49 protein-coding genes (1 of these 49 running past the window's edge) are annotated in these 57,671 nt (G+C 47.8%); 18 read left to right on the forward strand and 31 right to left on the reverse strand.

All coding sequences use genetic code 11. From position 1 onward, the window contains the following. Positions 1-167 precede the first annotated feature (167 nt). From phoU to FJM67_RS01275, 5 genes are all read right to left on the reverse strand, one after another. Positions 168-881, reverse strand: a complete 714-nt coding sequence (gene phoU, locus FJM67_RS01255) for a phosphate signaling complex protein PhoU (RefSeq protein WP_140586872.1) — start codon at positions 879-881, stop codon at positions 168-170. Positions 882-898: 17 nt separating this feature from the next. Further along, complete coding sequence (gene pstB, locus FJM67_RS01260) at positions 899-1,729, reverse strand: phosphate ABC transporter ATP-binding protein PstB (RefSeq protein ID WP_140586873.1); 831 nt, start codon at positions 1,727-1,729, stop codon at positions 899-901. A 21-nt stretch (positions 1,730-1,750) separates the two neighbouring features. Beyond that, positions 1,751-3,463 carry a phosphate ABC transporter permease PstA gene (pstA, locus tag FJM67_RS01265; RefSeq protein WP_181161397.1) on the reverse strand — a complete coding sequence of 571 codons (1,713 nt, stop codon included), beginning with the start codon at positions 3,461-3,463 and terminating at the stop codon, positions 1,751-1,753. Then, positions 3,463-5,721, reverse strand: a complete 2,259-nt coding sequence (locus FJM67_RS01270) for an ABC transporter permease subunit (protein ID WP_140586874.1) — start codon at positions 5,719-5,721, stop codon at positions 3,463-3,465. The genes pstA and FJM67_RS01270 overlap by 1 nt, the downstream gene beginning before the upstream one ends. A gap of 123 nt (positions 5,722-5,844) precedes the next feature. Continuing rightward, complete coding sequence (locus FJM67_RS01275) at positions 5,845-6,813, reverse strand: PstS family phosphate ABC transporter substrate-binding protein (RefSeq protein WP_140586875.1); 969 nt, start codon at positions 6,811-6,813, stop codon at positions 5,845-5,847. Between the two features lie 201 nt (positions 6,814-7,014). Here FJM67_RS01275 and FJM67_RS01280 point away from each other — a divergent pair, with 201 nt between their 5' ends. The 4 genes from FJM67_RS01280 to FJM67_RS01295 all read left to right on the forward strand — a co-directional run bounded on the left by FJM67_RS01280 (position 7,015) and on the right by FJM67_RS01295 (position 12,975). Further along, a complete protein-coding gene (locus FJM67_RS01280) occupies positions 7,015-7,977 on the forward strand; it encodes an NADPH:quinone reductase (RefSeq protein WP_140586876.1) in 963 nt (320 codons plus the stop codon). 94 nt (positions 7,978-8,071) lie between these two features. Beyond that, the gene (locus tag FJM67_RS01285) at positions 8,072-8,845 is read left to right on the forward strand and encodes a helix-turn-helix domain-containing protein (protein ID WP_140586877.1); all 774 of its coding nucleotides are present in this window, start codon (positions 8,072-8,074) and stop codon (positions 8,843-8,845) included. A 299-nt stretch (positions 8,846-9,144) separates the two neighbouring features. Next, positions 9,145-12,267 carry a bifunctional proline dehydrogenase/L-glutamate gamma-semialdehyde dehydrogenase PutA gene (gene putA / locus FJM67_RS01290; RefSeq protein ID WP_140586878.1) on the forward strand — a complete coding sequence of 1,041 codons (3,123 nt, stop codon included), beginning with the start codon at positions 9,145-9,147 and terminating at the stop codon, positions 12,265-12,267. 24 nt (positions 12,268-12,291) lie between these two features. Next, positions 12,292-12,975: a 1-pyrroline-5-carboxylate dehydrogenase gene (locus FJM67_RS01295; protein ID WP_140586879.1), complete on the forward strand. Its 684-nt coding sequence runs from the start codon at positions 12,292-12,294 to the stop codon at positions 12,973-12,975. Between the two features lie 131 nt (positions 12,976-13,106). Here FJM67_RS01295 and FJM67_RS01300 read toward each other — a convergent pair whose 3' ends face one another. After that, complete coding sequence (locus FJM67_RS01300; protein WP_140586880.1) at positions 13,107-14,177, reverse strand: Gfo/Idh/MocA family oxidoreductase; 1,071 nt, start codon at positions 14,175-14,177, stop codon at positions 13,107-13,109. A 249-nt stretch (positions 14,178-14,426) separates the two neighbouring features. Between FJM67_RS01300 and FJM67_RS01305 the strand changes: the two genes are divergently transcribed. Both FJM67_RS01305 and FJM67_RS01310 read left to right on the forward strand, forming a co-directional pair. Beyond that, entirely contained in the window at positions 14,427-16,967 is a 2,541-nt protein-coding gene (locus tag FJM67_RS01305) for a sensor histidine kinase (protein WP_140586881.1), read from the forward strand. Then, the gene (locus tag FJM67_RS01310; protein WP_140586882.1) at positions 16,960-17,319 is read left to right on the forward strand and encodes a response regulator; all 360 of its coding nucleotides are present in this window, start codon (positions 16,960-16,962) and stop codon (positions 17,317-17,319) included. The genes FJM67_RS01305 and FJM67_RS01310 overlap by 8 nt, the downstream gene beginning before the upstream one ends. Before the next feature lie 50 nt (positions 17,320-17,369). Here the strand turns inward: FJM67_RS01310 and uvrD are convergent, their stop codons facing one another. Continuing rightward, complete coding sequence (gene uvrD / locus FJM67_RS01315; protein WP_140586883.1) at positions 17,370-19,568, reverse strand: DNA helicase II; 2,199 nt, start codon at positions 19,566-19,568, stop codon at positions 17,370-17,372. 166 nt (positions 19,569-19,734) lie between these two features. Between uvrD and FJM67_RS01320 the strand changes: the two genes are divergently transcribed. Next, complete coding sequence (locus tag FJM67_RS01320) at positions 19,735-19,929, forward strand: PA3496 family putative envelope integrity protein (protein ID WP_140586884.1); 195 nt, start codon at positions 19,735-19,737, stop codon at positions 19,927-19,929. Positions 19,930-20,153: 224 nt separating this feature from the next. Then, positions 20,154-21,350, forward strand: a complete 1,197-nt coding sequence (locus FJM67_RS01325; protein ID WP_140586885.1) for an amino acid aminotransferase — start codon at positions 20,154-20,156, stop codon at positions 21,348-21,350. Between the two features lie 88 nt (positions 21,351-21,438). Here the strand turns inward: FJM67_RS01325 and FJM67_RS01330 are convergent, their stop codons facing one another. Continuing rightward, on the reverse strand, positions 21,439-22,287 hold the full coding sequence (locus FJM67_RS01330; RefSeq protein ID WP_140586886.1) for a phosphatase PAP2 family protein: 849 nt from the start codon (positions 22,285-22,287) through the stop codon (positions 21,439-21,441). Between the two features lie 212 nt (positions 22,288-22,499). Here FJM67_RS01330 and eptA point away from each other — a divergent pair, with 212 nt between their 5' ends. Then, positions 22,500-24,080: a phosphoethanolamine--lipid A transferase EptA gene (gene eptA / locus FJM67_RS01335; RefSeq protein WP_140586887.1), complete on the forward strand. Its 1,581-nt coding sequence runs from the start codon at positions 22,500-22,502 to the stop codon at positions 24,078-24,080. A 17-nt stretch (positions 24,081-24,097) separates the two neighbouring features. Here the strand turns inward: eptA and FJM67_RS01340 are convergent, their stop codons facing one another. Further along, positions 24,098-25,738, reverse strand: coding sequence for a GntR family transcriptional regulator (locus tag FJM67_RS01340; protein WP_140586888.1), 1,641 nt, complete (start codon positions 25,736-25,738; stop codon positions 24,098-24,100). A 157-nt stretch (positions 25,739-25,895) separates the two neighbouring features. Between FJM67_RS01340 and FJM67_RS01345 the strand changes: the two genes are divergently transcribed. Then, positions 25,896-27,113: an aminotransferase class V-fold PLP-dependent enzyme gene (locus FJM67_RS01345; RefSeq protein WP_140586889.1), complete on the forward strand. Its 1,218-nt coding sequence runs from the start codon at positions 25,896-25,898 to the stop codon at positions 27,111-27,113. Beyond that, the gene (locus FJM67_RS01350) at positions 27,106-27,495 is read left to right on the forward strand and encodes a SufE family protein (protein ID WP_140587047.1); all 390 of its coding nucleotides are present in this window, start codon (positions 27,106-27,108) and stop codon (positions 27,493-27,495) included. Before FJM67_RS01345 ends, FJM67_RS01350 begins: the two co-directional genes overlap by 8 nt. 1 nt (position 27,496) lies before the next feature. On the opposite strand, the gene tcdA is transcribed toward FJM67_RS01350, so the two are convergent. Further along, positions 27,497-28,282, reverse strand: coding sequence for a tRNA cyclic N6-threonylcarbamoyladenosine(37) synthase TcdA (gene tcdA, locus FJM67_RS01355; protein ID WP_140586890.1), 786 nt, complete (start codon positions 28,280-28,282; stop codon positions 27,497-27,499). Between the two features lie 82 nt (positions 28,283-28,364). On the opposite strand from tcdA, the gene FJM67_RS01360 reads away from it, so the two are divergent. Further along, positions 28,365-29,105, forward strand: coding sequence for a TrmB family transcriptional regulator (locus FJM67_RS01360; RefSeq protein WP_140586891.1), 741 nt, complete (start codon positions 28,365-28,367; stop codon positions 29,103-29,105). Between the two features lie 86 nt (positions 29,106-29,191). Here FJM67_RS01360 and FJM67_RS01365 read toward each other — a convergent pair whose 3' ends face one another. The 19 genes from FJM67_RS01365 to rpmH all read right to left on the reverse strand — a co-directional run bounded on the left by FJM67_RS01365 (position 29,192) and on the right by rpmH (position 47,704). Then, positions 29,192-31,096 (reverse strand): propionyl-CoA synthetase, encoded by a 1,905-nt coding sequence (locus FJM67_RS01365; protein WP_140586892.1) that lies wholly within the window; start codon positions 31,094-31,096, stop codon positions 29,192-29,194. A gap of 155 nt (positions 31,097-31,251) precedes the next feature. Next, a complete protein-coding gene (locus FJM67_RS01370) occupies positions 31,252-31,671 on the reverse strand; it encodes a F0F1 ATP synthase subunit epsilon (protein WP_219845857.1) in 420 nt (139 codons plus the stop codon). 161 nt (positions 31,672-31,832) lie between these two features. Beyond that, positions 31,833-32,249: a F0F1 ATP synthase subunit epsilon gene (locus FJM67_RS01375; protein ID WP_140586893.1), complete on the reverse strand. Its 417-nt coding sequence runs from the start codon at positions 32,247-32,249 to the stop codon at positions 31,833-31,835. Between the two features lie 57 nt (positions 32,250-32,306). Further along, positions 32,307-33,683, reverse strand: coding sequence for a F0F1 ATP synthase subunit beta (gene atpD, locus FJM67_RS01380; RefSeq protein WP_140586894.1), 1,377 nt, complete (start codon positions 33,681-33,683; stop codon positions 32,307-32,309). 28 nt (positions 33,684-33,711) lie between these two features. Beyond that, positions 33,712-34,572 carry a F0F1 ATP synthase subunit gamma gene (gene atpG / locus FJM67_RS01385; RefSeq protein WP_140586895.1) on the reverse strand — a complete coding sequence of 287 codons (861 nt, stop codon included), beginning with the start codon at positions 34,570-34,572 and terminating at the stop codon, positions 33,712-33,714. A gap of 79 nt (positions 34,573-34,651) precedes the next feature. Beyond that, entirely contained in the window at positions 34,652-36,196 is a 1,545-nt protein-coding gene (atpA, locus tag FJM67_RS01390) for a F0F1 ATP synthase subunit alpha (RefSeq protein ID WP_140586896.1), read from the reverse strand. Positions 36,197-36,230: 34 nt separating this feature from the next. Further along, positions 36,231-36,767 (reverse strand): F0F1 ATP synthase subunit delta, encoded by a 537-nt coding sequence (locus FJM67_RS01395; RefSeq protein ID WP_140586897.1) that lies wholly within the window; start codon positions 36,765-36,767, stop codon positions 36,231-36,233. Positions 36,768-36,778: 11 nt separating this feature from the next. After that, a complete protein-coding gene (locus FJM67_RS01400) occupies positions 36,779-37,249 on the reverse strand; it encodes a F0F1 ATP synthase subunit B (RefSeq protein ID WP_140586898.1) in 471 nt (156 codons plus the stop codon). 60 nt (positions 37,250-37,309) lie between these two features. Beyond that, positions 37,310-37,567, reverse strand: coding sequence for a F0F1 ATP synthase subunit C (gene atpE, locus FJM67_RS01405; protein ID WP_067035513.1), 258 nt, complete (start codon positions 37,565-37,567; stop codon positions 37,310-37,312). A gap of 79 nt (positions 37,568-37,646) precedes the next feature. Next, positions 37,647-38,468 carry a F0F1 ATP synthase subunit A gene (atpB, locus tag FJM67_RS01410; protein ID WP_140586899.1) on the reverse strand — a complete coding sequence of 274 codons (822 nt, stop codon included), beginning with the start codon at positions 38,466-38,468 and terminating at the stop codon, positions 37,647-37,649. A gap of 54 nt (positions 38,469-38,522) precedes the next feature. Further along, on the reverse strand, positions 38,523-38,927 hold the full coding sequence (locus tag FJM67_RS01415) for an ATP synthase subunit I (protein ID WP_140586900.1): 405 nt from the start codon (positions 38,925-38,927) through the stop codon (positions 38,523-38,525). A gap of 173 nt (positions 38,928-39,100) precedes the next feature. Further along, complete coding sequence (locus FJM67_RS01420; protein WP_140586901.1) at positions 39,101-39,985, reverse strand: ParB/RepB/Spo0J family partition protein; 885 nt, start codon at positions 39,983-39,985, stop codon at positions 39,101-39,103. 28 nt (positions 39,986-40,013) lie between these two features. Then, positions 40,014-40,781 carry a ParA family protein gene (locus FJM67_RS01425; RefSeq protein ID WP_140586902.1) on the reverse strand — a complete coding sequence of 256 codons (768 nt, stop codon included), beginning with the start codon at positions 40,779-40,781 and terminating at the stop codon, positions 40,014-40,016. Next, a complete protein-coding gene (gene rsmG, locus FJM67_RS01430) occupies positions 40,782-41,408 on the reverse strand; it encodes a 16S rRNA (guanine(527)-N(7))-methyltransferase RsmG (protein WP_140586903.1) in 627 nt (208 codons plus the stop codon). A gap of 39 nt (positions 41,409-41,447) precedes the next feature. Continuing rightward, positions 41,448-43,337 (reverse strand): tRNA uridine-5-carboxymethylaminomethyl(34) synthesis enzyme MnmG, encoded by a 1,890-nt coding sequence (gene mnmG / locus FJM67_RS01435; RefSeq protein ID WP_140586904.1) that lies wholly within the window; start codon positions 43,335-43,337, stop codon positions 41,448-41,450. A gap of 594 nt (positions 43,338-43,931) precedes the next feature. Then, entirely contained in the window at positions 43,932-45,311 is a 1,380-nt protein-coding gene (mnmE, locus tag FJM67_RS01440) for a tRNA uridine-5-carboxymethylaminomethyl(34) synthesis GTPase MnmE (RefSeq protein WP_140586905.1), read from the reverse strand. Between the two features lie 104 nt (positions 45,312-45,415). Further along, a complete protein-coding gene (gene yidC / locus FJM67_RS01445; protein WP_140586906.1) occupies positions 45,416-47,074 on the reverse strand; it encodes a membrane protein insertase YidC in 1,659 nt (552 codons plus the stop codon). A 91-nt stretch (positions 47,075-47,165) separates the two neighbouring features. Further along, positions 47,166-47,561, reverse strand: coding sequence for a ribonuclease P protein component (gene rnpA / locus FJM67_RS01450; RefSeq protein ID WP_140586907.1), 396 nt, complete (start codon positions 47,559-47,561; stop codon positions 47,166-47,168). A gap of 8 nt (positions 47,562-47,569) precedes the next feature. Then, positions 47,570-47,704 (reverse strand): 50S ribosomal protein L34, encoded by a 135-nt coding sequence (rpmH, locus tag FJM67_RS01455; protein WP_072242069.1) that lies wholly within the window; start codon positions 47,702-47,704, stop codon positions 47,570-47,572. A gap of 504 nt (positions 47,705-48,208) precedes the next feature. Between rpmH and dnaA the strand changes: the two genes are divergently transcribed. From dnaA to FJM67_RS01480, 5 genes are all read left to right on the forward strand, one after another. Further along, positions 48,209-49,753, forward strand: coding sequence for a chromosomal replication initiator protein DnaA (dnaA, locus tag FJM67_RS01460; RefSeq protein WP_407943541.1), 1,545 nt, complete (start codon positions 48,209-48,211; stop codon positions 49,751-49,753). A gap of 34 nt (positions 49,754-49,787) precedes the next feature. After that, positions 49,788-50,885 carry a DNA polymerase III subunit beta gene (gene dnaN, locus FJM67_RS01465; protein WP_140586908.1) on the forward strand — a complete coding sequence of 366 codons (1,098 nt, stop codon included), beginning with the start codon at positions 49,788-49,790 and terminating at the stop codon, positions 50,883-50,885. Between the two features lie 63 nt (positions 50,886-50,948). Next, positions 50,949-52,028, forward strand: a complete 1,080-nt coding sequence (gene recF / locus FJM67_RS01470; RefSeq protein ID WP_140586909.1) for a DNA replication/repair protein RecF — start codon at positions 50,949-50,951, stop codon at positions 52,026-52,028. Between the two features lie 27 nt (positions 52,029-52,055). Beyond that, complete coding sequence (gene gyrB / locus FJM67_RS01475) at positions 52,056-54,479, forward strand: DNA topoisomerase (ATP-hydrolyzing) subunit B (RefSeq protein WP_140586910.1); 2,424 nt, start codon at positions 52,056-52,058, stop codon at positions 54,477-54,479. A gap of 224 nt (positions 54,480-54,703) precedes the next feature. Further along, entirely contained in the window at positions 54,704-55,843 is a 1,140-nt protein-coding gene (locus FJM67_RS01480) for an MFS transporter (protein WP_235889955.1), read from the forward strand. Between the two features lie 17 nt (positions 55,844-55,860). Here FJM67_RS01480 and gmhB read toward each other — a convergent pair whose 3' ends face one another. Then, entirely contained in the window at positions 55,861-56,418 is a 558-nt protein-coding gene (gmhB, locus tag FJM67_RS01485; RefSeq protein WP_140586911.1) for a D-glycero-beta-D-manno-heptose 1,7-bisphosphate 7-phosphatase, read from the reverse strand. Between the two features lie 199 nt (positions 56,419-56,617). Between gmhB and FJM67_RS01490 the strand changes: the two genes are divergently transcribed. After that, positions 56,618-57,523, forward strand: coding sequence for a lysophospholipid acyltransferase family protein (locus tag FJM67_RS01490; RefSeq protein ID WP_140586912.1), 906 nt, complete (start codon positions 56,618-56,620; stop codon positions 57,521-57,523). A 9-nt stretch (positions 57,524-57,532) separates the two neighbouring features. Here FJM67_RS01490 and ybaK read toward each other — a convergent pair whose 3' ends face one another. Next, positions 57,533-57,671, reverse strand: the 3' end of a protein-coding gene (gene ybaK / locus FJM67_RS01495) for a Cys-tRNA(Pro) deacylase (protein WP_140586913.1). The gene runs 332 nt beyond the window's last position; the window shows 139 of its 471 coding nt (coding positions 333-471); the start codon falls outside the window, past its right edge — the gene reads right to left on this strand; its stop codon occupies positions 57,533-57,535.

Below are 57,671 nucleotides of genomic sequence, written 5' to 3' on the forward strand. Positions count from 1 at the left end.
CACTTGGGACGAGCTCATCAATGGAGACAAACTCTAGAGTCGATTGGGTTTGGGGGCGTTCTTTAAGCATAAGGCTATTATAAAAAGTCCCCGCACGAAGGCGAGGACTTTATCAGCAGTCTGACCTGCCGCAGCAGGTCTTTCAAGGAAGTCAGCAAATCGCCTTATTAGGCTTTGCTTCGAATGTTTTCAATTTCATCGGTAGCCACATGGCGTACATCCACACCTTTCACCATATAGATCAGGTGTTGGCAGATATGGCGTGCATGATCACCGATACGCTCTAGGGAACGCAGAATCCAGATCACGTTCAAAACGCGGGAAATTGAACGTGGGTCTTCCATCATGTAAGTCGCTAGTGAACGTAATGCGGTCTTGTATTCAAGATCCACATTACGGTCTGCTTTAGCCACACGAATCGCCTGGTCGATATCGAGACGAGCGTAAGCATCTAGCGCTTCACTTACCATACGGCTGACCATTTGACCGATGCGGTTAATTTCCACGTAACCCCGTGGCGACTCGCCTTCGCTGATCAGATTTAGCGCATGGTCAGCGATTTTTTTGGACTCATCACCCATACGTTCCAAGTCGGATACCGCTTTGGAGATGGACACGATCATGCGCAAGTCTGTCGCCGCAGGCTGACGTTTCGCCAGAATACGGGTACATTCTTCATCGATCAGACCATCAAGCTGGTTCACGGTACGATCTTTCGCTTTCACCTCTTCTGCTAGCTCGCTGTCGCTTTCTAACAGAGCTTGGATAGAATCCGCTACTTGGTTTTCTACCACACCACCCATGGTGAGGAAGTGCTGACGCAAGGTCTCTAATTCAGCATTAAATTGCTGCGAAATATGATCCGTTGTTAATTCTCGCATATTGGCAAATCCTCAGGTTAACCGTAACGACCAGTGATGTAGTCTTCTGTTTGTTGTTTAGTTGGGTTAGTGAACAAGGTATTGGTATCACCAAATTCCACCATGTTACCCATGTACATAAAGGCAGTATAGTCAGAAACACGGGCTGCCTGTTGCATGTTGTGGGTTACGATAGCGATGGTAAATTCTTCTTTTAGCTCGTGGATTAGCTCTTCGATCTTCAAAGTTGAAATTGGGTCCAAAGCAGATGCTGGCTCGTCTAGCAATAGCACTTCTGGTTTGACCGCCACGGTACGGGCGATAACCAAACGCTGCTGCTGACCACCAGACATGCCCAGCGCACTTTCGTGTAGGCGATCTTTTACTTCGTCCCACAGTGCCGCTGAACGTAGCGCCCATTCGACGGTTTCGTCGATCACGCGCTTTTTGTTAATGCCCTGAATACGCAGGCCGTAAGCCACGTTTTCGTAGATACTTTTCGGGAATGGGTTTGGCTTCTGGAATACCATGCCCACACGACGACGTAGCTCAGCTACGTCAGTGCCCTTTTCGTAGATATTCTGGTCATGTAGCGTGATTTCACCGGTAATACGGCAGCTATCTACCAAGTCATTCATACGGTTAAAGCAGCGCAATAAGGTCGATTTACCACAACCAGATGGCCCGATAAAAGCAGTTACCTTTTTCTCTGGAATGACCATGTCGATGCCTTTTAATGCTTCTTTGTCACCGTAGTAAAGGTGAAGGTCATTCACGGCAAGACAGACTTTTTCGTCTTCAATGCGCAGCGCCTGTTGGCTACGTTGCATTGCTGAGATATCAATTGAATGTGTTTTTGCTTCGCTCATAATCGTCTCTTCCCCGCCGTCTTACATTTCCAGCGATTTGTATTTTTCACGTAGGTGGTTACGGATGGTCACTGCCGCCAAGTTAAGCAAAGCAATAACAATCACCAATAGAAGGGCGGTGGCGTAAACCAATGGACGCGCCGCTTCTACGTTCGGGCTCTGGAAGCCCACGTCGTAAATGTGGAAGCCCAAGTGCATGAACTTCTGATCCAAGTGTAGGAATGGGTAGTTGCCATCAAGTGGTAGTGATGGTGCCAACTTCACCACACCCACCAACATCAGTGGTGCTACCTCACCTGCAGCACGGGCAACGGCTAGGATGACCCCCGTCATGATAGCTGGGCTGGCCATTGGCAAGACTACACGCCATAGGGTTTCCGCTTTGGTTGCACCCAGTGCCAAGGAACCCTCACGTACGTTACGTGGGATACGCGCAAGACCTTCCTCTGTTGCCACAATTACTACTGGTACCGTCAGCAACGCCAGCGTAATCGACGCCCACATCAAACCACCCGTACCAAAAGTTGGCGATGGTAAAGCTTCTGGGAAGAAGGCTTGGTCAATGCCAGAACCAAGGAAGTAAACGAAGAAACCTAGACCAAACACACCGTATACGATGGATGGTACACCGGCTAAGTTGTTTACAGCGATACGGATAATACGTGTAAACCAACCTTGAGACGCATATTCACGCAAGTAAACCGCTGCAACCACACCAAACGGAGTCACTAGAATGGTCATCAACAAGACCATCATGATGGTACCGAAGATCGCTGGGAATACACCGCCCTCGGTATTGGCTTCACGGGGTTCAGCAGTCAGGAACTCAACGACTTTGGAACCGTAGTGACCGAGTTTAGCAAACACACCCATGGAGTTAGGACGGTAAGCACGAACAATTTTAGCAACCTGCATTTCATGTACTGAACCATCCATTGCTTCCACCACAAAGGTGTCACGGTTGATTTCTTTGTACAGTTCAATCAGGCGCTGCTGCAACTGCTTGTACTCTGCGTCGTACTGAGCACGTTCCGCATTCAAGTCAGCCAGATGGGCAGGCGTCAGTTCATTACGCAACTCATAACCACGCTGCTTCAAGCGAATACGCTCTAGGGCATAGTTAATAGAACCGATCTCATGCTTTTCGATTTCATAAATATCATCATGAATCGCTAAGGCACGATCGATACGCTGCTGGAAGGCTTCCCAAGTTGCTAAAGCAGAAGCTGTCGGCTCTTTGTCCGATGTTTCCGCCACGACTTTGCCATCTTCTTTGACCGCTAGTAGGTAGCCGTATAGGTTACCCCACTCATAACGCTCAGCCGCAAACAGCATTTCTGGACGGCGCAGATCAGTAAGATACTCGTCGATCACCCAGCGGAAATCGGAACCGTATACATCTCGGTTACCGGTTTTCATTAGGGTGCGGGACATCATATCGTGATGATCTTCTACCTGAATGCCAGCTTCACGTAACTGTGCAGCAGACACCTCTGCGGTTTCAACACGTTCAGCGACAAGGTTGTAAGCCGGAGTACCTGGCATTTCGTAGCGGGCTTCAACGATGTCCGCTGGCCAGAAGTGCCCCAAACCACGCACGGCAATCAATAGCAATAAACCGATAACCATGATGACACAAATCGCCACCGCACCGGCATTTAACCATACCCAGGGATCACCAGATTTCATCCACTCTGATACGGTTTGTTTCTTTAATTTCAGCTCTTTACTCATTATAACGACCCGTATTTCTTACGTAGATGCTGACGCACGGACTCTGCGATGGTGTTTACCACGAAGGTAAAGATAAACAGCACGAACGCAGCCAAGAACAAGATACGGTAGTGGGAACTTCCCACCTCAGACTCTGGCACTTCCACCGCTAGGTTTGCCGCCAAAGTACGCATCCCTTCAAAGATATTGAAGTCCATAATCGGCGTATTACCGGTAGCCATCAGTACGATCATGGTTTCACCCACCGCACGTCCCATACCGATCATTACGGCAGAGAAAATACCTGGGCTCGCAGTTGGTAGGACTACACGAACCATGGTTTGCCAGTAAGTGGCACCCAGTGCCAATGAACCTTGGGTTAGGGCTTTTGGTACTGAGAAGATCGCATCTTCCGTAATCGAGAAGATGGTCGGAATCACCGCAAAGCCCATGGCAAAACCGACCACCAAAGCGTTACGTTGGTCGAAGGTGATACCTAGATCATTGGTAATAAAGCCACGGATATTGCCATCAAAGAAGTTCAGCTCGATCACTGGACTCATCGCCACGCAGAACCAACCCAATACTACTACTACTGGGATCAGTAACATGGGCTGCCAACCTTCTGGCACTAACCAACGAATATTTTGCGGCATCCGCGACCAGATAAAGGCAAACAGTAGAATACCGATAGGCAATACAACCAAGATACTAAAGGCAGCCGCTAGGTTTTCTTCTAGGAATGGGGCAAAGAACAGACCCGCCAAGAAACCTAGGATTACGGTTGGCAATGCTTCCATTAGCTCGATAACAGGCTTAACTTTGCGACGCAGACCTGGCGCCATAAAGTACGCGGTATAGATAGCACCACAAATCGCCAATGGCACCGCCATCAACATAGCGTAAAACGCTGCCTTGATCGTACCGAAAGCCAATGGCATCAAGCTGTATTTTGGCTCAAAGTCGTTATTCGCTGCCGATGACTGCCAAGTGTAAGTTGGCTCTTGGTAGCCTTCATACCAAACCTCGCCCCATAGGGAAGTCCAAGATACTTCAGGGTGCTCGTTGTCGACATCAAAGAAGTGAATGCCTTTGCTGTCTTCTAGCAGTAGGCCATTAGCCCGTGGCGAGAAACCAATCATACGCGCACTACCATCACTCACCACTTCATCAATTACTTGACGTGAAGACGTTGAGTTGTAGATCGCAACACTGCCTTTTTCATCCAAGGTCGCAAAGCCTTTACGACGGTGCTCCATAGCGACGCCAGTAATGCCGTTTGGCTGTTTTACATCGCGGATGAAGGTCAGAATTTCTTCATTGGTGGCATCATCACGTACGTTAAACCATTGGCTAACACGACCTGAGGTATCCGCTACCATCAACGAAGACTGACCAAGTAGGTAACTGATAGAAACCAATTTGGCATCATCTGCAAGCAGATCAAGCTCAGCTTTTAACGTGATGTCATCCATATCACGTACATCGAACTCAGAAAGATCGCCCGTACTGGTTACCATGTACAAATAACGCTGGTCTCCAGAAAGCAGGAGCGCCTGAGTGTCGGCCACAAATGGCAAAGACTGACGTTCTTCGGTCAGTTCGACTTCCTCAGTAATAAAGTTCACATCCTTGGTAAAGCGAATGACATCCGCTTGCTGATCCCCCATGATCGCCAACGTCATACGATCAGAGCTGTCACGCATGGTGATGTTACGAATCGGGTAATCCGCCACTTGCACCCCTTCTTCACCATAGGGGAATTCGATGCTTGGAGTAATGAGTCGTTCACCGTTGGGGTAGGTGATTTTGTAGACATGTTTCGCGACTAGGATACGACCATCTTCATAACCAAATGCGATCTCATGGCTAGTGTCAGACTCTACCGCGAACGCGGTTGGGACACTGCTATGGGGATTAACAACGCGATTCATCACATCGCCATTGGCTAAATCGAAGAAAATCATGTCGCCGTTTTCGGCCACCCGGAAGCCGACTTCGGCCTGCTCTTCCGAGGTTAAGTACAGGCTCTTACCTGCTTCACCTGCGGGTAAAGCAAAACTGCGAGCCTTGTCTATCGTCGCCCCTTGAAACAAGGGTGCCACTTCATACAGTAAGTAGAAACAAATCAACAGCACTGCCAAAATGACACTACTGCCCCCTACCGCGATCCCCATGGTGGCACCGCGATCTTTTAAGCCACGAATACGACGATGACGCTTCAATGCTGGCGTATCAAAGTCCAGTTCAGGCACTCTTAGATCGGTTTTTGTACTCATCCAATTTTCATCTTTTATGACATTTTTGTGACAGATTGCAACATAAGAAAAGCAGGAGAAACCTTCGCCTCTCCTGCTATTGCGCTATTGCTGCACCTTCATCATCCCTGATTGGGACGTTGCTTAGTTGATACCTAGGTCAGATAGGTATTTGTTGGCAACTTTAGCTGGTAGTGGCACGTAACCGTCTTTCACTACAACTTCTTGACCCATTTTAGAAAGAACCATTTTCACAAACTCACGCTCTAGTGGAGCAAGTGGTTTGTTTGGCGCTTTGTTTACGTAAACGTAAAGGAAGCGAGATAGTGGGTATTTACCAGTTGCAGCGTTCTCGATAGTGGCATCAACTAGCTCGCCGCCTTCTTTCTTCGCGATTGGTAGAGCGCGTACAGAAGAAGTTTTGTAACCGATACCAGAGTAACCAATACCGTTAAGAGAAGTAGAAACTGACTGTACAACAGAAGCAGAACCAGGCTGTTCGTTTACAGAGTTCTTGAAGTCACCTTTGTAAAGCGCGTGCTCTTTGAAGTAACCGTAAGTACCAGATACTGAGTTACGACCAAACAATTGAATGTCACGGTTCGCCCAGTCACCAGTTAGGCCAGCTGCACCCCATTTAGTGATGTCTTCGCTGTGACCACCCTTACGAGTAGAAGAGAAGATCGCATCCACTTCAGGAAGAGATAGACCTTTGATTGGGTTATCTTTGTGTACAAATACAGCTAGAGCGTCGATCGCAACTGGGATAGCAGTTGGCTTGTAGCCGTATTTTTTCTCGAATGCGGCAACTTCTTTGTCTTTCATTGTACGAGACATAGGACCGAAGTTAGAAGTACCTTCTGTTAGCGCTGGTGGCGCAGTAGAAGAACCAGCTGCTTGGATCTGGATGTTCACGTTAGGGTAAAGACGTTTGAAATCTTCTGCCCAAAGCGTCATTAGGTTCGCTAGAGTGTCAGAACCAACGCTAGAAATGTTACCAGATACACCGCTTGCTTTAGCGTATGCTGGAAGTTTTGGATCAACATCTGCCATAGCGTTGAATGAAACGCCCGCTAGGGTGGATACCGCTAGTGTTGCAACTAATTTTTTCATTACTTCAACCTCAGTGGTTAACGTGAATTTATCTTTGGGCAATTGCCCATAAGCTCGTTCGATGGTGTTCACTGTAATGATCGTTTGTGACATTAATGTTAAAAAAATAAATCTTTGATTATTTTTTAGCTGTCCCCAGATTAGAGCTATATTGATGCCCAAGATGGCAACCAGTTAACTTGACCTCCGAGATACCGACTTATGAAAGCGATGCAAATACCACACTACGGCCCAGCCAGTGACCTAACCCTTGTCGATGTACCCATTCCAACTGTTGGCGATGATCAAGTACTGATTCAAATCGGTGCCGCAGGTGTTAACCCAGTCGATACCTATGTGCGCTCCGGCACCAACAACTACACGGCTACCTTTCCCCATACCCCAGGCAATGATGGTGCTGGCACTATTGTTAAAGTTGGCGCTAATGTCTCCTCTCTCAGTATCGGGCAGCGGGTCTACTTTAGTCGCAATCTCACCGGCTCCAGTGCCGAATTTGCGCTTGCGCTACCTGACTTCGTGTTCCCACTCCCCGACAACATTAGCTTTACTGATGGTGCTTGTTTGGGCATTCCTTACACCACAGCACACCGGGCCCTGTTTGGCCGTGCCCATGCCCAAACAGGGGACAAGGTGTTGATACATGGCGCCACCGGAGCAGTGGGACTGGCGACCGTGCAATTAGCCCTCGCAGCGGGGCTGGAAGTGGTCGCTTCTGCTGGCACCCAAGAAGGGGCAGAGTTATTAGAAGGGCAAGGAGTGGCTCAAGTAATCATGCATAACCAAGCAGACCATTTAGCGCCTTTCCAGAGCTTGGACACAGGATTCGATGTGATTATCGAAATGCTGGCCAATATCAACTTGGATCAGGATCTCAAAGCGCTGAAAAAAGGTGGGCGTGTGGCCGTCGTGGGCAATCGCGGTACCATTGAAATCAATCCACGGGAATTAATGGCTAGAGATGCTGCCATTGTCGGAGTGGCACTGGCGAATACCTCTCCAGCACAGCTGAAAGAGATTGCGCAAGATTTGTATTACCAACTCGCAGCTGGCGCTCTGAACCCAGTTATCCGTAAGACCTATGCCCTTACAGAGTTGCCCAATGCCCATGAAGATATTCTTAAACCCGGTGCACTCGGTAACTTGGTCATCGACCTAGAGGTCTAATGGTGTATCCGCCTACCAAGATGCGCCCCTACTAAAGTACCGGAAAGGTCGCTATACTTTGTCTAGATATCACGCACCAAAATAGGCAACGGCAGTGACCTTTTCCAAATCCGACGTATTCAGTTTGCCCGATGTAGCAGACACCCATGATCATGACTACCATCAGTTGGTGGTCGTGCTGGATGGCAATACGGATTTTGACTTGGAAAGCAAAGGCGGCCAGCAGATGCAGTCCGGATCGGGATGCATCGTACCCTCTGCGGAAGGTCATCAGTTTGTGGGGTTAGGGGAAAACCGCATCATGGTGGTCAATTTGCCGGTACCGCCCCCAAAAGCCATCACGGATGAAGAGTACGAAATCGTTTCCCGTCTGTTCGATAAAGCCGCCTATTTTCAGTTAAACCCTCGTCTACAGGTGTTAGCCACCGCCTTGTCCGGGGAGCTACAGCAGTACCCCGATGACCCAATCTTGGCTCGCGCCTGCGGTAACACTTTGTTGAGCGCCATTCGTCATCAAATCAACAATAAGGATGTACGGATACGGGGAAATCAACTCGATATTGATAAATTGGACCAGTACATCGAACTGAACTTGTCTCGCAAGGTTCATATCAGCCAATTGGCGAATTTTTGTTTTTTAAGCGTCAGCCAATTCCATGAGCGCTTTAAAGAACGCACTGGCATGACCCCCCACCAGTACTTGATGCGTAAGCGTATCGAGCGCGCCCAAAGCCTGTTGCGCGAGGGCCACCCGCCGGTACAGGTAGCGGAGATGTGCGGCTTTTCTAGTCAAAGCGCCATGACCAATGTGTTTTCTCAATTACTTGGCATCACACCACTTAAATACCAGAAGCAATTTCGCCCTTAAACCTACTCATAACTCACTCGTTCTCTACCTACTAAATCAGCGCTTTTCCGTCGTATAAGCGCACGTTAGCAGCCTATTCGCGGCTAATCGGATTTTCTTATAAAAAAAACCGATGATTTAGTAAGACAGTTTCTCCTGCCTGTCACTAAAGTGTGATGATGCTGGCGAGCTATTTACAAGGTAAAAAACTGCACGTTTTTTACACACCCAATAGTTCGCAAAAACAACACAAACGGTCTAACTGTTTAATAACGGTCACATAAGCACAGTGCTTTTGTTTGTCGCGGGAGAATCCAATTATGTTTAACGCGCTAGAGGTGTTACAACCCAATTTCATTGAGCGTCCACTAAACGATCTGTGGCGCAACATCTCGCCACTTTACAGTGTCGACGAAAGCCAATGGTTACAACAACTGTTGCCACTGGCGGAGCCTACCCAGGGACAACTCAACGCCAGCACCAATGCGGCGACTAAGCTTATCGAACAGGTGCGTAAAGACGATGCCTCCATGTCCATGATTGATGCTCTGTTGCTAGAGTACAGCTTGGATACCAAAGAAGGCATTCTGCTCATGTGTTTGGCAGAAGCCCTAATGCGCGTTCCAGATAAAGAAACCGCTGATGCCTTTATTAAAGATCGCCTAAGCGTGGCGGACTGGGCTTCCCATGCCAAAAACTCCGAGTCCTTCTTCGTCAATGCGTCTACTTGGGGTCTCATGCTGACTGGTAAAGTAGTCACCATGAGCGAAAAGCAAGACGGTAGTCCAGCCAACTTGATTAACCGTATGGTGAATCGTGTTTCTGAGCCAGTCATCCGCCAAGCCATGAACCAAGCCATGAAGATCATGGGGCACCAGTTTGTACTAGGCCGTTCTATCAAAGAAGCCTTAGAGCGCGGCAAAAGCTACCGTGATAAAGGTTACACCTATTCCTTCGATATGTTGGGGGAAGCAGCGCTGACTTCTGCGGATGCGCAAAAATACTTAGACTCTTACTCCCAAGCTATTGATTCTGTTGGTAAAGATACCTACAGCAAAGGCCACCGCCCAACTATCTCCATCAAACTTTCGGCGTTACACCCTCGCTATGAAGTGGGCAACGAAGAACGTGTCATGACCGAGCTGTTTGCCAGTGTCAAAGGCCTAATCAAACAAGCACGGGCACTGAACGTGGGTATCACCATCGACGCAGAAGAAGCCGACCGCTTGGAACTTTCCCTAAAACTATTTGAAAAACTTTATCGTGATGAAGGCACACAGGGCTGGGGGCTGTTTGGCCTAGTGGTGCAAGCCTACTCCAAACGCTGTCTACCGGTATTGGCATGGCTTGCTGCCCTCGCGAAAGAGCAAGGAGATCGCATCCCACTACGTTTAGTAAAAGGCGCATACTGGGACTCTGAGATCAAGCTTTGCCAACAACGTGGCCTCAACGGCTACCCAGTTTATACCCGTAAAGAAGCCACTGACGTCTCTTACTTGGCCTGTGCGAAATTCCTTTTGAGCGCACACACTCGCGCCCATATCTTCCCACAGTTTGCTAGCCACAATGCTCACACTATCGCGACCATCGCCACTATGGCGGAAGAGCTTGGTGCCAGAACCGATGAATTTGAATTCCAACGTCTTCACGGTATGGGGGATGCCCTTTACAACCGTCTAATCAAAGATAAAGACGTGTGTGTACGTATTTACGCACCGGTCGGTAGCCATAAAGATTTGCTTCCTTACTTGGTTCGCCGCTTGCTAGAAAATGGTGCCAACAGCTCTTTCGTACACCGTCTGGTAGATGCCCGCTGCCCAATTTCCGAATTGGTGGGTCACCCAGTCATGACACTGAAAGGCCGTAAAACACTACACAACCCGAACATTAATTTGCCAAAAGATATGTTCAGCGACCGTCGCAACTCCTACGGCCCGAACATTGAAATCGAAAGCCAATGGTTCCCTTTCAAAGAGCAAGTGAATGCCTTTATGGGTCCTGACGTACAGTGGCACGCTCACCCAATCGTAGGCGGACAAAATTTAACGAGCGATACGATTCGTGAAGTGACAAGTCCCTACGACCGCTCGCAAAAAGTGGGTGAAGTTCAGTGGGGCAATAAAGATATCGTCGACAATGCCATTGAAATGGCCCATGGAGCTTATCCACGCTGGTCACAAACACCTGCCGATGAGCGTGCTGCCTGTTTAGAGCGCTTCGCTGATCTCATGGAACAACACTACGCCGAGTTGGTAGCCATCTGTCACCGGGAAGCGGGTAAAACTATCCAAGACAGTATCGACGAAGTTCGTGAAGCGGTCGATTTCTGTAACTACTACGCGCTACAAGCTCGGAAAAACTTTGGGGCACCGAAAACCTTTACCAATTACCTAGGTCAAGAGCAGCAAGCTCGCATGGTAGGTCGTGGGGTGTTCGCTTGTATCAGCCCTTGGAACTTCCCCCTAGCGATTTTCGCTGGTCAAGTGGTAGCGGCTCTAGCGGCAGGCAATGCGGTAGTATGTAAAGCGGCAGAACAGACTTCTATTATTGCCTTCCGTGCTGTGCAACTGATGCATGAAGCCGGCATCCCAGGGGATGTTCTCCACTTCCTACCGGGTAATGGTTCTACCATCGGTTCGCCAATGACCCAACATCCGCTCATCGCTGGTTTGGCCTTCACGGGTTCCACTGGTACCGCCCAGTTGATTAACCGTACCTTAGCTAGCCGTGGCGTTGGCCCCGTACCTGTTATCGCGGAAACAGGTGGTCAAAACGCTATGATCATTGACTCCACTTCTCTGCCAGAGCAAGTAGTACGGGATGCGGTACGTTCCGCCTTCGCCTCTGCGGGTCAACGCTGTTCCGCCCTACGGGTCATGTTTGTACAAGAAGACATCGCTGATCGGGTGATTCCAATGATCGCTGGCGCTATGAAAGAGCAAACCGTCGGCTTGCCTTACCTACATGAAACCGATGTCGGCCCAGTAATTGATACCAAAGCACAGAAAGTCTTGTTGGATCACATTGAGGAAATGAAATCCGCTGGCCGCCTGATCGCACAAACCAAACTGCCGGAATGGGCCGATAAAGGTACCTTTGTCGCACCAATCGCGTTTGAGATTAGCGGCATTGATCAGCTGAAAGACGAGAAATTCGGCCCGATCATGCACGTGATTCGCTATAAAGCGAAAGATCTCGACAAGATTATCGACACCATTAACCAGTCTGGCTTCGGCTTAACAATGGGTGTACACAGCCGTAATGAGAGCACTTGTGCGCACATTGCTCGCCGCGCCCGTGTCGGTAACCTATACATTAACCGTGACCAAGTAGGTGCTGTGGTTGGGGTACAACCGTTCGGCGGTCAAGGTTTATCTGGTACTGGTCCAAAAGCCGGTGGCCCCCACTACTTACCTCGTTTTGCTAAAGAACAACTACTTTAAGCGGCCGTATTAGGAGACAAGAACATGACAATCGTAAAACCGGTACAAATCCAAGTCGCTAACAAAGTATTCGAAGCATGGGACAAGTTGGGGGTGAAAGGTCGTGCCCAACTATTGGCTCAGGCAGCTGAGAAATTGCAAGGCGCACAAGCGGGTATGGCGAAGTGGCAGCTGCAAAACGCTGTTGCCGAGATCGGTGACAAATTGGTGCTACAAGGCCCAACTGGCGAAAGCAACGAGCTGAGCACTCACGGGCGCGGCGCTTTCTTATGCACTAGCGCTCTTGATGGCAATAATGCCGCGGTAGGTTTAGTGGGCGCCGTATTTGCCGCTCTAGTGGCGGGAAACCCAGTGATCACGGTTGGTCCTACTGGCCAAGCGATTATGGATCTCATCGCGAACCATGTACCCAACGGGGTGATACAAAACGTGGCTGAGTCAGTACAGGACAGTATCATTGATGATATCGAACTAGCTGGCGTCGCGATTCTTTGTGAACCTGAGCAGGCCAATGAATTGACCCAACGTTTGGCACAAAAAGCCGGATTGCTATGTCAATTGGTAAACGAAACCGATGTGGAGAACCTAGGGACGATTGCTGCTCCCCATTTCATTCTGCGCTTTGTGACCGAACAAACCATCACCACTAACACCACCGCGATCGGTGGTAACGCGACACTATTGGAATTAGGTAGCTCCGCGGAGTAAAACCTTAGGCGGCAGCCCTGTCTGCCGCTCTACCATTTTAGGTAGACCCCCTGTTCCTTCGTACTCAGCCTGCGCTCCCGCTAGCTGAGTTTTGCGCCCTCTTTGTCTCTAACAAGAGGGCTTTTTTTGCGTTAAGCACTAGGGTATTGATATTGCCACGCTAAACGTTGGCCTTGCTCTGCCGACTGCAGTGCTAACTGCATACCATAGACCAACATAGCTGCTTGCTCATGGGGGACTGGCAAAGGTTGCTGAGTAAGAATGGCATTGGTGAAGGCTTGATAAAACTCTTTGTAAGAACTGTCCGGCAATTCTGCTACTTGAGCTAAAATCTGGGCGCCATTAGCGCCATCCAGTTCATAGCAAACACTACGCTGTCTCCCTCCCGCCGTTGGAAACTCGGCTTGCCAAGGCATAACACCTTGGCGTAAGCAATCCTCTTGGGGATCAAGACCAAAGCAGTGCCAGCTTCCACCTTCAAAACGAGCATTAAAGCGACGCATCTCTCCGGCTTCAAATGGGGTAGAGCCTAATTTAATCCGCGTGTCTGGATAACCCAATTCCAGCTCGAACCAATCGTGGGTTTGTCCTCCTTGCCGCAAAATATCGATACTCGCTTGCAACCATTGCGGAGGGCCAAGCAAAGCCAGCGCCTGATCGAGTAAGTGTGGACCTAGATCCCAAAAAATCCCCGTGCCTTCTCCCGGTAATTCACGCCAACGCTGTTGGGCTTGGGGGCGGAAGCGGTCAAAGCGACTGTCTAGGTGTTTTAATTGCCCTAACTGCTGCGACTGCACTAAGGCTTTGAGGTAGACAAAATCGGCATCAAAGCGGCGATTTTGATACACACAGAACTGTACGCCCTGCTGCTTAGCGAGGGCACATAACTGCTCAATTTGCGTCACTTCGGTTACCGACGGTTTTTCCAACAAAACATGCTTACCAGCAAGTAACGCCTGCTGCGCCTGGGAAAAATGTAGGTGGTTTGGTGTGGTAATCACCAACAAATCCAGATCACCACGGCTGAGTAACTGATCAAACTGAACAACAACTTCAGTGCCCGGATACAACTGCTCTACTTTGTCACATTGAGAAGAACACACAGCAGCCAATGTCATTTCCGGCTGATACTGGATAAAAGGGGCGTGGAACACTTGAGCTGACAGGCCGAACCCCACCAACCCGACACGAATCTCAGTCATGATAAATCCCGTTAATAAATAGAGAATCAGTCGCTAAATAGACTGATATAGGTAATAAATACAGCAATTAGAGCGGCATCTCAAAGAGAATTGGTTTAGTCTGTGTTAGCGATGGGTATAGAGTAATTTTTGTTTACTTACTTTTTGTAACATTGATGCGATATTTGTTTACACTAACAAACAGGTTACCTAACTCATTTAGTTTATATTTCCACAATTCAACTGATCCAAGGTTGGCAAGGACTTACTATGCCGCTTCCAAAATTTCTCTCAGGTATCCGCAGTAAACTCATCAGCATCTTTGTGTTGATCAAAGTTTTACCACTCGTGCTATTAGCATGGTTTGCTTGGAGCACCGCTCAACAACTCGGCAACAGTGTCTCTGAGCAGGGCACTAAAATGGCTAGTAACAGTTTAAATACCGTGGAAGAACTCGGCGCCATTGTAGTGGAAGATGCTATCGCTGCCTTGGATGAAAAATCTCGGGAAGCCATTGAAGCGCAAACCACCTCGATCGCCATTAACCTCGCGAACTTTCTTTACGAGCGTGATGCCGATGCGCGCTACGCCGCAAACCTGCCGCGAACAGAGCAGGCCTATCGAGATTTTATCGAGCATATGCAACGCCCTATGTATCGGCACGGGGACTGGGAACTGTCTGCCGATGGCAGTCGCTGGCAACCTAAAACAGAAGTGGCTTTAGAGGCCAAAGTTACCCGAGAAATTTTGGCTGACAATAACAAAGCCTTCCATGCTCGTGCGCCAGAGTATTTAGGCGAAAAAACCATGCAACCCTTGTTTGTAGAGATGACGTTTGTTGACCTAAATGGTCAAGAACTGGTGAAAGTCACGCAACAAGGTATTACTTCACCTGAGCTCAAAAACATTGCCAATAAGCGCAACACCTTTTTAGGCGCAGAGAACTACTTTAACGACCTGCAAGCATTAGAAGCTGGGGACATATATGTATCCGAAGTCATCGGCGCTTATGTGCCAACCCACATTATTGGTGCCTACTTGCCCCAACGCCTAGAAAAAGTAGGTAAAGAATTTCTACCTCAAGAATCCGCCTATGCTGGCACCGAAAACCCTGTCGGTAAACACTTCCAAGGCATTGTGCGTTGGGCAACGCCAGTAATCGAAAACGGTCGTAAAGTTGGCTATGTGACCTTGGCATTAAACCATGATCATATTCGCCAGTTCTCTGATCGAGCTAGCCCTAATGAGTCACGCTATACCCCCATATCAGACCCCATCGAGGGGAATTATGCCTTCATTTGGGATAATAAAAGTCGCGCTATTTCCCATCCACGGGATTACATGATCGTCGGCTACGATCCACAAACTGGTCAACCAGATACTCCTTGGATGGATGCGCAACTATACGATGAGTGGCAAGCTAGTGGTTTGCCATCCCATGAATTTTTAGCCACCGTCGAGCCGTTCCGCAATCAAAGCTTGCAGCTGAAACCAGCCCTAGCACAAGCCAAATCAGGGCACGTGGGGTTAGATTGTCGCTACTTAAACTTCTCTCCTCAGTGTCATGGCTGGAATGCAGTGACCGAGCACGGTGGCTCCGGCTCCTTTGTGATTTTCTTCTCTGGGTTATGGAAACTGACCACAGCAGCGGCAATTCCCTATTACACCGGTCAATACGGCAACTCTAAACAAGGGTTTGGTTTTGTCACCATCGGTGCCAATATCGATGATTTCCATAAAGCCGCTACCGAAAGCGCAGAGAAACTGAATGCTCTGATACAAGAGAAAAACGTTGTCTTCACCCAACAAAGAGACACCCTCATAGATGGTATTAAAGTGAGCTTAGAAAACGCAGCTTACGGGCTGTGGGGCTCTACCATCGTGATGGTGATCATAGTTATCTTTATCGCATTCTGGATGGCGAATGTCCTTACTGGGCGCATCACACCTATGGTAGAAGCGATACGGGCCTTCCAGAAGGGTGAGCGTCAGCGCCGTATTCCGGTAATCTCTAATGATGAAATCGCCGAGCTAAGTCATTCCTTTAATAAAATGGCGGACTCTGTAGAGTTTTCATTCCAACGTCTTGAAGAAGCCAAAGAGCAAGCTGAACAGGCTAGCCGTGCTAAATCCATGTTCTTAGCCACCGTTTCCCATGAATTACGCACTCCGTTAAATGGTATCCTTGGCTTCTCCGAATTGCTGAAAGATGAATTGTCGGATAAAGCGGAAGGTGAATATGCCCGTATCATTCACTCCAGCGGTGAACACTTACTACTACTGGTTAATGAAATCTTAGATTTAGCGAAAATCGAAGCAGGGGCAATGACCTACCAATATCAAGATTGGGAAACCCAACCCTTGCTTAAAGAAATGGTGCTCATCCACAAAGCCAGCGCCGAGCAAAATGGTATCGCTTTAGATATAAAATTTGATGACAGCGCACCTACGGCGATTCGCACCGATAAAAAGCGCTTAGCACAGTTGATGAACAACTTACTTAGTAATGCGCTTAAGTTTACCGATAAAGGTTCGGTTGCCGTTCAAGTCTCCGGCAACGAGGGCAATATTGTGATTGCCGTGAAAGACACCGGTATCGGTATCGACCCACAGCATCACCAAGCGATCTTTGAGAAATTTAAACAGGTGGAAAATTTCCTAACCCGAGAAAAAGCCGGTACTGGCCTAGGGCTTTCATTAGTCAAAGAACTGGTTGAAAATATGGGTGGTCATATCCAAGTCACATCGGCACTTGGCGAAGGGTCTACCTTTACTTTATATCTCCCCATTGAGGAACAACAGCATGACTGAACGTACTGCCCTGGTGGTCGATGACCAATCCATCAATCGCCTCTTGGCCTGTACCCTATTACAGCGCCTAGGCTGGCAAGTACAAGAAGCAGATAGCGGTGAAAAGGCATTGGAGCTGGCCGATAAAAATCGCTATCAACTGATCCTAATGGATATCAGTATGCCCGGTATGTCAGGGGAAGAAGCCTGCGAAAAACTACGTCAGCGGCCGGACATTCAGGCCAAGATTGTGGCTTATACTGCCCATGCTCAGTCTGAAGACTACGATAAGTTTCTCTCGCTAGGATTTGATGACGTGCTGATCAAACCGTTAAGTCGTCAGCGTTTAGAAGAAGTGGCGAGCAGCTGTTGATATTACCGCAGTAAGTGGGCGGCGACCGATCACCGCCCACTTACCTCTAGCTAGAGTACCTCAAGCTTAGCAAATGAGAGTACCAGCCACTTGGTTCCCTCCGTGTCAAAATTTACCTGTACCCGTGCTTGTGGCCCTTGTCCCTCATAGTTAATGACCAAACCTTCCCCAAAAATTGGATGACGTACCCGATCTCCCATGGAAATGTTGGTTTGTGGTACTTGATGCCCCTGCATAATACGTTGATTTTGCGCTTGATAGTCGGGACGTTGCAGTGACACAGGGCGTGCCACTTGAGAACGTAAGCGTACTTCCTCTAAGCAATCTTCTGGTATCTCACGGATAAAGCGTGAGGGGCTATTGAAGGACTCAGAGCCATGTAAGCGACGGGATTCTGCATAGGTGATATAGAGCTTTTCCATCGCTCGGGTGATGCCGACATAACATAGGCGACGCTCTTCTGCTAAACGCCCCGGCTCTTCGAACGACATTTTGCTAGGGAAGAGATTTTCCTCCACACCAGTTAGGAATACTAAGGGAAATTCCAGACCTTTGGCAGAGTGCAAGGTCATCAGCTGTACCGAGTCTTGGTATTCATCCGCCTGAGCGTCCCCGGCATCCAACACCGCTTGATCCAAGAAAGCTAACATAGGCGAACTAAACTCTTCATCCGTCTCTGACCAACTAAAGCCGCTGGCAGCGCTCACCAATTCCTGTAAGTTCTCGACCCGTGCTTCGCCTTTTTCACCCTTTTCTTTCTCGTGATATGGGATTAATCCGGCTTCTTGAATAATCTGCTCAAACACATCTCCCAAACCCAAATCCGGAGCTTGTACGGTCTGTGCCATCCCTTGAATCAGCGTCATAAAGGCTTTGATGGCATTGGTAGCACGGGCGGGTAAGGTACCGTGGACGACGATTTGCTCGGCAGCCTGCCACATAGAACAGCCTTGATCCCGAGCAATTTCACGAATTGTACCGATGCTACGCTCGCCGATGCCACGGGGTGGCACGTTGATCACCCGCTCCATAGCACCATCGTCGTTTGCATCAATCGCCAGACGCGCATAGGCCAACGCATTTTTGATCTCTAGACGGTCGTAGAAGCGGTGACCACCATAAATTCGATAGGGTATCTGCTCACGTACCAAACACTCCTCTATCACCCGTGACTGGGCATTGGAGCGGTACAGAATCGCCATATCGGTTAGAGAGGTCCCTTTGTCACGCCATTTTTTAATGACCTCTAGGATAAAACGGGCCTCGTCCTGTTCATTGAATCCGGCATAGACGGAAATCGGCTCTCCGCTCCCGCTATCGGTCCACAGCTCTTTCCCGAGACGATCATCATTGTGCCGAATCAAACCATTCGCCGCTTTTAGGATGTTTCCGGTGGAACGGTAATTTTGCTCCAAACGAATGGTCTGTACATCAGAGAAATGCTTAGTAAAGTTCTGAATATTCTCGATTTTCGCACCACGCCAACCGTAAATAGACTGATCATCATCCCCGACCGCCGTAATCGTGCCTTGATCCCCGACCATTACTCTTAGCCAAGCATACTGAATACTGTTGGTATCCTGAAACTCATCCACCAGTACATGCACAAACCGCTGTTGGTAATGACGTAATAATGCGGGGTTCGTTAACATTAACTCATGGGCGCGTAGCAGTAATTCGCCAAAATCCAGCAAGCCATTTTTTTCACACGCTTCTTCGTAGTGGTAATACAACTCACGCATACCGTTGGAGAATGGATCGTGGCTATCTGGCACGTGAGCAGCCCGTCGACCTTCATCCTTTTGGGCATTGATAAACCAAGCCACTTGTTTCGGCGGCCAGCGGGTTTCATCAATACTCATATCCCGCATGATGCGCTTGATCAAACGTAGCTGATCGTCACTATCCATGATCTGAAAGTTTTCTTTCAACCCAGCATCACGCCAATGGGCACGTAGCAGACGATGGGCTAAGCCGTGGAACGTTCCCACCCACATGCCTTGGGGTGGCACGCCAACCAATTGCTCGATCCGCCCTTGCATTTCCCGGGCGGCTTTATTGGTAAAGGTCACCGCCATCAAGCTGTAGGGTGACAGCTCGTAGGCGTGCATCAACCAAGCAATACGGTGTACCAGCACCCGGGTTTTACCGGAACCGGCTCCGGCGAGTACTAAACTGTTCTGTAGCGGGGCCGCGACGGCTTCGCGCTGCTTGTCGTTTAGCGCATCAAGAATAAAAGAAACGTCCATTCCACCTGCCAACAAAAAATTCATCAAATAGAGGTTGATTTTTAATCAGTTTTGGGCAATTTATACCACTGATATCTGTTTATCTGTCTATTTTGACTTTTTTCACCTGTCGATGACAGTGATCTCTGTATTTCTGTCGTCGAAATGCTCCAGAGAGGAAAAAACGATGAGTATATCTTCAGAAACTGTGTCCGAAGTAAAAACTGACTTGTTGCATGCTTCTATCAGCTTGCAGAAGGAAGAGGACGAACGCAATCAGAAGGAAGATAGCGTACGCATGCTCAAAGCACGCCGTGCTATTGAAGATTACTTAGAGGAAAAGCGCCTAAAACGCTCTATTTGTGACGGCTGGGACGATTAGCGACTAAGATCCTAGTAAGTCTATTCCATGCTTGCTGCCACGGGCAGCAGGCGTGGTGTTTTGCGCTTTAAAATTTGGCTAATATCAGTCAATTTCCCCAGTATTAGCTCAATAGCAAGCATGGTTTTTATAGCGATCAAACCGTGCTTGGAGTAACATTGCCGCTGATTTTTATGTCCCATCAACCATAACAAAAATACCTATAACCCCTTGGGGAGTCACCAATGTTTGAACATATCCAAGCTGCACCAGCGGACCCGATACTAGGCTTAAACGACGCATTTCGTAACGAAACCAACCCGAATAAAATCAACTTGGGTGTTGGCGTATTCAAAGACGAAAATGGCGCCACTCCTATTCTGAAAGCAGTAAAGCAGGCAGAAGAGCGTCTAGTTGCGAATGAAAAGACCAAAAGCTACTTGAGTATCGAAGGTACAGAGGCCTACCGCGCGGCCGTTCAAACATTGTTGTTAGGTGCTGATCACGAAATTATCGCTAAACAACGTGCACACACGGCGCAAACGCCAGGTGGCACCGGTGCTCTACGGGTTGCAGCTGAGTTCATTAAGAAACATATGCCGGATGCAACCGTATGGGTATCTAACCCAACTTGGGCAAACCACCAGTCCATCTTCCAATCGGTAGGCTTGGAAGTAGGTAGCTATGCCTACTACGATGCCGCATCTAAATCATTGGATTTTGAAGCTATGCTCGCAAGCTTGTCTCAGGTTCCAGCGGGAGATGTGGTACTGTTCCACGGTTGCTGTCATAACCCAACGGGTATCGATCCAACCACTAGCCAGTGGCAACAACTTGCTAAACTATGTAGTAAACAAGGCTTCTTGCCGTTGTTTGACTTCGCGTACCAAGGCTTTGGAGTTGGCCTAGACGAGGACGCTCAAGGACTACGTACTTTCCTACAGCAAGTACCAGAGATGCTGATTGCTAACTCGTTCTCGAAGAACTTTGGCCTGTACAATGAGCGTGTAGGTGCAATCACTGCCGTGTGTGAAACTGCAGAACAAGCCGAGGCCGTATTCAGCCAAGTTAAGCGTTGCATCCGTACCAACTATTCCAACCCGCCAGCTCACGGTGCTGCGGTGGTGACTGAGGTGCTAACAGACCCACAACTACGCAGTTTATGGGAAATGGAATTGCAGGCGATGCGCACGCGTATTCATGAAATGCGAGGCTTGTTTGTTGCTACGTTGCGCGCCAAAGGCGTAGAGCAGGATTTCTCCTTCATTTCTCAACAACAGGGCATGTTCTCTTTCTCCGGTCTAACCCCTGAACACGTCGCCCAGTTGAAACAGGAATATGGTATCTACATTGTTGGCTCGGGCCGTATCAACGTAGCAGGTATGACCAAAGACAATATGGAACCCCTATGTGACGCCATTGCGGCAGTATTGAAGGGTTAACTCCTCTCTGAAAGACAAAACCGCTTAGGCTTTCACCTAAGCGGTTTTTTTATATCCATTAAAGTGACTTTAGACTGTCACGATAGATTCAAGTAGAAGCCGTTGTCTTCACCGGTAATAGGTAATAACGCACCACTTGTACAAGCGCTAAAAATGCCACCAAATACATCAATGGCAATGCCAGTGGGTAATCATTACCAGTAAAAAACACGCTGTCAGTCACTAATAGCATGAGCACTAGGGTAAAAAGGTGTAATAGCTTACAAACACCTAAACGCCAACAGCAGGTTGCCCACACACAAAACATACCAAATAGAGTTCCGAGTGCGCCTCCGACGGTGACATCTGCTGTCCAATGCACGCCAATAACCACTCGGCTTAGTGCTGTCATGCAGGCAAGGCCGATAACAGACCACTTCATCCAGGTTTTGGGCAAATAGAAGAAGCTGATGGTTGCGACCAAGAAGGCCGTGAAGCTGTGCCCAGATGGAAAACTACGGGCCATGTAAGCTTTGCCAGTGAGGTAAAAGCTACCCGCATCCAATACCGCGGGAGGACGAGGCATAGCAAAATAATCTTTGAGCAAATTGATCGCTAACCCGGCAACCACACAGGCAAATAGAATAGACCAGTGATACTGTACGTTGCGGGTAGCAAAAATCAGGATCAGCCCGAGCAAAAACATGGTGTCGCCAAAGGAAGTCACCCACTCTAAGATAAGATCAGGGATGTAGGGATTCAAAGCATTAATACTTAAGAATGCAAAATGGTAGCCTTCGACAACAAAACCCAATAAAGCCGTCACCCCCAATATCATCGCAATGATGGAAAGGGCGATGTAATCCGACTTTTTTGGGGAAAATCGTTGTTCTTGAGCGGTATGAATAAGGCTCTGATATTGCTTAGAAATATAAAACCGATTAAGCAGGGCTGACATATATTGAATATTCTTTGACGTGTTTTTACTAAGTGATTGCACAAATATTAATCTGCAAAACTTAACACATACTTAGTAGGATATAAATCCATTTTATTAAAGATATAACTACTTAAATCAACGCTCAGGGAGTTTAGTAAAAACCATGCAGGCATTCCTAGAAGTGGTACTATGCCCCCACTAACGTCGATATTACCCAAGCACACTCCACTATGATTTCACAAACATCCCTAAAGCAGTACTTCTTCACCCCTAGCCGAGGACAGTTCGCACTCTGGCTGACCTTTGCTATTGTGTTATTAAACAATTGGCCAGTCGCTGCGTATGTGGCAACTCACTTAGGGTTGGCAAGTTGGGCTGGTTGGCAAACATTGATCACTATTGCAGTAGTCATCGTCGTTTTTACTTATACCAGCTTCACCTTGGTGACATTACTTTCAATCCGCTTGGCAAAAGTACTAGCGACACTCTTTCTGCTGACCAACGCTTGTGCACTATATTTCTTGAACACTTATCAGGTCATTCTTGATAAGACCATGATAGGTAATATCCTCAATACCCAGACCTCTGAATCCAGCCAGTACCTTTCCTTTACTTTGCTACTGTATGTACTGCTGTTAGGGGTTTTGCCGTCTTGGTGGCTATGGCGTATGCAAGTTAGCACGGCATCACGCTGGCGTTTAGCGACTCAATGGCTCGTAGGCATGGGGCTCAGTATTGTCTGGATCTGGTCAGCCAGCGCGACGTGGCTGTGGATAGATAAACACGGAAAAGCGCTCGGGGGCACCATCTTACCTTGGTCGTATATCGTAAACAGCGCATTGTATTATCAAGACTACGCGGCATTGCATGTAACACAAACTCCGTTAGCTGACGGAAGTTTCACGAATCAGGAGAAAACCGTTGTCGTACTCGTTATCGGAGAATCGGCAAGAGCGGAAAACTTCTCCATGTATGGCTACGCCCGTAACACCAATCCTAAAACGTCCCAAAGCGGTGCGGTAGCGATGGCCAACACCCGCGCCTGTGCCAGTTACACCACCGCAGCGGTCGCTTGTATCTTGGCTCACACTAAGGAGAAGTCCTTTGGCAAGGTATACGAGACCCTACCTACTTATCTACAACGACAAGGGGTGGAAGTTATTTGGCGTAGTAAAAACTGGGGGGAAGCGCCGATCACTGTATCCAGCTACCTCACATCCAAAGAACTAAAGGCACAATGTCAGGGCATAGATTGCAACTATGATGGCGTATTGCTCGCTGGTCTCAAAGAGCAAATAGAAAACGCGACCGCCGATAAGGTGTTTGTGGTCTTGCATCAGACGGGAAGCCATGGCCCCGCCTACAACAAGAAATATCCGCCTGAGTTTGAGCACTTTACGCCGGTGTGTGACTCAGTGGAGCTGAGCAAATGTTCCAGCGAATCCCTACTCAATGCCTATGACAATACCATCTTATACAACGATGACTTTCTCGCACGTTTGACGCAAACGTTACAGTCGCTTTCAGTGCAGAGCAGCGCTTATCTGTATCTGTCCGACCACGGTGAGTCACTAGGAGAAAATGGTCTCTATTTGCATGGCACTCCCTATTCCCTAGCGCCCAAACAGCAATTAGAGATTCCATTTATCGTTTGGATGTCGGACGCATTCCAGCGTCAGCATCAAGTGCAACCCCAGCAGTTACGAGATCGCCCCGAGAACAGTCAGGATGAAATCTTCCACTCGGTCATGGGGGCTCTGGGGTTAACCAGTGAGTTTTATCGCCCAGATTTAGATATTTTCAACCAATAAGACTGAACAACTCCTGATTAACCAAAGTCATGGTTAATCAGGTCTAGCATAGGATTGTAATGATGGGAAGATGCGGTTCCTGTCGCTTTGCTTTCCGTACTTTCATCTGGTGCTTGGTGGCTGTTCGCCTCTTCGAGTTCTGGCGTCGCCACCTCTCCCGAGATGCTCTCCTCAGATCCCTGCTCTAACGGAAGCGCTACGATTTCAGCGTCGTCCAACACAACATCTGTATCCAGCTCTATTTGCGCAATGGTTTCTGCTGACGAATTTTGCTGACGTGGCTCCTGATCAACAGCAACGCCATCATCCCCATTATCCGACGTTGGCAGAGGAATCAGAGTGGCTAACATGGCCGCGAGTGAACTCAGTTCTGGATAGGTGGCATTAACGGCCAGCCAATGTTCCGCATCCTCTTCGTTGGTGGCCAGATTCCCAGGTAAAATTCCATGGCGATGCTTAGCTAGCAATTTCGTCATGTCATCTCGATTCAAGGGAGCAGCGATCTGTACCCATAATGCAAGACCACCTTTCGCCGGCGCGATCTGAATCCGCTCGCCAAGCTGTTGTTCTAGTTCACTTTTGGCTTTTTCCACCGCAGACCAAATTTGCCGAGCACGTTTACTTAGGGATTGGGTGGCATTGGGTTGCAGGGCGTCTGTTAGTGCCTGTTGTTGCGCCTCCGTTAACGCTAAATCCGCACTTAAAATAGCACCTTCTAGGTGGGTAAATTGAGCTGCTAAACACCAGGCAGCGCTGCGATCAACACCGCGAGATTCCACTCCACCGATATAAACTAGTTGATTGCTTTCATCGAGGGCTTTGTAGGTCATGATATTCGTGGCTTTATAGCCAAGATGAGAGGTCATATCCCATTCAATGGCAGGAATCCCTACCTGCTTCAGTAAGGCTAACCAACGGCGCAAACTAAGATTTGAAATTTCTAATCCAGCCGGGAAGCCATACTGGCTCGGCAACACCAGTAGTTTAATATTGTCATCTCGCAAACACCGTACGACTTCATCTAGGTCCACACCACGTTCGCCACTGGCGAGGCAAAATACTTCTCGCTGCAAGCTTTTTAACGTGGCAGTCAAACGCGGGTCACAGGGTGTTAGAACCAAAGCACGATCCCCCGGTTGCGTAAGAGATTGCACCGCCTGAGTAAAAATAGCGAGGGGCGAGCGCCCCAACCAGATCTGTGAAGGGTGGGCTTTGATACCGACTTTAGAAAGATGGTCGGCGACTGCTTCACGGGCGGTTAAATGCCCTTTGCCAAGTACCGGTAGTGAAACTTCATCTTGTTTTTGCGCCAGCGGTAAAAAAGCATCACATTGGTCGACTAAAGCAGCACGATGAGATAGAGCCGCCCAAGATAGCTTGCCCCCATCTTCCACCAAGTTACGTACTTGATCCCCGGCCAATACATGTGCGTATCGCGTGGTCGATTTGTGGCAAACAAAGTAACCCGACTTAGGCCGTGACTCAATCCACTTCTCTTCCATTAAAATATCGTAGCCGTGAATGATGGTGTTCAAGCTAAGGTCGAGGGTTTTCGCTAACTTCCGTAAAGAAGGCATTTTATCGCCCGGAGCAAGGTCCCCTTGGCTTAACTGGGCTAAAAACCAATCCACTACCTGCTTATAGAGAAAGTCCGCCATGATGTGTACCTATTTATTAATATAGTTTTAAACTGTCATCACAGTATAAAAGATATGCTTCGCGACAAACCAGCACTTTGCAACTTATCGTTACTCTACTTGGTCAAGGCGGGATTTGCGCTACAATAACGACATTGATCGATGAAGCGGCTGTAACATGACTTTTAACCCCCATCTATTGCGCGACGCCTTCCCTATTTTGGCAACACAGGCGAATGATCAGCCACTGGTGTATTTGGATAATGCGGCAACAACCCAAAAGCCGACTCAGGTTCTCAATGCCTTGCTGAATTACTATCAAACCAGTAATGCGAACGTGCACCGGGGGGCCCATTACCTCAGTGACCGCGCTACGGGGCAATTCGAGCAAGCACGAACACAAGTTGCGCGCTTCATTAATGCCCCTGCGAACAGTCATGTCATTTGGACCAAAGGCGCCACTGAAGCGATTAATATGGTGGCCTACGGCTTGGAGTGGCAGCTCAAAGCGGGGGACGAAATCCTTATCACCAGCCTAGAGCACCATGCCAACCTAGTGCCTTGGCAACAGCTGGCTTTTCGAACTGGTGCGCGGCTACGTATTTTGCCACTCACCTCGAAAGGGGAATGGGAGCCGGAGTATGAACATTACTTTAATAAACACACCCGCATCTTGGCCTGTACGCATATTTCCAATGCCCTCGGTGTACATACTCCACTAACACACTTGTTGTCCTGCGCCAAAGCAGTGGGCGCACTTACCTTGATCGATGGATCACAAGCTGTTGCCCATGAGACCATTGATGTGGCGGCTCTGGACTGCGATTTTTATGTCTTTTCGGGACACAAGATGTATGGGCCTACTGGCATTGGAGTGCTGTACGGCAAAGCTCATGCCCTAGATATTTTGACACCCTATCAAACCGGCGGAGAAATGGTACGCCATGTCAGTTACAACAGTACCGAATTTAATGACTTACCATTCCGCTTAGAAGCCGGTACACCCCATATTGAAGGCGCTATTGGACTAGCCGCTGCCTGTGAGTTTTTAGCACAATTAGACAGATCGGCGGTCCAAACGTGGGAGCAGCAACTCGCGGCTTGGGTTTACAATGAATTGCGCTTCGATACTAGGATCGAGCTTTACTCCCCAGAACAAGGGTCAACCATGGTATCCTTAGGGGTTCCTGGCATTCATCTTATTGATTTAAATACGTATTTGGATAGCCAGGGAATTGCAGTACGCGCCGGTAGTCATTGCGCCCACCCACTCATGGCACAACTGGGAGTTACTGGGACGTTGCGTGCTTCCTTTGCCTGTTACAACACCCTAGCGGAAGCACAGCATTTCTGTAGCGTGCTACTCGATGCCATAGAGATACTAAGTGATGATTGACACCAAGCTCATCAAGCAACGTTTACAAGCTTGCACCAGCAAAGAGGCTACCTTCAAAGAATTAGTTAACCTCAGCAAACAGCTAGCACGTTTATCCGAGTCCGACAAAACCGAAGATAACAAGGTGAAAGGCTGTGAAAGCGCCGTATGGCTGATTGAGCACCAAGAAAACGGCGTGTGTACCTTCCAAGCAGATAGCGACGCCAAACTTATGCGCGGCGTTCTTATGGTCATCCTTAGCTTAGTAAATGGCTACAGCAAAGCCGAGCTACAGCGACGGGACTTAGTCGCCGAGCTTGGCGAATTTAACCTATCTAGCTATCTCACCAGCTCCAGAACTAATGGTATCTTGACAATATTGAAACAGGTCCAAGCAAACTGAATTAACCCTGTGTCGCCTTCTGCGCCAGTTTCTCTAGCACTCTGCCTACTGCGACAAACCCAAAGGTTGCCGTGACGACAGTGCTGGAGCCAAAACCAGTTTCGCAGTTCATCTTGGTTTCTGTATCTCCTTTCTCGCGGGTTTCGCACACTGTACCGTCTGTCTGTGGGTATTTTAGTTGCTCCAATGAGTACACACATTCAATTTCGAAGCGTTTTTTGGTATCACGGGGGAAGTTGTAATGGCGACGTAGGAAGTTGCGCAGCTTAGCTGCCAGCGGGTCTTGCTCGGTACGGGAAAGATCGGCGATCTGGACTTTAGTTGGGTCGATCTGACCACCCGCGCCACCGACGGTGATTAGCTTACGCTTATTGCGCTTACACCATGCGATCATGGCGGCTTTCGGTTTCAAACTATCAATCGCATCAATAATGTAATCAAACGGCTGATCAAGCAACTCTGCCACATTGTCTGGCGTGACAAAATCTTCGACGCAATGGACTTGGCAGTCTGGGTTGATGAGTTTAATACGCTCCGCCATAGCCTCGACTTTGGCTTTGCCGATATTGCCATCGAGTGCGTGAATCTGGCGGTTGATGTTGGTCACACACACATCGTCCATATCTATAAGCGTTATCTGCCCTACCCCTGATCGTGCTAATGCTTCCGCACACCATGAACCGACACCACCAATACCAATGACACAGATATGAGCTTGGCGAAAAGCCTCGTAGGCTAGTTGACCGTAAAGTCGTCTAATGCCGCCAAAGCGTTGTTCATCTGTCATGTCAGACTCCTTGCAGATTGCATAAAAAGGGGCACAATGATGGTATTCGTTTGCACCACTGGCACAGGTTGATCATTGTTATATGTCGGATTTCGTTTTTGAACAGTTAGGACTCACTAGCCGTGAAACCAAGCTTTACCAAACCTTGCTGAAACTAGGGCCAACCTCGATTCGGGATATCGCCAGCCATTCGGGGATTAACCGAGGTTCTGCTTATGAGTCCTTAAAAGAGTTACAGGCCAAAGGCGTAGTAAGCTACTTTCCGAAGGGAAAACGGCGCTTTTTCATGGCAGAGAGCCCAGAAATTTTACTGAATCTAGCGCAAGAGCGGAAACAACGGTTGGAAAAAACCATTGAAACGCTTAAACATACAGTTATTCCCGACTTGATCCAATCCCAACCTAAGCTTCACCACACTGATGTACGCTATTATGAGGGCGACGATGGCATTGAGTGGGTCTTGCGCGATATTTTAAACGTGGTCTCACAACAAGACCATAAAGAATATTGTGTGTTCTCATCTAAGCCAATTCGGCCCTACCTATATCGTCCATTTCCTACCTATACGAAGCAACGAGTAAAACTGGGTATCAATGTAAAGGTTATCGCTCTAGGTGACGGTGGTGAAGATGCCGAGCTGTCTCAGCGTAAATGGATTAAAACGGAAGGTGCCGTCGATGCCAGCTATATTGCAATCTATCCACCTAAGTGTGCCATCATATCCCTAGCGCGGGAGAATTTCCCGTCGGCGGTGGTATTAGAATCTAATGATATCGCCAAGGCTCAGCAGATTATCTTTGATACCCTGTGGCGTTTACTATGAAGTACGTAAAGCAAAAAAAGCCCGAGCGGGGCTCGGGCAAGTTGGCATAGCGCGATTTACATCGCGCCCCTAGTCACCGGTTGGCACTAACCTGCCATTTGCTGCACCACGATACCTTTTTCCAGCATTAATTCCTGAATGTCGTGGATGCTGTTAGGGTCATCAATGGTAGACGGAATGGTAAATTCTTCCCCCGAGGCTATTTGACGTAGCAGTTTACGCAAAATCTTACCTGAGCGGGTTTTGGGTAGACGCGGTACCACTAAGGCAATTTTGAAACAGGCTAATGCACCGATCTCTTTGCGGACCAAGGCGACTAACTCGTCTTGAATTTTCTCAGCATGATCTTCATAGCCATTCTTTAACAGCACCATACCCAGTGGTAGCTGACCTTTGAGTTCGTCATTGATACCAATGACACAACACTCAGCCACCGCTTCGTGCATGGCAACCACTTCTTCCATTTCGCCGGTAGAAAGACGGTGCCCCGCCACATTAATCACATCGTCAGTACGCCCCATGATAAAGACATAACCATCTTCATCGATATAGCCCCCATCACCGGAAGTGTAGTAGCCGGGGTATACATTTAGGTAACCGGACTTAAAGCGTTCGATATCCCCCCAAATAGTGGGTAGACAACTGGGGGGTAAAGGGCGTTTCAGAGCGATGCTGCCCTGTTCATTGGCTGGTAATGGTTCTCCACGGTCGTCTAGTACCTGTACTTGGAACCCAGGCGTTGGTACGGTAGAAGATCCAGCCTTAGCAATCTTCATCTCGATTCCGATGGGGTTCGCACAGATTGCCCAACCGGTTTCGGTTTGCCACCAATGATCGACAATACATTTACCGGTGACGGCTTTGGTCCATTCGTAGGTGGGAGGATCAAGACGCTCACCCGCCATAAAGATGACGCGTAGTCCCGCGAGATCCTCTTTGTTAAGCAGCTCAGCGTGGGGGTCTTCTTTACGAATAGCACGAAATGCTGTCGGGGCGGCAAACAAGGTTTTGACATCGTATTCTTTACAAACACGCCAAAATTCACCGGCATCCGGCGTTTTAATCGGCTTGCCTTCGTACACTACCGTAGTACATCCGTGTAACAACGGCCCATATACAATGTACGAGTGTCCAACGACCCAGCCCACATCAGAAGCGGCCCAGAACACTTCTCCCGGCTGCATATTGTAGATGGCACTCATGGAGTAGTTTAGCGCCACAGCATGGCCGCCGTTATCCCGTACCACTCCCTTCGGTTTACCTGTTGTACCTGAGGTATATAGGATATAGAGGGGATCAGTAGCTTTTACTGGGGTACAATCGGTGGGATGGGCATGGGCAACTGCTTCTAGCCAATCCACATCGCGCCCTTCTTGCAGCGTCGCAAGCTCCTGTTCACGCTGATAGACGATACAAGCATGGGGCTTATGGCTGGCTTGCTCTAGTGCATCATCCAACAATGGCTTGTAAGACACGATACGGGCAATTTCAATGCCACAGGACGCGGTAACTACCACTTTCGGCTTAGCATCATCGATGCGCACGGCTAACTCATGGGGTGCGAAGCCACCAAACACTACGGAATGAATGGCACCTAAACGGGCCACGGCCAACATCGCAATTACCGCTTGGGGAATCATCGGCATATAGATGACGACCGTATCCCCTTTTGTGACGCCCTGCTGTTTTAACGCCCCAGCGAATAGGGATACTTCGTCTCTAAGCTCCCGATAGCTGTAGGTCTTCTTGGTAGCCGTTACTGGGGAATCATAGATAAGAGCGGCTTGCTCACCACGACCTTGTTCCACATGATGATCGAGGGCCAAATAACAGGTATTGAGCTCGCCGTCAGCAAACCAGCGATCCATCCCGTTTTCATCTTGGCTAAGAATCGTTTTGGGGAATTGAAACCATTCAAGTGCCTGGGCTTTTTCCTTCCAGAATTGCTCCGGTTGTTCAATTGAACGTTGATACTCCGCTGCGTATGACATGATTAGACCTTTATTGTGCTTATTGTTAGTCACCCAAGATTGTCAACAATCCTGATGTTATGGATTAAAAATAGACTAAAAAAAGCACAAATAAACTAATACTTAAGGCTAATACAGCGAAAAAAGTGTTCGTTTTCACATAATTGTCGACAATATTAAGTATTGTGGTGGCTATATTTATTAATAACTCGTAGTCGGGTCAATGCTTCGTTGAGCTCTTTCATGGCTCGCTGATGATCTAAATCTGGCTGATTGTTACCTAAATGCTCTTCCGCATGTTGCTTGGCTGCTAACGCGGCTTCTTCATGCAGTTCATCTAAACGCAGTGCAACATCTGCTAAGACAGTCACTTTATAAGGCTGTACTTCGACAAAACCACCTGATAGATACACGACTTCCTCTTGCTCAGAAGGTAATTGAATTCGAGCAGCTCCGTTGGACAGAGTCGCCAATAAGGGGGCATGACCAGGGTAAATTCCCAGCTCCCCTTGCTCGCTAGTAATAATCAGACATTGTACCTGAGCGGAAAATAACACTCGCTCGGCACTAACAATATCGCATTGAATGGTGTGCACAGGTATTTCCTTATTCAGTTGTGGCAAAAAATGGCTCCCTTATAAAAGCACACTCTCGCTAGCAAAATGAGAATAAAAAACTAAAGTCGCGACAAAAACGATTTTTCGCAGACAAAAAAAAGCAGCCAGTTGGCTGCTTTTTCTCAACAAAGATATCTCGCTTATTTAGAGCGATACTGTTGGATCGTACGTAAACGCGCCACAGCCTCGGCAAGCTCTGCAGCTGCACGAGAGTAATCAATGTCAGAATGTTGTTGATTCAGCAAGTCTTCAGCGTGTTTCTTCGCTTCAAGAGCTGATGCTTCATCTAGATCGTTTGCACGAACAGCGGTGTCAGCCAAAACAGTCACACGGTGTGGTTGAACTTCTAGGAAGCCACCAGACACGAAGATTACCTCTTCTTGACCATTTTGTTTAATCACACGAACTGGGCCTGGTTGCAGAGTAGTCAACAAAGGCGCGTGACCTGGCATAATACCCAGATCGCCATAACTACCTGCAGCCACAAGAGACTCCACCGAGCCGGAAAAAATCTCTTGTTCAGCGCTTACGATATCGCAGTGGACTGTGATAGCCATAAGATGCCTCTCTTTGTCAGGCTAGGCTGATAGCACTGCTACCAGCCTGTGCGTGGATTAAAGTTTTTTCGCTTTCTCAACAGCTTCGTCGATGCTACCGATCATGTAGAACGCTTGCTCTGGAAGCTCGTCGAATTCACCGTTTAGGATGCCTTGGAAGCCACGGATAGTGTCTTTCAAAGAAACGTATTTACCTGGAGAACCAGTGAATACTTCCGCTACGAAGAATGGCTGAGACAAGAAACGCTGGATCTTACGAGCACGGTTAACGGTTTGCTTATCTTCTTCAGAAAGCTCGTCCATACCTAGGATCGCGATGATGTCTTTAAGCTCTTTGTAACGCTGCAGTACTGTCTGTACGCCACGTGCTACATCGTAGTGCTCTTGACCGATAACAAGTGGGTCAAGCTGACGAGAAGTAGAGTCTAATGGGTCGATGGCTGGGTAGATACCTAGCGCAGCGATGTCACGAGACAATACAACGGTTGCATCCAAGTGCGAGAAAGTGGTCGCTGGAGATGGGTCAGTCAAGTCATCCGCAGGTACGTATACCGCTTGGATAGAAGTGATAGAGCCAACTTTAGTCGACGTGATACGCTCTTGAAGTACACCCATCTCTTCTGCAAGAGTTGGCTGGTAACCTACTGCAGAAGGCATACGACCTAGAAGTGCTGATACTTCAGTACCCGCTAGTGTGTAACGGTAGATGTTATCTACGAAGAATAGTACGTCACGACCTTCGTCACGGAATTTCTCCGCCATAGTAAGACCAGTCAAGGCTACACGTAGACGGTTACCTGGTGGCTCGTTCATCTGACCGTATACTAGAGATACTTTGTCGATTACGTTCGAGTCAGTCATCTCGTGGTAGAAGTCGTTACCCTCACGAGTACGCTCACCTACACCGGCGAATACAGAGTAACCGCTGTGCTCGATCGCGATGTTACGGATAAGCTCCATCATGTTTACGGTTTTACCTACACCGGCACCACCGAACAGACCAACTTTACCACCTTTCGCGAAAGGACATACAAGGTCGATAACCTTGATACCAGTCTCTAGCAATTCGTTACCAGACGCTTGGTCTGCGTAAGAAGGAGCTGAACGGTGGATAGACCAACGCTCTTCTTCACCGATAGGACCTTTTTCGTCGATTGGGTTACCAAGAACGTCCATAATACGACCTAGAGTTTTTGTACCAACAGGTACGGACACCGCTTTACCAGTGTTTTGAACTTCTAGACCACGACGTAAACCTTCAGTAGAACCCATGGCGATAGTACGTACGATACCGTCGCCTAGCTGTTGTTGAACTTCCAACACTAGCTCTTTACCCTCGATAGTGAGGGCGTCGTATACTTTTGGCACGTTGTCGCGTGGGAATTCCACGTCGATTACCGCACCGATAATCTGTACGATTTGTCCGCTACTCATGTTCGGATCCTCTTAATACCTTGATACCTTAAACCGCTGCCGCGCCACTAACGATCTCAGAAATTTCCTGAGTAATGGCTGCTTGACGTGCCTTGTTGTATACCAACTGCAACTCATCGATGAGGTTGCCCGCGTTGTCGGTTGCGTTCTTCATCGCCAGCATTCGAGACGCTTGTTCACACGCAATATTTTCAACAACGGCCTGGTACACCTGAGATTCGATAAAACGAACAAGTAAGCCATTTAGAATTTCTTCAGCTTCAGGTTCGTAAATGTAGTCCCAGTGGTGTTTCAGTTTTTCGTTTTCTTCTGCTTGCAATGGCAACAACTGCTCTAGAGTTGGCTTTTGCGTCATGGTGTTAACGAATTCGTTAGACACTACGAACAGACGATCAATTTCGCCTCTATCAAAAGCATCGAGCATCACCTTCACACTGCCAACTAATTTAGCCGCTTCCGGTGTATCACCTAAGCCAGTAACAGCTGCAGTGACGTTGCCGCCGTAGTTTTTGAAGAAAGATACTGCTTTCGAGCCTATAGCACATACATCAATGCCAATGCCCGCATCAGAGTATTTCTTCATGTCGCGTAGTGCTGCTTTGAACAAGTTAACGTTCAAGCCACCACACAGACCACGGTCAGAAGATACAACAATGTAACCCACACGCTTCGCTTCACGCTCGGTTAGGTAACGGTGTTTATACTCAGGGTTCGCGTTGGCCAAATGACCAATTACTTGGCGAATTCGTTCCGCATACGGACGAGAAGAGGCCATACGATCCTGAGCTTTACGCGTTTTACTTGCCGCAACTTTTTCCATTGCGCGAGTAATTTTTCGCGTATTGTTAATGCTCCCAATCTGAGCGCGTATCTCTTTTCCGACTGCCATAATAGAACTGCCCTTGTGAGAATGTTAATTCACAAACTGCAGAGATGAGACGTGGTCGACGATGCCGACCACAGAATCATTACCAAGTTTGCGTCGCTTTGAACTTCTCAATCGCAGACTTAAAGGTGCCAGCGATTTCGTCGTTGTAATTACCAGTTTTGTTGATATCTGCCATCATGTCAGCGTGTTCGCTGTTCATGTATGACAGGAACGCTTTTTCAAAGCTGGAAATTTTGCTTGTTTCAACATCTGCAAGGTAGCCTTCGTTGGCAGCGTAAAGGATTACGCCCATCTCAGCGACTGGCATTGGGCTGAACTGACCTTGTTTCATCAATTCAGTAACCTGTTTACCATGCTCGAGCTGCTTACGAGTAGCTTCATCAAGGTCAGAAGCGAACTGAGCGAATGCCGCCAATTCACGGTACTGAGCTAAGGCAAGACGGATACCGCCACCTAGTTTCTTGATGATCTTAGTTTGTGCTGCACCACCTACACGAGATACCGAGATACCAGCGTTCATCGCAGGACGGATACCGGCGTTGAATGAGCTAGTTTCTAGGAAGATCTGACCGTCAGTGATGGAAATCACGTTCGTTGGTACGAACGCAGATACGTCACCACCTTGGGTTTCGATGATTGGTAGAGCAGTCAAAGAACCTGTTTGACCTTTTACTTCACCGTTAGTGAATTTTTCTACGTAGTCTGCGTTTACACGAGACGCACGCTCTAGAAGACGAGAGTGCAAGTAGAAAACGTCACCTGGGTAAGCTTCACGGCCTGGTGGACGACGAAGTAGCAATGAGATTTGACGGTAAGCCCAAGCTTGTTTCGTCAAGTCATCGTATACGATTAACGCGTCTTCACCGCGGTCGCGGAAGTATTCACCCATAGTACAGCCAGAGTAAGGTGCCAAGAACTGCATAGAAGCAGGATCAGCTGCACCAGCAACGACAACAGTTGTGTATTCCATTGCGCCGTTTTCTTCAAGCTTACGTACTACGTTAGCGATGGTAGATTGTTTTTGACCGATCGCAACATACACACACTTAATGCCAGAATGTTTCTGAGCAATAATGGTGTCGATTGCTAAAGCGGTTTTACCGATCTGACGGTCACCGATGATCAACTCACGCTGACCACGGCCGATTGGCACCATAGAGTCAATCGCTTTGTAACCAGTTTGAACTGGCTGATCAACGGATTGACGCGCGATTACACCAGGTGCAACCTTTTCTACTGCGTCAGTTAATTGAGCATTGACTGGGCCTTTACCGTCGATTGGGTTACCAAGTGCGTCAACCACACGACCTAGTAGCTCACGACCAACTGGTACTTCAAGGATACGACCAGTACATTTTGCTTTTTGGCCTTCTACAAGACCTTGGTAATCACCAAGTACTACGGCACCTACAGAGTCACGCTCTAGGTTCAATGCCATACCATAGATACCACCAGGGAATTCAATCATTTCCCCGTACATTACGTCAGCCAGACCGTGGATCAACACGATACCGTCTGCAACGCTGACAATAGTGCCCTCATTCTGGGCATCGGAAGTCACATCAAGAGTTTCGATGCGCTTCTTAATGATCTCGCTGATCTCAGATGGATTCAGTTGCTGCATGCTAAATTCCTCAACCCTGGTTTCCTTCGAAACGCTAGGAGTTTATCGCCTCGGCCAGTTTCGCGATCTTTCCGCGTACTGAACCGTCGATGATTAAGTCGCCGGTACGGATTATCACGCCACCAATAAGGGCCGCGTCTGTGACACTGGTAAGGTTAACTTCACGATCAAGTTTCTTACTCAATGACGCCGCAAGTGCCTGTTCCTGTTCAGTGGACAATGGGAAAGCGGAAGTAACATTTACGTCCACCGCTTTTTCGAAGTTCAACTTAAACTGGGTAAACAGTTCGGCAATGGCAGGTAACAATAGCAAACGTTTGTTTTCCGCTAGGGAAAGCAAGTACGCTTTACCTTGTTCTGTCACCGCTTCTTCACACACTTGCGCCAAGGCAGACGCCTTCTCTTGCGCACTAAAAGCTGGATTCTGAAGCGCTGCGGCAAGCTTCGGCTGTTTGGTTGCATCAGCCAATATGTCTAGCATATTGGCCCATTGTGCAACGCTGCCTTGCTCACTCGCTACTTCGAAAGCGGCTTTGGCGTATGGTCGCGCGACTGTTTTTACTTCAGCCATTAGACCCTCGCTTAAAGCTCTTTGGCGAGTTTTTCAACGATCTCGCTATGTGCTTTTTCGTCAACAGAAGCGCCCAGAATCTTCTCAGCACCTGCTAATGCAAGAGCAGAAACTTGTGCACGAAGTGCTTCTTTGGCACGCATAACTTCCTGTTCGATTTCTGCTTGAGCCGCTTGTAGGCGACGCTCACCTTCTAGGCGAGCTTGCTCTTTCGCTTCGTCGATCATTTGGTTAGCACGTTTGTTGGCTTGTTCAATAATTTCGGCCGCTTGTTCCTTGCTCTCACGTAGCGTTTGAGTGGCTTTTTCTTGGGCCAACTCAAGGTCACGTGAAGCACGGTTAGCTGCTTCCAATCCGTCTGCAATTTTCTTGCTACGCTCTTCGAGCGCAGCAATCACTGGTGGCCACACGTACTTCATGCAGAACCACACAAAAATAGCAAACGAGATAGCTTGGCCTATTAGTGTGAGATTAATATTCACGCAAATATCCTCGCTCTAGTCGTTCAAAATTAATAATTCACTTTTCGTCAAAGCGAAATATTAGCCTGCAACCTGAGCAACGAATGGGTTCGCGAAAGTGAAGAACAAAGCGATACCAACACCGATCATTGTTACTGCGTCCAAAAGACCAGCTACGATGAACATTTTAACCTGAAGCATTGGAACCATTTCTGGTTGACGCGCAGCGCCTTCCAAGAATTTACCACCAAGTAGACCGAAACCAATCGCAGTACCTAGGGCACCTAGACCGATAAGAAGGGCTACAGCAACAGCGGTTAGACCAACTACAGTTTCCATTTTAACTCCTAATTTTCACAGTTTTAGATTTCAAGGTTTATAAAAACAGTTTTTTGAACACGATCTTAGCGTTCAGATCTTAGTGATCTTCGTGCGCCATACTCAAGTAAACGATGGTTAGCATCATAAAGATGAATGCTTGCAATACGATTACTAGAATGTGGAAGATCGCCCAAGGCACAGACAGAGCCCATTGAATGCCCCAAGGCAAGATCGCGATCAAGATGAAGATCAATTCACCAGCGTACAAGTTACCGAATAGTCGCAACGCCAATGAAACAGGTTTTGCAAGCAGACCCACACCTTCTAGTAGAAGGTTGAAAGGAATCATCCACTTACCAAATGGTTGTAGCGTTAGCTCGCCAACGAAGCCGCCCACGCCTTTCACTTTGATGCTGTAGTAAACGATCAAAATGAATACCGAAATAGACATACCAAGTGTGGCGTTCAAATCCGTTGTTGGTACCACACGGAAGTAAGGCACACCCAGCAAGGAAGCAAGATGAGGTAGGAAGTCTACCGGCACCAAGTCCATGGTATTCATCAAGAATACCCAAACAAAAATGGTCAGAGCCAAAGGCGCAATGACTTTGTTTTTGCCATGGAAAGTTTCTTTGACGCTTTGATCAACAAACTCAACCATCATCTCAACAAAGTTTTGCAGACCAGAAGGCGTATCTGCAGTAACTTTTTTCGCTGCTTTACGGAACAACCATAGGAATAGAATACCTAGGCCGATCGAGAACAACATGGTATCTAGGTGAATTGCCCAGAACCCCATTGCCGCCGCTTCTTCAGCACCGTGAGCGATACCCCACGAACCATCAGGATGTTGACCAAAGGTCAAGTTCTGAAGGTGGTGCTGTATGTAGCTTGACGCTGTGAGATTTTCACTTGCCATATTTACATCCACACTCTTTCAATGATTAAACCTGTTTCACACCATTTTTGAACATCAATGTTTCAAAAATAATGGACTGAGCCAATGACTCAAAACCGCTATCGCAAACCCGGCTAATAAAGCTCCGGCAGATAATGGCTTGATTGCTATAAACATCAACGCCAACATCAAGGCTGTTAACACCAACTTACCAGCTTCACCGCGATAAAATGACCGCACTACGTCTTTCGCTGCACGCGTCCCAGCATGGCCAAACACACGCCACGCCATATAGATACTTGGTATGATTGCTGCGCAGGCCCCCGCTAAATAGGAGTAGGCATACAGACCATCCATTAACAAAAAAATTCCCAAGGCAACAAAAATAGCGAGTAAAGATTGCAAACCGATAAACAAAAACACCGATTTTTTCTTTGCTGCCAGCAACTGAGAGGCACTTTTGGGCTTCTGGTTGCTCATAAAACTCTCACTTGCGTACTTAGATCTTTCATAAAATGAGCACACAATGTGATCAACTTTAAAAACCGCCGCATTATATGGGTAATAGTTAGCCGGTTCAACTCAAACTCCTAGCCAGCCTCGAATATTCGACGAATGACTACTATAAATCCGCGCTATGTCAGTCTTTTGTCTCAAGCATCAGCAATAAGTTGCGCCAACAGCTGTGTAAGATGGTCTTCATCACGAAACTCTAAGACCACTTTGCCACGCCCTTTCGCCCCCGACTGGATCTTCACTCCCGTACCAAAACGCTGTTCTAGGGCTTTTGCCTGAGCTGAAAAATCGCTAGCAGGCTTATCTGAAGACGTCTCTTCAGTCAGAGGTTGCTGTAGCTGTTTAACGAGTTTCTCCGTTTCCCGAACAGATAAGGATTTGGTGACTACTGTCTTGGCGGCATCAAGCTGTTGTTGACTGGCAAGGGGGAGTAAGGCCCGAGCATGACCCATTTCAATATCCCCATGCTCCAAGAAGCGACGTACTTCCGGTGTCAAATTCAGCAGGCGCAATAGGTTTGCCACCGCTGAGCGGGATTTACCAACCGTCTCTGCAACTTCTTGCTGGGTAAGAGAAAACTCATCGATCAGGCGCTGTAAGGCACTGGCTTCTTCAACTGGATTAAGGTCTTCCCGTTGAATATTTTCGATGAGCGCCATCACGATAGCGTCACTGTCTTCCACATGACGAACGATGACGGGAACTTTATCAAGCCCAGCCAGCCGTGCAGCACGCCAACGCCTCTCACCAGCAATAATTTCATAGCGCTGCTCAGCAATCAGGCGCACAACGATGGGCTGCATGATACCCTGATTGCGAATCGAGTTAGCTAATTCTTCTAGCTGGGTTGGGTTAATATCACGACGAGGCTGATATTTCCCCTTAGTAAGCCAGTCCACTGGCAAGTAGGTTAAACCACTAATATCAGCGCTAGCATCACTGTTTTCACTGTCAGACGTTGTTGTTTTAGGTGCAAGCAAAGCATCTAAGCCGCGCCCTAAACCGCGTTTTTTTACATTCATATCTCTATTTCTCGTCGGTGAATTACAGTCAAGCAGCTCGTTTACGGATGAACTCTCCGGCTAGTGCCAGATAGGCTACGGCACCACGGGATTGCTTCTCGTAGTGCAGTACTGGCAAACCATAGCTCGGTGATTCGGCTAGCCGAATATTACGGGGAATCACTGTTGAGAAGACTTTATCGCCAAAATATTCCGTTAACTGATTCGATACATCATGGGTAAGACTTGGGCGCGGATCATACATAGTGCGTAAGATACCTTCAATTTCTAACGCCGGATTGAGGGCTTGGGAAATCGTATCTATGGTTTGTAACAAGGCGCTGAGACCCTCTAATGCGTAGTATTCACATTGAACTGGAATTAACACCCCTTGAGCTGCAGCTAACGCATTCACGGTCAACATATTTAGCGACGGCGGACAGTCGAGCAAGATAAAATCGAATTCTTGCTCAACATCGTACAGCGCAGCACGCAATCGTGTTTCTTTGCTGGGAAGGTCTAATAAGACAACTTCGGCTCCCGTCAAATCGCCATTGGCAGGCAAACAATGGTAGCCTGCAGGATCACAAAATTGATAAACCTCTTGTACGCTATGGGTTCCGACCAGCACATCATATATGCTGGTAGTTAATGCCGACTTGTCGACTCCGCTACCCGTAGTGGCGTTCCCTTGAGGGTCGAGATCAATTACCAATACCCGTCGCTTCATAGCACTTAACGAAGCTGCCAGATTGACACAGGTCGTTGTCTTTCCTACGCCACCTTTCTGGTTGGTCACTGCGATAATTCTCGCCATTTACTTATCCTTCCGCGCTAATATGACCATATGACGTTCAGCATCGATCGTTGGCACCTGCAACGCATCGACTTGCTGTACCAGTATATCATCCGGTAATGCGGCCAACTCTGCGTCAGGATAAACCCCTTTCATTGCCAAGAAAGTGCCTTTTTCAGCTGGCAATGGGCGACACCAGCGAATCATATCTTCTAGGGAAGCAAACGCTCGTGATGTAACGTGATCGTAATATCCCTGCAATGGGTGCTGCTCAACACGCTCATTAGCAACGGTTACGTTGGCAACATCTAGCGCCATTTTTACCTGCATGAGAAAGCGGGTTTTTTTGCCATTACTATCCAGCAAGGTAAATTCTTTATCAGGCAAACATAAAGCCAACACCATACCCGGTAACCCAGGGCCAGTTCCGACATCGATCACACGCTGCCCTGTGATGTAGGGCAGCGACGCTAAACTGTCGAGCAAGTGTAACGAAACCATTTTCTCTGGCTCGCGGATCGCCGTAAGGTTATAGGCTTTATTCCACTTGATCAGTAACTCCAAATAAGCAACCAAGCGTTCAATAGTGGTGTCGCTTAACCTGAGTTCCATTGCCGCGGCGCCGCGCTTTAATTGCTCAAAATACATGACTGTTACCTAACCTTGACACGTTTTGGGGTGACGATTTTAGGCACTTTTCCGAGCAATGGCACGTTTTTTCAAATGAACCAACAACAAAGACACTGCCGCCGGCGTTACCCCTTGAATCCGCGCTGCTGCAGCCAGGGTTTCAGGGCGCGCTTGAGACAGTTTTTGTTTCACTTCATTCGATAGTCCATCAATGCTCTGATAGTCCAAGTCAGCAGGTAACAAAGTGTTTTCCTGACGACGCAAACGCTCTATCTCATCAGCTTGTCGCGCAATATATCCAGCGTACTTAACCGATATTTGAACCTGTTCGGCGACTTGCTCCGCCACCGGCTGCTCTGGTGTATGTTTCAAGTGCGCCACGTCAGCATACTCGACCCCCGGACGTTTCAGTAAGTCCAGCAAACTGTACTCATGGGTTATGGGCGTCTCCAATTTCGGATTAATGGCCTCAGCTTCTGGGGTATTTGGTACAATCCAACTGGATTTCAGGCGTTGTGTTTCTTGCTCTATGGCTTCGCGTTTTTCATTAAACGCAGCCCAACGAGCATCGCTTACAAGCCCTAGTTCGCGACCCTTTTCAGTCAAACGCATATCGGCATTATCTTCACGTAAGATCAGTCGATATTCGGCACGACTGGTGAACATACGATAGGGCTCTTTGGTTCCCATGGTAATCAGATCGTCGACCAACACCCCTAAGTAAGCTTCATCGCGACGGGGGGTCCAAGGCGCTTTATCTTGAGCTTGCAATGCGGCATTCAAGCCTGCCAGCAAACCTTGAGCCCCCGCTTCTTCATAACCGGTGGTGCCATTGATCTGGCCGGCGAAAAACAGCCCCGCCATATGCTTAGTTTCGAGGGAATATTTCAAGTCTTGGGGGTTGAAATAATCATATTCAATGGCGTATCCAGGACGGGTGATATGGGCGTTTTCCATGCCTTTCATCGAACGCACCAGATTGAGCTGCACATCGAACGGCAGAGAGGTAGAAATACCATTAGGATAAAGTTCGTGGGTCGTCAGGCCTTCAGGTTCAATAAAGATCTGATGGGAGTTTTTATCCGCAAAACGCACAATCTTGTCTTCAATAGAAGGACAATAGCGTGGCCCTACCCCATCAATCACCCCAGTGTACATAGGCGAACGGTCCATGCCCCCGCGAATAATGTCGTGGGTTTGCTCATTGGTATGGGTGATATAGCAATTGATTTGCTCTGGGTGCATATCACGACTCCCCATGTAAGACATGACAGGCGTGATGTCATCACCGGGCTGTGGTTGCATTGCGCTAAAATCCACGCTGCGGGCATCAATACGTGGGGGAGTTCCTGTTTTTAAGCGATCGATCCGAAATGGCAACTCACGTAGTCGCTGGGCTAGACCAATTGAAGCAGGATCACCGGCACGACCACCACTGTAGTTTTCTAGACCTATATGAATTTTACCGCCAAGGAAGGTACCAGTAGTCAGTACCACGGTTTTGCTGCGAAATCGAATACCACTTTGGGTTACTACGCCCCGTGCTGCACCTTGCTCAACAATCAAGTCTTCACATGACTGCTGAAATAACCAAAGGTTTTCTTGATTCTCTAATTGATGACGTACTGCAGCTTTATACAAAATCCGATCTGCCTGAGCCCGTGTCGCTCTTACAGCAGGCCCTTTACGGCTGTTCAAGGTACGAAATTGGATGCCCGCTTTGTCAGTGGCTAAAGCCATAAAACCATCTAATGCATCGATTTCTTTTACTAGATGGGATTTACCAATGCCACCAATAGCTGGGTTGCACGACATTTGGCCTAGTGTTTCTACGTTATGAGTAACTAGTAATGTCTTAACACCCATACGGGCTGCGGCTAACGCGGCCTCGGTACCTGCATGACCACCGCCAACCACAATTACATCAAACAGATTTGGAAAATCCACACACGACCTCAGGATAAATGAATAAAAAACGAACAATTTCAGGGCAAGGGCGGTAAGTATATCGGCTAAATTGCAAAATGAAAGTGATGCACGCGACTTTCCCCGGTCATCAATATTAATCAAAAGAAAGAATATATATCTTGTTTTATGTTTATGTTAGTTACTAGTCTCAGAGAATTCTGTGCACAACAAATAAAAATCCATTTTTTTCATAGAGTTATGTAATTTATAAACTGTTCAATAAGGGGGCTAAATGCTGTGTTGTGGATAATATTAACTTGTTGATAACTTATCCACTTATACAGAGAGGGAGATTACACGCCAAGTTGTTATTTTCTGTGCATAACTTGTTGTCGTACTATCACCAGTATTATCCACAGCTTTGAAGAGAGAGTTCTAGGATTTTAAATTATTGTTTTTTATAGAGAAAATTGAGTTTATGGAATTATAAACAGTATTTTTTGAGAAAAATTATTCACAAAAAATAAATCATGAAATCTGTGCAGGAAGAGAGATTTTTATTGAATTTGGTGCATAACTACACTGGGAAGGGGGAGCAGAGGCGTTTGGTGCTAGCCTCTGCTAAGTGGATAACTATTTACCGATACAAAATGAGCCGAAAATACGTCCTAGTAAGTCGTCGCTGCTGAAAGTGCCGGTGATTTCACTTAAAGCATGCTGAGCTTCTTTCAAATCCTCCGCTAATAGCTCTCCTGCGCCATAGCCATGCAGCTGTGCGGCTCCCGACTCAAGGAATCCTTGTGCCTTGCGTAACGCTTCAAGATGACGACGACGGGCACTAAAGCCACCCTCTGTGGTGCTATCAAAGCCCATGATATTCTTAAGGTGTTGACGTAACGCCTCGACGCCAGAACCGGTTTTAGCGGACATAGAGATAACCGGAACAGTGGCGGTATCATCCATTCCCGTTGCTTGTCCTACTAAATCCATTTTATTGCGAATGAGCGTAAGATTTTCTAAAGAGCCGAGCTGATTAACAAATTCCGGCCAAATAGTATGGGGGTCAGTGGATTGCGTAGATTGTCCGTCCACCATTAACAAAATACGATCGGCCTTATGGATTTCTTCCCACGCACGGGCAATACCAATGCGCTCAACTTCATCTGGGCTATCCCGTAGTCCTGCCGTATCAATGATATGCAGCGGCATTCCATCTAAGTGAATGTGTTCTCGTAGCACATCGCGAGTGGTGCCTTCAATGGCCGTCACAATGGCTGAATCTTTACCAGACAAAGCATTGAGCAAGCTTGATTTACCCGCATTGGGGCGCCCTGCAATGACCACGTTCATACCTTCACGAAGCAAAGCACCTTGATTGGCTTCTTGTAGCACCTGTTGAAGTCGGCTCTGGATAGCTGCTAGATCTGTTGCCACTTTACCATCACCAATAAAGTCGATTTCTTCTTCTGGAAAATCGATGGCGGCTTCCACATAAATGCGTAGCTGAATCAGCTCTTCAACCAACTCATTAACTCGTTTAGAAAATGCTCCTTGTAATGAGCGTAGCGCACATTTAGCGGCTTGTTCAGAGGACGAGTCAATCAGATCGGCGATCGCCTCCGCTTGAGCTAAGTCCATTTTGTCGTTGAGAAAAGCCCGTTCTGAAAACTCCCCTGGACGTGCCAAGCGAGCTCCTAGGGCTAAACATTGGCTAATCAACATGTCTAGAATAATCGGCCCACCATGGCCTTGTAATTCAAACACATCTTCTCCGGTAAAGGAGTTAGGGCCGGGGAAATATAACGCGATCCCCATATCTAATTGTTCGCCAGCTCTGTCTTTAAAGGGAACATAATGGGCGTGTCTTGGTGTTGGAGGAAAACCAATAATGGCGGTAGCGATGGTGGCGCTCAATGGCCCTGAGACACGTACGATCCCTACCCCTCCTCTACCGGGGGCTGTAGCTTGGGCGACGATGGTGTCCTGATCGGTGGCAAACTGAAACTCAGTCATGGCGAAACTCTTTTAATTAAGACAGTATTGGCGATAGTGTATGTGCTAATGACAAAAAAGGCTTCCCGAGGAAGCCTTTTTCTTAACCCTAAAAGCGGTAAGTATTACCCATTACCTTTCTCGATAGCACGGGTAATGATGTATTGCTGAATGATAGACAAGGTGTTGTTCACCACCCAGTACAATACGAGACCTGCTGGGAACCACAGGAAGAAGAAGGTAAATGCCACTGGCATAATCTTCATAATGCGTGCCTGCATCGGGTCTGGTGGAGTTGGGTTTAGCATTTGCTGGCCTAACATACTTAGACCCATTAAAATCGGTAGGACAAAGTATGGATCCATGGATGACAAGTCATTAATCCATAGCATAAATGGCGCGTGACGCAACTCTACGGATTCCATTAGTACCCAGTACAAGGACAGGAACACCGGCATTTGTACCAGAATGGGTAGACAGCCCCCTAGAGGGTTGATCTTCTCTTTCTTGTATAACTCCATCATCTTTTGGGACATGGCTTGACGATCGTCGCCATATTGCTCACGTAGACGGGCTAACTCTGGGCCAAACTTACGCATTTTGGCCATAGAACGATAACTCGCTGCTGACAGCTTGAAGAACAGAGCTTTAACAACCACTACGATTAGGATAATTGCCACACCCCAGTTGACCACGACAGATTGAATCGCCGTGAGTAGCCAGAATAGCGGCTGCGCTAACCACCATAACCAACCGTAATCGACGGTTAGATCAAGGTGTTCAGCTGTTGCAGCAAGTTGGTCCTGTAATTTTGGTCCAACGTAGAAGGTAGAACTTAAAGTACCTTGTTGCCCAGCACCAATTTCCACTTCCTGACCAGTAAAACCGATCAAGTTGTATTCGCCATTGGTTCGAGCTTGTAAAGTGACTTTTTCCCCTTGAGTTGGGATCCAAGCGGTCACGAAGTAATGTTGCAGCAACGCAACCCAGCCTTTAGTCGTTGCTACTTTGACTGGCTGTTCTGCCATGTCTTTGAAGGACACTTTCTCGTACTGACGTTCTTCGTCAGAAATGGCACCACCTAGGTAAGGTTGCAAGCCCATACTGGTTGCAGTGCTAGGGTCTTCGCTGTTATCCCGTTTTATCTGAGCAAATAGATTTCCTCGCCAAGCATTAGCAGACAGGTTATTCACCGTAATGTCCTGACGAATCGCGTAATCACCTTCTTTAAAAGTAAAGGTCTTGGTGTACTGTACGCCATTATTGTCGGTGTAATACAGATTGACAGCGAGTTCGCCATCTCCCTCATTTAGGGTGTAGCGAGTCTGCTCAGTACGATACTGTGGACGACCGTCAGCATTGGCATCTGGACCATTTTGTCCAATCAAACCGCTTTGCGTAACGTAGGTACGTTCTACACCATTATCAAGCACCACAAATGGGTCGTTAGCTTCCAAAGTTTTCTTGTATTGCAACAATGAAGCTTGTACTAAATCCCCACCAATTGGGTTAATTGCTACGTCCAACGTATCGGTAGTGATCCGAATTAGCTGACCTGGTGCAACTTTATTGGTAGCACTAGGGATGTCATTGCTGGTTGCCGCTTGGGTATTAGCACTCGGAATATCTGAACTGCTAGTAGCAGGGAGAGTGTCGGGGGTAGAGCTCGTTGTGGGGGTGGCAACGGCCTGCGTTTGCGCACCGTAATCTTGGTTCCATTGCTGGAGCAATAGGTAGCCACTGACAAAGAGCGCTCCCCATAAAAAGTAACGTCGGAAATCCATGGTATTCAACTAACTTCTTTGGTTGGACATGGGCCCGTAGGCCAAATTTAGATCAGGCGCTATTAAACCAGCCTTTGGTGGTTTTTTCAGCCTATTTCTGCCGTTTGTCGGTGGAAATTTCGTTAGGGTGCTTGTTCTGTGCTTTTTTTGCTAATTGTTGCCACGCCTTTTCTAGGCGCTTATGTAGCGTCGGATTGTCTAATTCTTTAATGCCGGCACGGCCTAAGAAGATGATATCCAAACCTTGCAATTGCTCTTGATGCAGACGAAATGAGTCGCGTACGACCCGTTTTATGCGGTTGCGGCCAACAGCGCGCTTATCATTCTTTTTAGAAACAATAAGGCCTAGGCGTGCTTGATTCGACTGGGTTTTCGCCAGCAGCAGGAATTCACCGGCAAATACTTTAGCGGAAGTGGTATTAAAAACGGATTGATAATCCCCGGCAGTCAGAAGTCTGACTTGCCGAGGAAAACAATAGCGAGTCATCCGAAGGATTACGCGCTTAGGACCTTACGACCACGAGCACGGCGAGCCGCCAATACTTTACGACCGTTTTTAGTCGCCATGCGGGCACGGAAGCCGTGAGTACGTTTACGTTTTAGTACGCTAGGTTGAAAAGTTCTTTTCATTGCAATGCTCTCACTGAAACAGTGTTTTTAGAGTGGGAGGGTTAGCGTCCGCCAAGCCTCAGTTTTGATATCAAAATCAGGGCGCGAATTCTATTGTCTTTGTGCTGCAAATTCAATCATTTATCCACTGTCACAACGAAAAAATGATACGCACAATAATTACTATTTTATGCACAGGTTTATAGGCTGCTTGTGTGTAAATTAATTCACAAATATGGATTAAGAGCGAGGTGTTACTTCCTTAAAATTTATAATATGTTGATAAGTAACAAAAAATGTAATTTTTATCTTGTGTATAAAATATTTTAAACACCCTTGTTAATATGTGGGTAACCTGTTCTTTTATGCACATGTGGAAGTGTTTTTTCACTGGTGTGCATAAGTTTAGCTGTTATTAACATTCGGCTCAAAATGGGAGTCGCGAGACTAAAAAAGAAATTTTGTGGATAACTTTTCCTTACCAAGGTAGAATCTCACCCCTTAACTTTCGAGTGTTCAAGGAGTATGGCTATCGTGGCTTTGCAGTACTGGGAACAATGTCTTGTGCGTTTACAAGAAGAGTTTTCCGCCTCGCAGTTCAATACGTGGATTCGCCCCCTACAGGCAGAGCTTTTGCCAAACGGGGATTTGTGCCTGTTTGCTCCTAATCGCTTTGTCAAAGATTGGGTAAACAATAAATATCAAGCTCGTATTAAAGAGTTGTTAGCAGAATTTGCAGGTGATCAACCCTCCCCGAATCTCGTGTTTGACGTGCGCCAGACAGGCTTTGCCAATGTCAGTACGCCACCTGCTCCGGTTGTTCCATCTACTCCAGCCCCACCATCAGAACCGCGGCCCCAGTCAGCCTATCGCCCAGGTTTTAGTTTGATGGGTGATAGTGATGAAATGGTGTCTGATATTGAATTTGAAGCGCCCCTGACGCTATCCGACCAAGACTTGGCAAGGCCGGAAATGGAACCCTATGAGCAAGGTCAGCTACCCCTTACCCCAGTGAATCGCAAAGTGGATGTTGAAGGGGGGATAAACCATGGAGCGAATCTGAACAATTCCTTTACCTTTGATAATTTCGTTGAGGGTAAATCCAACCAGTTGGCTCATGCCGCGGCGTTACAAGTGGCGGAAAATCCGGGTGGAGCTTATAACCCTCTGTTTATCTACGGTGGCGTTGGTTTAGGTAAAACCCACTTAATGCAGGCCGTTGGTACCGAACTGATGCGCCATAACCCCAATGCTAAAGTGGTCTACTTGCATTCAGAGCGGTTTGTGGCGGATATGGTAAAGGCATTACAGTTGAACGCCATCAATGACTTTAAGCGTTACTACCGTTCAGTGGATGCACTACTGATTGACGATATTCAGTTTTTTGCCGGTAAAGACCGCACCCAAGAAGAGTTCTTTCATACCTTCAATGCGTTATTGGAAGGTGAGCAGCAGATGATCCTCACCTGTGACCGCTATCCGAAAGAGATTCAGGGCTTAGAGGATCGTCTGAAGTCCCGCTTTGGTTGGGGCTTAACGGTTGCTATTGAGCCGCCAGAATTAGAAACCCGCGTTGCCATCTTGATGCGTAAAGCGGAAGAAAGCGGCGTCAAACTGTCCTACGATTCTGCCTTTTTTATCGCGCAAAAAATTCGCTCCAATGTGCGTGAGCTAGAAGGCGCTTTAAAGCGGGTCATTGCTAACTCTCACTTTACTGGGCGAGCGATCACCCCAGACTTTGTGCGCGAGTCTCTCAAAGACTTATTGGCCTTGCAGGACAAGCTAGTCAACATTGATAATATTCAGCGAGTTGTTGCTGAATACTACAAGATTAAAATCGCGGATTTATTATCCAAGCGTCGTAGCCGCTCGGTAGCTCGTCCCCGTCAGGTTGCCATGTCGTTGGCAAAAGAGCTCACCAACCATAGTCTACCGGAGATTGGTGATGCTTTTGGTGGACGTGATCACACTACGGCACTGCATGCAATCCGCAAGATTAAAGAGCTACAAGATACGGATTCCGATATCCGTGAAGATTACAAACAATTGCTACGTATTCTGACTACCTGATGGCAGTCGCAGACTTTGCATAACGAGGAAAATAATGAAATTTTCAGTCGTCCGAGAGACTCTTTTAAAACCTTTACAACTGGTAGCCGGTGTTGTTGAGCGGAAAGGCACCATGGCCGTGTTGTCGAATGTGCTGTTGGAAGTAAAAGATAATACTTTGACTCTGACCGGCTCTGACTTAGAGGTAGAACTTGTTGGTCGCTTACCCCTAGACGAGTGTGAAGAAGGTCGTATTACGGTTCCGGCCCGCAAAATGATGGATATCTGCAAAAGTCTGCCAGATGGTGCGGTCATTGAACTGTCTGTTGATGGTCAAAAAGCTGTGATTCGTTCTGGTCGCTCCCGTTTTAGCCTGTCCACCCTACCGGCAGAAGAGTTTCCTAACATCCAAGATATGCAGGGCGACCTTGAAGTCGTTATCCCTCAAGCAAGCGTACGTAAATTGATCGACCGTACCGGCTTTGCTATGGCCAACCAAGATGTGCGTTTCTATTTGAATGGTATGCTTTTTGAGGTAGCCGATGGTCAGTTGCGGGTGGTGGCTACAGATGGGCACCGTTTAGCCACAGCCATTGAAGATGCCCAGGTATCTGGTGATCTCACCCAAGTGATAGTACCGCGTAAAGGCGTATTAGAGCTGAACCGTTTGTTGGCGGACTCCGAGGAGACAGTGACGCTGACAATTGGCAGTAACCATATTCGCGCCCAAGTAGCTGACTATACCTTTACCTCTAAATTAGTTGACGGAAAATTCCCAGATTATCACCGAGTCATCCCGCGTAATAACGGTAAAGTGATCTTGGCGGATCGTTTTGAACTGCGTCAGGTATTCCTGCGGGCATCTATTCTATCTAACGAGAAGTACCGCGGCGTACGTTTAGATCTGAAAAATGGCATGTTAAAAGTCTTTGCCAATAACCCTGAGCAAGAAGAAGCGGAAGAGTCGGTGTTGGTGCAATACCAAGGTGATACCTTAGAGGTTGGCTTTAACGTTGGTTACCTATTGGATGTACTGGGCGTACTGGATAGCCAGGAAGTGAAAATTTCCTTAAATGATGCCAATAGCTCCGCACTACTCGAAGAAGGCCACGGCCATGCTTGTCAGTATGTTGTGATGCCAATGCGTCTCTAATGTCAATGTGACTACTCTGGGCGCCGCTCAGAGTAGTCGCTTTCCCCGCCGCCTCGGTTTTTTATGCCTATTCATCGCCTCGATATTGCCAAATTGCGCAATATCAATCAGCTACGCTTCCTGCCCTCACCTCAGGTAAATTTAATTGTCGGTGCTAACGGGAGCGGCAAAACTTCTTTGTTAGAGGCGATTTATCTATTGTCATATGGGCGTTCTTTTCGTAGCCATAAGCACAAAACCTATATCCAATATGAGCAAGATGCCTGTGTCCTGTTTGCCCAGCTACAAGATGTAGACAATGACATATTCCCTATTGGGTTGCAGCGAGATCGAGAGGGGCGTTTGGAGGTGCGTATTCGCGGCCAAAACGTTCCTTCGGTGGTGGAACTGGCTCAGAATTTGCCAGTACAGTTGATTAACCCTGATGCGTTTAGGTTGTTAGAAGGTTCGCCCAAAGTACGCCGCCAGTTTATTGACTGGGGAACCTTTCATTTTGATCCGCATTTTATTTCTCACTGGCGTGACTGGCAAAAGGTGCTAAAACAGCGGAATAGCTTGCTTAGACGTGGTAGAATAAGCCCTAATTTGTTGGCTGCGTTTGATCAAGAGTTGATCCGCTTAGGGGAGCTAGTTACCCAATCTCGGCGGCGCTATATTGAAGCGCTAACCCCCCGTTTTAACGATGTATTAGCGCAATTGTTGTCCTCTGTTTCGGTTTCCCTCGGTTTTTTTCAAGGGTGGGATGCACAGCGTTCTTTGGCGGAAGCCTTAGCACACAGTTGCCAGTCTGATATCGAGATTGGGCACACTAAAATGGGGCCGCAACGGGCGGATCTACGGGTTAAAACGCCCTTAGGGGATGCGTTGGATAGCCTGTCACGCGGACAGCAGAAATTGGTGGTGTCGGCGTTAAAAATTGCCCAAGGCCAATTACTGATCGAACGGGGACGCCAATTGGTGTTTTTGGTGGATGATTTGCCAGCAGAACTGGATCAACATCACCGGGAACGGTTATGCCACATGTTGGCCTCTTTAGGTAGCCAGATATTTATTACCAGTGTGGGTACAGAAGGCATGGATAGTATCTGGCCCGACACGACTGAAGTTCGTCATTTCACCATGGTGGAAGGCGAGCTTGCCTGAGCGAGCAACGGTTTGCAGGAGAGTTAAATGAGTGAAGTAAATTACGATTCGTCCAGTATCAAGGTTCTTAAAGGCCTAGATGCAGTGCGCAAGCGTCCTGGCATGTATATCGGCGATACCGATGATGGTACCGGCTTACATCATATGGTGTTTGAAGTCGTCGATAACTCTATCGACGAAGCATTAGCAGGACACTGTGATACGGTAACTGTGGTGATTCACCCGGATGAGTCGGTCTCTGTATCCGATAATGGTCGTGGTATTCCGGTTGATATTCACCCCGAAGAAGGTGTCTCCGCGGCGGAAGTGATCATGACGGTGCTGCACGCCGGTGGTAAGTTTGACGACAATTCCTATAAAGTCTCCGGTGGTTTGCACGGTGTTGGTGTTTCGGTAGTAAACGCTTTGTCTGAGTCGCTAACCTTGACCGTTCGCAAAAACGGTAAGGTTTATGAGCAACACTATGTACATGGTGTACCACAAGCGCCGTTAGCTGTGGTGGGTGATTCTGATGGTAAAGGTACTACGGTGCGCTTTAAACCGTCCGCTGAGACCTTTAATAATATTCACTTCGTCTATGACATTCTTGCCAAGCGCCTACGGGAGCTGTCTTTCTTAAACTCGGGCGTAGCGATTCATCTGAAAGATGAGCGTTCGGGTAAAGAAGAGTTCTTTAACTACGAAGGCGGTTTGATGTCCTTCGTCGCGCACTTGAACAACAACAAAACCCCAATCAACGATATTTTTCATTTCAGTTGCCAACGGGACGATCTCGAAGACGGTATCGCGGTAGAAGTAGCGTTACAGTGGAACGAAGGCTTCCAAGAAAATATTTTCTGTTACACCAACAACATTCCCCAGCGGGATGGCGGTACTCACTTAGCAGGGTTCCGTGGTGCGCTAACTCGAACCCTGAATAACTTTATCGAGTCAGAAGGTCTCGCTAAGAAACAAAAAGTAGCAACCACAGGTGATGATTGCCGTGAAGGTTTGACTGCTATCGTATCGGTGAAGGTGCCCGATCCGAAATTCTCCTCTCAGACCAAGGATAAGCTAGTCTCCTCTGAGGTGAAAACCGCAGTCGAGCAGGAAATGAGTAAGCGTTTTGCGGACTACCTACTTGAGAAGCCTGGCGAAGCTAAAATCATCGTTAACAAAATGTTAGACGCGGCTCGTGCCCGTGAGGCGGCTCGCCGTGCTCGCGATATGACCCGTCGTAAAGGAGCACTGGATATCGCGGGTTTGCCAGGTAAATTGGCCGACTGTCAGGAAAAAGATCCAGCCCTCTCTGAAATCTACCTGGTGGAGGGTGATTCTGCCGGTGGTTCTGCGAAGCAAGGCCGCGACCGTCGTACTCAAGCGATTTTGCCGTTGAAAGGTAAAATCCTAAACGTAGAAAAAGCCCGCTTCGATAAGATGTTGTCGTCTGCCGAAGTCGGTACCTTGATTACCGCACTAGGCTGTGGCATCGGTCGCGATGAATTTGACGCGGATAAACTGCGTTACCACAGCATCGTGATCATGACCGACGCCGATGTGGACGGTTCTCACATCCGTACCTTGCTGTTGACCTTCTTCTTCCGTCAAATGCCGGAAATTATTGAACGTGGTCATATTTACATTGCCCAACCACCGCTATTTAAAATCAAGCGAGGTAAGCAAGAGCAGTACATCAAAGACGAAGCTGCCTTAGAGCAGCACCTAATTGAAGTTGCCCTTGATGGTGCGCAACTGTATGTCAACGACGGTGCGCCAGCAATCCAAGGTGAAGGTCTATCGAAACTGGTACGTGACTTCATCAAGATTGAAGAAGATATCGAGCGTATGGCGCGAGTTTATCCGCAAGATGTGATGGCGAAACTCTTGTACTGCAAAGCCTTGACCTCTGAAATGCTAACGGATAAAGCCGCAGTCAGTGATTGGGTAGAAGCGTTGCGAGCACAGATGCCATTGGATGTGCGTACAGGTTTTCGCTTTGACTTCAATGTGGAGTTTGATCAAGAGCGTAATCTGTACTTACCAAGTGTCGATATTATGTCCCATGGTGTAAGCAATCACTATCGCTTTGAAGGCGCTTTCTTCAACTCTCCAGAGTACAAACGTATCGTTGCATTAGCGAATACCGTTGATGAACTATTTGGTGCAGAGTCCTTTATTCAACGGGGTGAGCGTAAACAGCCGGTGACCACCATCGAAGCTATGAAAGATTGGCTGATGAAGGAAGCGTCTCGCGGTATGTCGATCCAGCGTTACAAGGGTCTAGGAGAAATGAACCCAGAGCAATTATGGGAAACCACCATGGACCCCGAGGCCCGTCGTATGTTGCGCGTGACCATCGATGATGCCGTTGCCGCAGACCAAATGTTTACTACATTAATGGGTGATGAAGTGGAGCCACGCCGTAACTTTATCCAAGAGAATGCTCTATCGGTAGCAAACTTGGACGTGTAAACGGCTTCAAGACTCGGCTTACTAGAGTACAAAAGCCAGGCCCTCGGGTCTGGCTTTTGTGTGTCTGAATGCTGAAACTGTGCTGATTTTAGCTTGGCTTTAAGTTCAGATTAAGAGTGGGGCTAGGCTTCTTTTGTTACCGATCACATGGTTAAATCGCCCACAATTCACTACAGTTGATTGATAGCTTCACTGCTACCGAGCTGAATAATCGAGAGATGACTATGAGAATACAGGAATGGAAGCGTACCCTCACCTACAACGCCATGTTTATTGTTTGCGGTGCTGTCGCTGGTATGTTGGGCCCCGCGCTGGTGTATCTTGCCGATATTGCTCAGGCGTCGGTTAGTCAAATTTCGATTTTGTTTACCGCTCGCGGTGTGGGTAATATTTTAGGTGCGTTATTGGCATCGCGCATGTATGACCGTTTTGCTGGCCATCATTACCTAATCGCGATGCTAGCCATTGTTATTGTCGGTTTGCTGGCGATTCCGATGGCCACGAGCTTGATGATGCTGATCGTGATCTTTTTCTTTTTGGGAGCCAGTGAAGTTTCCATTAATACCGGCGCCAACTTGATGATGTTATGGCTACATCGAGAAAAGGCAGGTTCCTATGTTACCTTTTTGCATCTTTGCTATAGCGCTGGCGCCATGTTGGTTCCGTTTGTGTTTGTCTTTTCTACTTGGTTAAGCGGTGATTTTGGTGCCGGTTTCTGGTTAATCGCCTTGTATAGCTTATTGTTTCCGATACTTTTGCTGCGCCAAGTGAGCCCGACTTTTGAGTCCTCTGGCACTACCGGAGCGATAGCGGCCGATAAACAAAAGTCACGCTTCCATGCTTATCTCTGGGTAGTATTTTTATATGTGGGTTTTGAAATTACCATCGCGGGATGGCTCTCTACCTATGCGGTGCTAGAAGGTTGGCAGCAAGATAAAGCGGCAATTTTGATTTCATGGTTCTTCTTGGCTTTATCTTTTGGTCGTTTATTCGCAGTACCGATTCAAACTTGGATTCCTGCCAAGGCGCTGATTTATAGCCTGATGGGGTTGTGTATCCTTGGTTCAGTTATGTTGATCTCGCTGTCCCAGTCCTATTTAGCATTTATTGCCTTAGTACTTGGTTTAGGCTGCTCGGCCCTGTTCCCGTTAATGTTCGCCTACGCCAACAGTATTATCACCTTAACTGGACGTCGTACTGGTATCGTATTTGTGTGTTGTGGTTCGGGGGCCTTGGTTGCCCCTTCCCTAACTGGACCGATTATCGAAAGTTTGGGCGTTGCCGCATTCCCAGCGTTGCTGCTTGGGCTAGCATTATTGCTAGTATGGCGTTGGTGGCGTTTGCTGGTGATCGCCGGACGCTAACACCAGCAGCTCTTGCTTTACGCGTATTTATGTAGTGTAGCAAGGGTAAACGCAGCTAAGTCGCTATAGACATCAAAATAGAAATCGATCTGTTTATATTGGGTTTGGCGACCTTTGCCAGTCAACACTAGCACCGGATGGCAGCTACGGGCTTTACCTGCTTCTAAATCACGCAGTGAATCCCCTACCATAATGGCGGGATGTTGCTCGAAGTTTAAGCCAGTTTTGGTTTCAATTGCTTCAATCATTCCGGGAAGTGGTTTACGGCACTGGCAGTTCTCTTCTGGCGTGTGGGGGCAGTATTCAATACCTTCTATTTGACCGCCCTCGTCGGTGACCAGCTGCACCATCTTATCGTGCATTGCCTGTAGTACGGCTTCACTGTAGTAACCACGGCCAACACCAGATTGGTTTGTCACCACAAATACTCGGAAACCCGCTTTAGAAAGGGCTGCAATAGCTTTTATGCTGCCAGGGATAGGAATCCACTCTTCCACCGATTTTACGTAGGCGTCAGAATCTTGGTTAATAACACCATCTCTATCTAGCAGGATGATGGGTTTGATACTCGCCATAGGGGCTCCTATTTACTGGGGTGGAATTAATTAAGTGGGCTTAGTTTAAGGGAATCCCCCTACAGAGCAAATAGCACCATGATTTCGATAGTGTAATGTTAAAAGAGAAAGAGTATTTCACGTGAAACAATTTGTGGTTAAGTAAGGGACAAGGGATGAGGTACAATACTAAAAAATTGATTTGGATTGCTGGGTAACTATGGCTGACTCTTCTCGTTCCTATACCACCACATTGCTAACAGGATTAAGTAGGCTCCCACTAGGGGTTGTACGCTGGTTGGGACGTCAAGTTGGTGGTAATGCGGCTCGTTTAGATCGACGCACTAAGGAAGCGATCTTAGTGAATTTATCCATCTGCTTTCCTTATTACACCGAGCAGCAGAAGCGGGCTATATTGCGCAAAAGGCTTGAGTTGATTGGTCAAACCGCGGCAGAAATGAGTCATTTTTGGACTAAAGACAGTGCTACGTTATTGAGCCGTTGTGTTGATGGTCCTGGGGCTGCTGAGTTTAAACAAGCCCTGCTGGCAGAAGAACATGGGGTTCTGGCAATCGCGCCGCATATGGGGAATTGGGAAAGCTTAAATAACTATATCTGCTCAGTGCGCCCAATGACAGTCATGTACCGTCCGCAAAAGAACGAAGCCTTGGATGCTTTCATCCTTAAAGCCCGAGAGCGTTCCGGTGCAGAATTGGCACCAACGAATCGTCGTGGTGTGATGCAGCTCATGAAGACCCTTAACACTGGCGGCGTGGTCGGAATTTTGCCAGATCAAGTCCCCCAAAAAGGTAGCGGTGAATACGCCCCCTTCTTTGGTCGACCGGCCTACACCATGACTTTAGCCAGTCAATTAGCCAATAAAACCAAAGCAAAAGCCTTTATTGTGGCCGGTATCCAGACACCGACAGGTTTTGAAATGGTGGCGTATCCCGTCGACGCAGACTTCTACAGTGATGATATTAAAACATCACTGACGGCACTGAACCGTGGCATTGAACAGCTTGTACTTACCCATCCAGAACAGTATCAATGGGAATACAAGCGCTTCAAAACTCCGCCTGAAGGGCTTAAGAACCCCTACAACGAGTATCGGGGAAAGGAATAATCCCCTAGTTTAGTGCTCTGCAATGTCTGCAAAACGAGTCTGGCGGCACGCTCTCGCCAAGTCCTGTGGGGTTAAGCTGATATCTAGCCCCCGTTTGCCGCCACTGACATATACCTTATCAAAGGCTTCGGCACTGGCATCTACAACG

Origin of the sequence: Maribrevibacterium harenarium (assembly GCF_006385675.1) — a bacterium.
Lineage (GTDB): Bacteria > Pseudomonadota > Gammaproteobacteria > Pseudomonadales > Marinomonadaceae > Marinomonas > Marinomonas harenarium.

What these genes read in the sequence shown, in the direction of transcription:
- phoU (WP_140586872.1), bottom strand. Translation starts at nt 881, where the DNA reads ATGCGAGAATTAACAACGGATCATATTTCGCAGCAATTTAATGCTGAA.
- pstB (WP_140586873.1), bottom strand. Translation starts at nt 1,729, where the DNA reads ATGAGCGAAGCAAAAACACATTCAATTGATATCTCAGCAATGCAACGT.
- pstA (WP_181161397.1), bottom strand. Translation starts at nt 3,463, where the DNA reads ATGAGTAAAGAGCTGAAATTAAAGAAACAAACCGTATCAGAGTGGATG.
- FJM67_RS01270 (WP_140586874.1), bottom strand. Translation starts at nt 5,721, where the DNA reads ATGAGTACAAAAACCGATCTAAGAGTGCCTGAACTGGACTTTGATACG.
- FJM67_RS01275 (WP_140586875.1), bottom strand. Translation starts at nt 6,813, where the DNA reads ATGAAAAAATTAGTTGCAACACTAGCGGTATCCACCCTAGCGGGCGTT.
- FJM67_RS01280 (WP_140586876.1), top strand. Translation starts at nt 7,015, where the DNA reads ATGAAAGCGATGCAAATACCACACTACGGCCCAGCCAGTGACCTAACC.
- putA (WP_140586878.1), top strand. Translation starts at nt 9,145, where the DNA reads ATGTTTAACGCGCTAGAGGTGTTACAACCCAATTTCATTGAGCGTCCA.
- FJM67_RS01295 (WP_140586879.1), top strand. Translation starts at nt 12,292, where the DNA reads ATGACAATCGTAAAACCGGTACAAATCCAAGTCGCTAACAAAGTATTC.
- FJM67_RS01300 (WP_140586880.1), bottom strand. Translation starts at nt 14,177, where the DNA reads ATGACTGAGATTCGTGTCGGGTTGGTGGGGTTCGGCCTGTCAGCTCAA.
- FJM67_RS01305 (WP_140586881.1), top strand. Translation starts at nt 14,427, where the DNA reads ATGCCGCTTCCAAAATTTCTCTCAGGTATCCGCAGTAAACTCATCAGC.
- FJM67_RS01310 (WP_140586882.1), top strand. Translation starts at nt 16,960, where the DNA reads ATGACTGAACGTACTGCCCTGGTGGTCGATGACCAATCCATCAATCGC.
- uvrD (WP_140586883.1), bottom strand. Translation starts at nt 19,568, where the DNA reads ATGGACGTTTCTTTTATTCTTGATGCGCTAAACGACAAGCAGCGCGAA.
- FJM67_RS01320 (WP_140586884.1), top strand. Translation starts at nt 19,735, where the DNA reads ATGAGTATATCTTCAGAAACTGTGTCCGAAGTAAAAACTGACTTGTTG.
- FJM67_RS01325 (WP_140586885.1), top strand. Translation starts at nt 20,154, where the DNA reads ATGTTTGAACATATCCAAGCTGCACCAGCGGACCCGATACTAGGCTTA.
- FJM67_RS01330 (WP_140586886.1), bottom strand. Translation starts at nt 22,287, where the DNA reads ATGTCAGCCCTGCTTAATCGGTTTTATATTTCTAAGCAATATCAGAGC.
- eptA (WP_140586887.1), top strand. Translation starts at nt 22,500, where the DNA reads ATGATTTCACAAACATCCCTAAAGCAGTACTTCTTCACCCCTAGCCGA.
- FJM67_RS01340 (WP_140586888.1), bottom strand. Translation starts at nt 25,738, where the DNA reads ATGGCGGACTTTCTCTATAAGCAGGTAGTGGATTGGTTTTTAGCCCAG.
- FJM67_RS01345 (WP_140586889.1), top strand. Translation starts at nt 25,896, where the DNA reads ATGACTTTTAACCCCCATCTATTGCGCGACGCCTTCCCTATTTTGGCA.
- FJM67_RS01350 (WP_140587047.1), top strand. Translation starts at nt 27,106, where the DNA reads ATGATTGACACCAAGCTCATCAAGCAACGTTTACAAGCTTGCACCAGC.
- tcdA (WP_140586890.1), bottom strand. Translation starts at nt 28,282, where the DNA reads ATGACAGATGAACAACGCTTTGGCGGCATTAGACGACTTTACGGTCAA.
- FJM67_RS01360 (WP_140586891.1), top strand. Translation starts at nt 28,365, where the DNA reads ATGTCGGATTTCGTTTTTGAACAGTTAGGACTCACTAGCCGTGAAACC.
- FJM67_RS01365 (WP_140586892.1), bottom strand. Translation starts at nt 31,096, where the DNA reads ATGTCATACGCAGCGGAGTATCAACGTTCAATTGAACAACCGGAGCAA.
- FJM67_RS01375 (WP_140586893.1), bottom strand. Translation starts at nt 32,249, where the DNA reads ATGGCTATCACAGTCCACTGCGATATCGTAAGCGCTGAACAAGAGATT.
- atpD (WP_140586894.1), bottom strand. Translation starts at nt 33,683, where the DNA reads ATGAGTAGCGGACAAATCGTACAGATTATCGGTGCGGTAATCGACGTG.
- atpG (WP_140586895.1), bottom strand. Translation starts at nt 34,572, where the DNA reads ATGGCAGTCGGAAAAGAGATACGCGCTCAGATTGGGAGCATTAACAAT.
- atpA (WP_140586896.1), bottom strand. Translation starts at nt 36,196, where the DNA reads ATGCAGCAACTGAATCCATCTGAGATCAGCGAGATCATTAAGAAGCGC.
- FJM67_RS01395 (WP_140586897.1), bottom strand. Translation starts at nt 36,767, where the DNA reads ATGGCTGAAGTAAAAACAGTCGCGCGACCATACGCCAAAGCCGCTTTC.
- atpE (WP_067035513.1), bottom strand. Translation starts at nt 37,567, where the DNA reads ATGGAAACTGTAGTTGGTCTAACCGCTGTTGCTGTAGCCCTTCTTATC.
- atpB (WP_140586899.1), bottom strand. Translation starts at nt 38,468, where the DNA reads ATGGCAAGTGAAAATCTCACAGCGTCAAGCTACATACAGCACCACCTT.
- FJM67_RS01415 (WP_140586900.1), bottom strand. Translation starts at nt 38,927, where the DNA reads ATGAGCAACCAGAAGCCCAAAAGTGCCTCTCAGTTGCTGGCAGCAAAG.
- FJM67_RS01420 (WP_140586901.1), bottom strand. Translation starts at nt 39,985, where the DNA reads ATGAATGTAAAAAAACGCGGTTTAGGGCGCGGCTTAGATGCTTTGCTT.
- FJM67_RS01425 (WP_140586902.1), bottom strand. Translation starts at nt 40,781, where the DNA reads ATGGCGAGAATTATCGCAGTGACCAACCAGAAAGGTGGCGTAGGAAAG.
- rsmG (WP_140586903.1), bottom strand. Translation starts at nt 41,408, where the DNA reads ATGTATTTTGAGCAATTAAAGCGCGGCGCCGCGGCAATGGAACTCAGG.
- mnmE (WP_140586905.1), bottom strand. Translation starts at nt 45,311, where the DNA reads ATGACTGAGTTTCAGTTTGCCACCGATCAGGACACCATCGTCGCCCAA.
- yidC (WP_140586906.1), bottom strand. Translation starts at nt 47,074, where the DNA reads ATGGATTTCCGACGTTACTTTTTATGGGGAGCGCTCTTTGTCAGTGGC.
- rnpA (WP_140586907.1), bottom strand. Translation starts at nt 47,561, where the DNA reads ATGACTCGCTATTGTTTTCCTCGGCAAGTCAGACTTCTGACTGCCGGG.
- rpmH (WP_072242069.1), bottom strand. Translation starts at nt 47,704, where the DNA reads ATGAAAAGAACTTTTCAACCTAGCGTACTAAAACGTAAACGTACTCAC.
- dnaA (WP_407943541.1), top strand. Translation starts at nt 48,209, where the DNA reads ATGGCTATCGTGGCTTTGCAGTACTGGGAACAATGTCTTGTGCGTTTA.
- dnaN (WP_140586908.1), top strand. Translation starts at nt 49,788, where the DNA reads ATGAAATTTTCAGTCGTCCGAGAGACTCTTTTAAAACCTTTACAACTG.
- recF (WP_140586909.1), top strand. Translation starts at nt 50,949, where the DNA reads ATGCCTATTCATCGCCTCGATATTGCCAAATTGCGCAATATCAATCAG.
- gyrB (WP_140586910.1), top strand. Translation starts at nt 52,056, where the DNA reads ATGAGTGAAGTAAATTACGATTCGTCCAGTATCAAGGTTCTTAAAGGC.
- FJM67_RS01480 (WP_235889955.1), top strand. Translation starts at nt 54,704, where the DNA reads ATGAGAATACAGGAATGGAAGCGTACCCTCACCTACAACGCCATGTTT.
- gmhB (WP_140586911.1), bottom strand. Translation starts at nt 56,418, where the DNA reads ATGGCGAGTATCAAACCCATCATCCTGCTAGATAGAGATGGTGTTATT.
- FJM67_RS01490 (WP_140586912.1), top strand. Translation starts at nt 56,618, where the DNA reads ATGGCTGACTCTTCTCGTTCCTATACCACCACATTGCTAACAGGATTA.